Origin of the sequence: Methylacidimicrobium sp. B4 (assembly GCF_017310545.1) — a bacterium.
Taxonomy (GTDB): domain Bacteria; phylum Verrucomicrobiota; class Verrucomicrobiia; order Methylacidiphilales; family Methylacidiphilaceae; genus Methylacidimicrobium.
In genome coordinates, this window is record NZ_CP066203.1 from 2,142,856 (window position 1) to 2,198,141 (window position 55,286).

The window sequence follows — 55,286 nt, forward strand, 5'->3', positions numbered from 1 at the left end:
AGGCGACCGTCTTTTCGCTTGTCGGACCTCTGGAAAAGAAGGCAGGATGCCGGAGCGATGAGATCTTTTCGGCTCGCCCTCGTTCTCGCCTCTTTTCTTGGAATCGAGACTATGCACGCACAGGATCAGCCTCTGCCCCCATCCGGGGCGGGAGAAAGCGCAGGAGAAGAGAAGGTTGTGACGACCCCGTCGGGCCTCAAGTACGTCGACCTCGTGGTAGGCACCGGAAATCCGGTGCAACCGGGGAAGCGGGTGACGGTCGACTACGTGGGGAAGCTGGAAGACGGAAAAGTCTTCGACAGCTCCCACTCTCACGGGAAGCCCTTTACCTTCGTGATGGGCCAGCGAGGAGTGATTGCGGGCTGGACCGAAGGAATCGCCACCATGCGCGAGGGAGGGAAGCGCAACCTGACCATTCCTCCCCAGCTCGGGTATGGGGCGGACGGAGCGGGGGATGTCATTCCTCCCAATGCCGTCCTTCTCTTCGAGATCGAAGTGCTCAAGGTGGAATAGGGAAGAGCAGGTCCTCGTGGCCGGAAAATCAACCCTTTTGTCTTGCGAGCGAGGCTTTCTGCTTGCAGCCTAGGATAGGAATACGGGCATGAAAACCACTCTCATCAGCGCCAAGATCGTACCGGAGCTCCACCGGCAGATCGGCAGCGAGCTCGAGGCTTTCCTGCAATACCTGGCGATCGCGGCCTATTTCGAAAAAGCGGCCTTGCCTCGGCTGGCGGCTCACTTTGCCCAGCAAGCCGAGGAGGAGCGGGGGCATGCAATGCGCTTCCTCCAGTTCCTGGTCGACAATGATACCGATGTAGCGATCCCCGCGGTCCCAGCACCCGAGGCGCACTTCCGCGATGCCGAGCACGCCGTAGCGCTCTCCCTGGAGCGGGAGCTGCGCGTCACGGAGGAGATCCATTCGCTTTTGCGGCTGGCGCGGGAGGAAAACGACTTCACCTCGGAAACCTTTCTTCACTGGTTTGTAAAGGAGCAGCTCGAAGAGGTCTCGACGGTCGATCAACTGCTCAAGATGATCCAGAGGGCCGGCGGGCAACGCCTCTTGCTGATCGAGGATTTTTTGGCTCGCTCCGACCAGCCGAAGTTGGCTAAGGAGACGGGGAGAGAAGGCGGATAGAAAGGATCGCCTGGCGGACACCAGGGTGGGGCTGACGCGCTTGCGCCGGTGTCCGGAGGCGAGTCTTTCCTGGTGCCCGGTCCCTGAGAAGCAACCCCTTGTGCACCCGTAGCTCAATTGGATAGAGCGTTGGCCTCCGGAGCCAAAGGTTGCAGGTTCGACCCCTGCCGGGTGCACCAAGACCGAAACCATCCCCGCCGTTCTCCCGGTTGGAGAGGGTGCCACAACTCCCGAGCCGATCGGGCAATCTGTTTCTTGACAGGATCGGGCGAATTCCGTTCCCTCGCGGGGGGCTGGCGAGCAGTCGGGTAATCTGCTTGCTCCTCCGGAAATCGGATAAAGGAAGGAGGCAAAGAATGAGCTGGGAACAGGTGGGCGCCTTGATCGGGGCCGTCGTCGGCATCGTGTTGATCGGGATCGGCTGGATTGCGCTTCGATTGAAGGCTCTCTATCGCCGCCTGGAGGAGGTAGCGCAGGATCTCCACGAGACGCGGTCCGACCTCGGCGCTTGGGAAAAGGAGCTCCGCACCGTCCGGTCGGAAGCGCAGACCATGCGAGGGGAGCTGCAGAGCACGCGCGGGGAGTTGCAGAACCTCCGATCGGAAATGCACGATCATTGGTCGACGATGGCGAGTGTCAAGCAGGTGCTCCACCGGGAGCTTCCCGATCAGGCGAGCTCCGGCGGGGTGCTGCCCGCGGTCGCCGCCATGGCGGAGCCTGCACCCGCACCCGAGCCCACCCGCGCACCGTCTGTGGCTTCGGCGGGCCAGGGGAAGCCGACGGCGAGCGACTGGCTCTGGCAGGAGACGCTTCGGCGGCTAAGCGGATAGCCGGGCAAGAAACTCCGCGCAGAAATGGCGATAGCTCACGGCACCCACGCTCGAGGGGTCGTAGGTGGTGATCGGCTTTCCGTGGCTCGGCGCTTCGGCGAGCCGGATGGAACGGGGAATGAGCGTCTGGAAGAGAAGATGCGGGACATGGCGGCGCACATCCTCGACGACCTGCTGGCTCAAGTTGGTTCGAACGTCAAACATGGTCATGAGGATGCCGAGCATGCGGACCCTGCTTCCCTCGCCGACGGTGCCGAGCTTGTCGAGAAGGTCGAGGATCTTGGAGAGCCCTTCCAGGGCGTAGTATTCGCACTGGAGCGGAACGAGGACGAGATCGGCGGCGGCAAGGGCATTGGCCATGAGCAGGCCGAGGGAAGGGGGGGTGTCGAGCAAGACGATCTCGTAGTCCTGCGCTTCGCGAAGCGGCTGCAAGGCGCTCCGCAGGTGGAAGAGCGGAGACTCGGAGCCGGCAAAGGCGCTTTCGATTGCGGCGAGCTCGATCTCGGAGGGGAGCAGCTCGAGATGCGGAACGATCGTGGAGACGATCTGCTCGCGAAGCCGCTTCTGGCCCAGGAGGACCGGACGAAGGCTCCCGCCCGGTGCGATCACGCCACCCAACCCGCTGGTGGCATTCGCCTGCGGATCGGTGTCGATCAAGAGGACCCGTTTCCCGAGCTCGGCCAAGCAGGCGGCGAGGTTAATGGCGGTCGTCGTCTTGCCGACTCCCCCTTTTTGGTTCGCGACCGCAATGACGTTCATTGCAGGGGGGGACAGTGCGACAAACTTGACAAGTCGGCAAAATGTTTTTTATGTGCCTGCACTCTTTCTCATGATGATCTCGGTCGAAAACCTGACCAAAGAATATGCGGGATTCCGTGCCGTGCAAGGGATCTCCTTTGCCGTGCAACAAGGAGAGATCGTTGGATTTCTCGGGCCCAACGGCGCCGGCAAGACGACGACGATGCGCATCCTGGCCGGATACCTGCCCCCGACGGGCGGCACAGTAGCCGTCGCTGGCCACGATATCGTGGCGGAGTCCTTGGAAGCGCGGCGGCACGTCGGCTACATGCCGGAAAACGTTCCGCTCTACACCGATCTCCGCGTCAACGAGTATCTCGCCTACCGTGCTCGCCTCAAGGGGGTCAAGGGCAAGAAGGTGGGAGAAAGGGTGGAGGCGGTCAACCGCCTTTGCCATCTCGAGGATGTAAAGAACAAGATCATCGGGAACTTGTCGAAGGGCTACCGGCAGCGGGTCGGACTGGCCGACGCGCTGGTTCATGAGCCCGACCTGCTGATCCTGGATGAGCCGACGATCGGCTTGGATCCGCATCAGATTCGAGCGGTCCGGGATTTGATCCGGTCCTTGGGCGAGCGTCACACGATCTTGCTTTCGAGCCACATCCTCAGCGAGGTGGAGGCGGTTTGTACCCGGGTATTGATCCTGCATCGCGGACGAATCGAGGCCTCGGACACGGCGGAAAATCTCGCTCGCCTGGTGCGGGGGGGCGGCCTGGGGGCGATTCGCGTAGAGGTATCTTGCCCTTCGGAGGAGGCGCGGCGGGAGTTCTCCCGATTGGCGGAGGTCGAAACGGTGCATTGCCGCGAGGAGCGAGAGGGATGGTCGATCCTCGAGATCGCGTCGAAGGGGGGCAAGGATCTTCGAGATGAGATCTTTTCGGTCGTGCAGAGGCAAAACTGGCGTCTTCGGGAAATGTCCCGTGTGCGGGCTTCCCTGGAGGATATTTTCGTGGAGCTGACGCAGGATTGAGTGCGCCGCGCTGGCCCGCCGGCGGGTGGTGCTTCTCCTTCCAGGAAAAGACGGAGAAAAGAGGGATATTCCTTCGGAGCGGCGGTGTCGTCGTGAGCAAGGAAGAAAAGGGAAGCGAATCATGGTGCTTTGGGTTCTGATCCAACGGGAGGTCCGGAGTTTCTTCCACTCTCCGACCGCCTACATCGTCCTCTTTGCCTGTGCGCTGATTCATGGGCTCAACTTCGCCTTTTGGCTCGAGTACATGACGAGCAACAACATCAAGGATTTCACCCTGCTGCAGGCGACGGTGAACTCCTTCTTCTTCTGGTTCCTGCTGCTGATTCAGGCCCCGGTCTTGACCATGCGGAGCTTCGCGGAGGAAAATCGGTCCGGTACGATCGAGATGATCCTGACCGCCCCCGTCCGCGAGTGGGAGCTGGTTCTCGCCAAGTTCGTCGGGGCCATGAGCTTCTTTTGCGTCCTCTGGCTTCCGCTGGCCCTCGATTTCTTCGGGTTGCGGATTCTCTGGGGGCATCCTCTGGGAATGACGGGCAGCATGGATCTGCTCTCCCTGCTCATGCTGCTGCTCCTGGGCAGCCTCTTCCTGGCGATCGGGATTTTCGCCTCGTGCTTGACGCGGAGCCAGATGGTCGCCGCGATTCTCTCCTTCGGGGCGATCTTTGCGATCTTCTCGCTCTCTTTTGTGGTCTATCTCGGCTTGATTGGCCAGACACGCGATCTGGTCACCTATTTTTCCTTCCTCGATCAGATGGACACATTCTCCCGGGGCATCTTCGATTCACGGCCTCTGGTCTTGACCCTTTCGGGCACGGCCCTCTTTCTCTTCCTCACCGAACGCGTCCTCCAGTGGCGACGGCTGCGTTCTTGACGGTTCGTTCATGAAGACTCCCTCCGCTCCTCATCCCCTTCGTCTCCGCCTTCGCCTCAACAACGCGCTGACGATCGTCTTGTCAGTCGCGATCCTCGTGATGGTGAATTACCTGGGCTACAAATACTATTACCGGCAGGACCTCTCGAAGAGCGGGTACTACCAGCTTTCGGAAAAGACGGTGCACATCCTCCGTTCGCTCACCGAGCCCGTGCGGGTCACCGTTTGCCTGGTCAACAATTCGCCGCTCCGGACGGAGATCGATAACCTCCTCCGGCAGTACAAGTATGTGGCGGGCGACAGGCTGCAGATCGAGTACGTCGATCCTGCATTGCACCTCGACCGGGCGGAAGCGCTGGCAAAGCGGCTCAAGTTCGATCTGCGGGAGAATGTGGTGATCTTCGAATATCGTGATCGACATAAGTTTATCAATGATAAGGACATCGTCGATTACGACATGAGCGGGGCCATGCTCGGGCAAGCCCCCCGCGTCAAGAGCTTCAAGGGGGAGCAGCAGTTCACCGCGGCCATTCTCTCCCTGATCGAAGGAAAGCTCCTGAAAGTCTACGTGACCACGGGGCACGGAGAGCGGGAGTTCGGCAACATGAGCGTCCCCGGCGGATACGGGGAGATCGACCTTCGCATCCGGCGCGAGAATGTGGAAACGATCCCGCTCGATCTTGCAGAGTTCCCGTCGGTTCCTTCCGATGCCGATGCGGTCATCGTTGCCGGCCCTAAGGTTCCTTTCCGGGCCCCGGAAGCGGAAGCGATCGCGAAGTATGTCGAGGCGAAGGGGAAGCTCATCGTCCTGGAAGGGGCGGAGAGCGTTTCTGGCCTGGAGCCGTTGCTTGCCAAATACGGGATTCGAATGGATAACGATCAAGTAGTCGCGTTCGGGAAGGTGGGAGGCATGACGGGGGAGATTCTCATTACCACGGCACTGGGTACCCATTATGCGGATCACCCGGCGGTGCGTGGATTGCAGGGGTTGAGCCTGCAGATGCCGGACGCCCGTTCGCTCAGCGTTCTGCCGGAGAAGGGAAATCCGAACGCCCCGAAGGTGATCTCCTTGCTGCAGACGCCCGAGGTCTTTTGGGGAGAGACCGATCCGAAGGAAGTCGCCGACCAGAATCCCAAGCGGGATGCTGGTGTCGATATCCCGGGACCACTGACCCTGGCGATGCTCTATGACGGAGGGGAGGTTCCCGGGCAGGGCATTCATGTGGCCGGAACGCGGATCGTGGCCATCGGGTCGTCCGCATTCCTGGTCAATCAGTATATCGATGGGGTCGGAGTCGACTTTTTCCTGAACATCCTCAACTGGATGCTGAAGAGGGAGATGGCATTGGGAATCTCCCCCAAGGCGGCGCAGGAGTTTTCCCTTTCGATTCCGCAATTTCAGAGACAGTCGGCGAGCAGCTTTGCGCTGGGTGTTGTGCCCTTGGCTTGCGCCCTGCTTGGCGTCGCCGTCTACTTCGCGCGCAGGAAATAGGCCCGGCTTGTGAAACCGTTTCGTTCCGGTCTTGTGCTCTTGTTGGTCACCTTGGCCTTGTTCGGTTACATCGCTCTGGTTGATCGAGGGAAGCAGTCCACCGAGGAGCATCTCCGCACCGAGAAGCAGATTTTCCGCTTCAAGAGCCAGGAGGTACAGTGGCTGCGCATCGTGGCTCCGGACCATTCCGTGACCCTCGAGAGGAAGGAGAACCACTGGTGGATTACGGCACCCATTCGCGCCGAGGCGGATGATTCCGCCGTGGACCGTGTCCTGACCGAGCTCGAGTTCCTGGAGTCGGAGCGGACGATCCCGGCCAAGGAGGTGGGGAGCGGCGACGCCCTCAAGCAGTGGGGGCTGGCGGCACCCAGCCTGACGATCGAGTTTCGATCCGGCAAGGAGTCGTACGGAATTTCGGTCGGGCGCAAGACCGCTGTTCGCGATCTCCTCTACGCGCGGGCCGTACAGGATCCGAATGCGCCGGTCTATCTCGTCAATGCTGCCGTGGTGGACCGGCTCAACAAGACGGCCGACGACCTACGGAACCGGGTGGTCTTTGGCTTCGATAGCCTTTTTGTGGAGCGCTGCGGCGTCGTGCAATCCGGGAGCGCGCCGCTGAGCGTCGAGGTCGTGCGTCAGGGGACCAAATGGCAGCTTCTCAAGCCGCTGACGGCTCGGGCCGATGCGACCAAGGTCGACGAATGGCTTTCCGCCCTCACGACCCTTCGGGTTCGAAAGTTCGTGTCCGACGATGGTGCGGCTCTGAATCCCTACGGTCTGGCGAGCCCGAGCGACCAGATCTGGGTCGAGGAGAAGGGAGAAAAGCCCAAGGAGGAGAGGTTGCTCATCGGCTCGCCTGTCCCCGGCGATTCCAACGAGGTCTATGCCAAGAAGCTCTCGGAGAATGCGGTCTTTACTCTTCCCGCGGCCATGGTCCAGCAGCTCGCCCGAGGCTTTTTTGGCAGCGTCCGGGACCGCCACGTGGTGCCGTCATTTTCCGTGGCCGAAGTGCGTCGCTTTGAGATCGACCAGAATGGGAGGAGCCTGGCCTTCGCCAAGAGGGGATCGGATTGGACGGTCGAGGGTGAGGGCTATAAAGGGGTGATCGATGGGGAACGGGCCGAGGCGTTCCTACGCTCGCTCCGGTCCCTGGAAACCAAGAGCTTCGTCCAGGATGTCCCGTCGGATTTCCGTTCCTTTGGCTTGGATCATCCGGAGGGGAAGGTGATCCTTCAGTCGGTGGAGGCGGGAGGTGCTTCGGCCGCACCCGTTCAGCTTCTTCTCGGGAGGAGCGACAAGGACGGCACCTACGTCAAGAATTCGGTGGAGCCCTTCGTCTACCGGATCGCTTCGCAATGGTTGCAAGAGCTGCCGAAGGATGCATGGCAGTGGAAGAGCTTGGAGGTCGTGCAGCTCCAACCCAAGGAGGTGCAGGAAGTGAGGCTTTCTCTCTCTTCTGGCTCGGTCTCGATCCGCAACACCCCCGATGGGAGAGTGCTGCTCAACGGAACGGAGGGAGGGGCCGCCCCGCAGGCCAAGGCCGTGATCCAGCAGCTCTGTCAACTTCGGGCGGTGCGTTGGCTCGGCCCGCTTCGGCCGGAATTCGGCCTCAGCAAGCCGGAAGCGACCTTGACGATCCAGGCCGCCCGGCTGACGGTCGTCCGTATTGGAGCGCTTCTGCCCGATGGGGGACGGGCGGCGCAGGTCGAGGGGGAAGCGCTGGCCTTCGAGCTTGGCGCGACCGAGTTCAAGGGGCTCGGCGAGCTCGTTCCGGTAGCGACGAAGCCGGCGGCTCCGGGTCACGGGTGACCGAAGGAGCCCCGTCCTCGGGACCGGGGAGCGCCGCCGTTGGGCCTTCGGTTCCGGCATCGGACGGAGAGCCGTTTTCCCGATAGCGCCGCAAGGCCCGGTGAACGAGAAAGAAGGTCGCGCCGGCCGCCGGGAGTCCGAGGAGGATCGAGCCGAGCGTCATCGGCCATCCCCATCGCATCAGGCCTTCCCAGCTGACGACGTCACGGAAACCGAGGTGTCCGACGCGCAGGTTGGGCGCATGGCGGCTATAGCCCAGGAAGAAAGCTCCGATCTGGTATTCGATCCAGAGGAGCCCCGGTACGAAAGGCAAGGCGATGTCATGGGCGGCGACCCCCAGGGCGGCGGCGATCAGATTGGCCCGCAGGGGCCAGGCGGTGACGAGTGCCAGAACCGTCTTGAATCCAAAAAAAGGGGTGAACCCGTAGAAGATGCCGATGGCGAAGCCAAGGGCGATCGGGAAAGGATCGGCACGGAGGTGGAAGAGCTTTTTGTGGGGATGGCGAGCGTGCTCCTGGACAAGGGCTCGAAGCTGACGAAGGCGCAATTTCATGATGCGCGGACACGACGGAGGAAGACCGCTTCCTCCTGGGCACTCTTCCTTCTACCCAAATGCGAGCATCGAAATGCTCGCATCTAGCATCTTCGCTTACGCTGGAAAAGGCAAGCCCTGGGCTGCGGCTAAGCCCCAATGTCCAGGGAGCGCGGAAGGATCCCTTGCAGGAAGATATCGACAAAGGTATCGATCGCCTTCTCTCGGTCGCGCAGCCGCTCGGCTTCGGGAAAGATCGTCTGCACCACCAGGTAGTGGAGGACGATCCCGGCGAAGGCTCGGGCCGTCAGCATCGGGTCGAGCGGGCGAAAGACCCCTTCCCTGCTCCGCGAGAGAACGTAGCTGCCGAGGTATCGGTTGAACATTTCGATATAGGCTTCGAAGAACATTCGCGAAAGGCTGTGGCCCTCAAGCCCGCTGAAATAGAAGAGACGCAAGAATTGCGGATCGTCTTCGACCGAGGCGAACATCTCCCGGGCGATCTCTCGGAGGATGGTTTGCGGACTGTCGCTCGTATCCGCGGCGCGGCGGAGCCGTTCGAGGAGCGGGGCGAGCTTCTCGATCTTTTTTTCGATGATGGCCGCGTAGAGCCCCTCCTTGCTCGGGAAGTGGCGGTAGATGAGCGCTTCGTTGACCTGCGCCAGGTCGGCGATCATCCGGGTGGTGGTCCCCTTGAAGCCGTGCGCCGCGAAGAGAGAGGTCGCGGCAGCGATGATCTTGTCCCGGCTCCCCGAGGCACGGACCGGAGGAAGAGAGGTTGACATGGACAAGCGGGGCTAGATAAGTAATCATTTACTTTCACTCCACGTCAAGATCCGATCCCGCCGTCGAAGCTCTCCGATATGGCACTCTCTCGCAATGAAACCGAGCCGGCCGCTCCCGCGAAGAGCGGCACGTCTCCGGAGCGAGGGGATTCGGCAAGCGCACGTCCGTCTCGCGCTTCGGGCCTGCGCGGGTGGGCGGCATTTCTCCTATGGGCGCTGGTCGGCGGAGTCGGAGCGGTCCTGACACTTCGGTTTCTTGTCTCCTTCCTTGCGAGCGAGACGACCGACGACGCGTTTATCGCTGGCCACATGATCCGGGTCTCGCCCAAGGTCGCGGGACATGTCGTGGGCTACCACATCGATGACAACATGGAGGTGAAAAAGGGCCAGCTCCTCATCGAGATCGACCCGAGGGATTTCCAGGCGCGGGTAGCCTTGGCGCAGGCAAACCGGGATTGGGCTGACACCGAATGGAAAAGGATGGCGCAGCTGGTGCGCAGCGCCTCGGTCTCGCAATTGCAGCTCGATGGCGCCTGGGCCGCGAAGCTCTCGACCGAGGCCTACCTTCGCCTCACCGAGCTGCAGTTGGGCTACACGCGGGTCTTCGCCCCGGAAGACGGTCGGATTACGCAGAGAACCGTCGAAAAGGGGCAGTATGTTCAAGTGGGTGAGACGCTCTTCTCGATCGTACCTTCCCACGTCTGGGTGGTGGCCAACTACAAGGAGACGCAGCTGACGGAGATCCGTCCGGGCCAGCCCGTGCTCTTCCGGATCGATGCCTATCCGGACCATCGGTACAAAGGGCACGTGGATAGCCTCCAGCGCGGCAGCGGTGCCCAGTTCAGCCTGCTGCCTCCCGAAAACGCTACGGGGAACTATGTCAAGGTGGTGCAGCGGGTCCCGGTGAAGATCCTCTTCGATGAGCCGATTCTCCCGGGAGAGACCGTGGGTCCCGGAATGTCGGTCGTCCCTTCGGTTCAGATCCGCACGATTACGGCGACGCCCGTCTGGGAGGCCTTGGCGGCGATGGCAGGGGCTCTGACGGGGATTCTGCTCGCGTTCCTGCTTGCCCGCCGAGGAAAAAACGGTTCTCAAGGTGGCTGAAACCTTCTACGCTCCCTTCGGTGCAAAGCCGATGCGGCTCGGCACTTGAGGTGAAGATCGAGTCGTTCAAGAGGCGCTTGTACCGATTTCAGCCCTTCCTGCATCGCCTTGTGCGCCCCTCTCCCTCGGGGAGGGGTGTGGGGCTCTTTGCTCTTGCTTCCCTGGGGGCTCTTTACCTGCTCGAGTGCGGGAGCCCGGTTATCTTTGATGACAACGAAGGGCTCTACGCCGGCGCGGCGCACGAGATGCGGGCGCGGGGAGATTGGATCGTTCCCACGCTCGACGGCATGCCCCGCTGCCAGAAGCCCCCGCTGGTCTACTGGCTGATCCTGCTCAGCACGAGCCTCTTCGGGGAAAACGAGCTTGCCGTGCGGCTGCCCCAGGCGCTGGCCAGCCTCCTCTGGATGGCGGCGACCTATCGCCTCGGGGCCGCTCTCGGGGGGCAGAGCCTGGGGCAGATGGCCGCCCTGATTCTGGGCACGGCATTCGGTTCCTTTGTCTTCGGCCATATCATCATGCCCGAGATCTTCCTCGCAGCCTCGATCGCCTGGAGCTTCTGGTTCCTCTGGAAGGCCCTGACCGGAAAAGAGAAGGATCGCTATGGGATCGGCCTCTGGGCATCGATGGCCTTCGGGGCGATGGCCAAGGGCCTGCATGCCCTCATTTATCCTTTGTTGGTCGCTGGGCTCCTGGCGCTCTTCTCCCGGACCCTACGGAAGGAGGTTCGGCACCTCTTTCCGTGGCAGGGCATCGCTCTCTTCCTCCTCCTCGTTGCTCCATGGTATCTGGCCATGGAAGGAAGACTTCCCGGATTCCTCCAGGAACATTTCGGTAACGAGCAGCTCGGCCATGCGGTCAACCATCGAATCCCTCCGGATGCGGGAACGGTCCACCTGCCGATCTTCCTGGGCGAGCAGATCATCTTCCTCCTCCCCTGGAGCCTCTTTGGGGGGGCTCTCCTCTTCTCGGTCCTCTTCCCCGTCCCAAGAGCGGCTCCCGCAGTTTTGGAGGAGCAGCCGGTCGGGCTCTTGCTCGGACTTTGGATCCTCCTCACCTTTCTTTCTCTGCTTCCGTCCTCGCTGCAGGACTACTACGCGCTAGGCTGCTTTCCCGCATTGGCCCTCCTTTTGGCTCGTCCGTTTTGCGAGGTCCGGGAAGGCCGCCCTCATTGGACGTTTTGGATCCCGTTTGCCGCAGTCGCCGGACTCGCGGTGGCTGCGGCGATTGCGGGCATCGCCTACGGGACGAACGAGGGTCTTGGCCGTCCTTCGATCGTTGCGTCTCCGGTCGATCAGCGGGACAACTTCCTCGCGGCGATCTTCGGATTTTCCTTCAACACTTGGCGGGCGTTCGTGCCGCTTTTGCTGTGGGCGAGCGCCAGCCTCTTCCTTGGAGGGACGGCCGGGCTCTGGCTCGCCTGGCACGGAAAGCGGCTCGCATCCGGGATCTGTCTCGCCCTCGCCATGCTTCTGCCCCTGAAAGAGGCCGGGGCAGGGTTTCGGCTGATGGGCGATTACTTCTCCTCCGAGAAGATCGCTCGCTATCTCAACAGGCTCGCGACGACGGATCGGAGGATCGTTGCGGACGGGGAACCCAATTTTTCCTCGAGCCTCTTTTTTTATCTCCAAGGCGACCGGGTATACTGGGTTCACTCCTCATCGGCCTCCTCCTTCTCGTTGCGGAGCTCGCCGGAAGGCCGGAAGCTCTACCTCTCGGAAGCGGAGTTTCTCGAGCTTTGGGCGGGAGAGCGGACGGTCTATTGGATCTGCGAAGAGTCGGCCATGAAGCATTGGAAGCGGATCTTGGATGAGAAAACTCCGAGCTGGAGCATCGTTCTCCGTTGCGGAACGCGGGTCTTGGCCGTAAATCGTCTGCAGGGAGGTCTTCCGGACCATGATTAGTCGAGAGCAGATGGAAGAGGCGATTCGCCTCTTCCAGGAAGAAGACGAACGGTGGAGGGGCATCGTCGATCAGATGTCCAAAGAGGAGCAGACCCAATTCTACCTTGCCGTCGAGGGGACATCCGGGCGCTGGATTGGATCGGATTCTCTCCTCGAGGACGATCCGGAGGATTAGACGCTTCCGCCGGTGATTCGGTCGTGGGCCCACTCGAAGATCGGCGAAAGGCGCGGCGGCAGCAGCTGGCGGGCCTCTTCGGCGGCCACCCAGCGAAATTCCTGATGCTCCGGCTTCCCGAGCTCGGGGTTGATGCCCAGAGTGACGTTGCTGGTTGGAGTTTCGGCCAGGTAGTAGCGGGCGATCTTCCCTCGGCCATAGGGTGCGGTCTCTCGAAACTCTTCGTTCCAAGGAAAGCGGAGAGTCCGGATCCCGGTTTCCTCGAAAACTTCGCGACGCGCCGCGGCGAAGGGTTCCTCGCCCGGCTCCACGACCCCCTTCGGGAAGTCCCAGTGGCGAAAGGCGCGCAGGAGAAGGTAGCGGGGCTCCCTTCCTTTCCAATGATAGACGATGGCACCGGCGGAGAGACGGGGTGCGGAGAGGCTCGGGCTCACCGCTGCCGCCCGGGGAGGTGGAGGGCTTCGAGCAGATTGGTTGCGGCCGCGTCACGGTCCGCCAGTGGAGGCAGCCCGAAGCGCCATTCCAGGAAGCGGAGGAAGGAGGTGGTGTCGTAGACGTGGTGATCGACCCCGCCCTTTTCGGAGTAGGGCGAGATCAGCACGGCCGGGATCCGGGTTCCGGGACCCCACCGGTCCCCCCGCGGCGGTGGAAGATGATCCCAGAAGCCTCCATATTCGTCGTAGGTCAGGAGGATGACGCAGCGGGGCCAGTAGCGGGAGGCCTGGATGGCCCGAATGAGGGAGACGACATGCTTCTGCCCTTCCTCCACGTTGGAATAACCGGGGTGCTCGCTCTGGATGCCGAGCGGCTTGATGAAGCAGACCGAAGGCAAGCGATCGCTCTGAAGGTCAGCCAGGAAATCGCTTTCGTCCTTGAGGTGGAGCGTCCGCTCTCGGCTGCCGGGACCGTAGCGGGCGAAGTAGGCGAAGGGCTGGTGGTGAAATTGGAAGGTGGGCGCCGGATGTCCGGCGAGCGCATCCCTCCATCCGCCGGAGTACCAGGCCCAGCTCACCCCCGCTTCGCTCAGTCGGTCGCCGATCGTCGGCATGGAAAGCGGAGGAAGGAGCTGTGCCACCGGAGTGGAGGGGCGGTGCGGGGCGCCAGCCCCTTCGACGGTGCCAACGACATAGCCGTCCGGGGTGACCCTTCCATCGCGCCTCAGGCCGACGAGATGGCCATCCTCATCGAAGGCGGGTTCGGCCACCCATTCCGCCGGAGGATGCGCCCAGGAAGGAGTCTGGGCGGCCACGAGCCACATATGGTTGAGGAAGGAGCCTCCGAAGGCGGCCTGGAAGAAATGGTCGAGCACGGTGTATTCCCGGGCGATCGGATAGATCGGCAGCCGATCGGTCGCGTAATAGCCCATGGGCAGGGCGCCGGTCGTTCCCCAGGCGACGTAGCCGCTGCCGACGCCGCCGGCGATTTGAAGCTGGTTCCGGTAGAAGGAATGGATCGGGTCAGGAATCGCGTCGCGCAGGGAAACGTAGGAGAGGAGGGGAAAGGGATGGTTGGGAAGGTGCCTCGGAAATCGCCGATCCGCACTTTGACCCTCCCGGACCGGCGGAAGACGCTCGTAGGGGAGTCCGAAACGATCGATTTGCACCCCCGCCGCCGCAGCCTTGGGAATACCGTCGGCGCCGGGAAACTCTCCGAAAAGATTATCGAAGCTGTGATTTTCCTGGTAAAGGAGGACGACATGATCGATCGGGGGTGCGGGAGCGGGCGCTTCATTCGCCGCAAGGGCGATCCCCGCAAGCGGGAGGCCGGCAATTCCACGAAGGAGAAGACGGGAGGCCGGAGCGCACCACTCGCTCGTCCGCCTGGCGACCGCAGCGAAGAACCGCCTCAGCCGGAGCATGGAAGGTGAGAATGGAGAAAAGCTTTCGGGAACGCAAGCGCGCAGCGGCCGGCGCCTCTTCCCGGTGGATGTCACGCTGGGCTGCGGGGCTGATCGTACTCGGGGGGTTGGGACCGGTGCACAGCTGGGGCCAAGCGGCGCCGTCCCCGCAGGTGCGCGATCTTCCGCCGCTCCGCACGCATGGGGAGCCCAATGCGCAGGCGCCGATCCCCGAGCTTCGCGCGCTCGTCGAGCGGTTCTTCAAGGATCTCATCGCCGGAGAGATTCAGAAGGCGTTCCAGGACCTGCTCGTCACGAGCCGGCTGAGCAGCCGGCATGAGAATGTCTCGGTGCTGATGGACAAGACCGCGCAGGCGTTTACCTACTATGGGAAAGCGACCGGATTCGAACCATACGACACCCGGGCGGTCGGTGGCCGCCTCTACGTGGTGACCTATCTCCTGGATCTCGATCTCCAGCCGCTCCGCTGGCGATTTGTCTACTATCGCCCCGAAGAGGCCTGGAAGCTGATCGACATTCGGGTAGATGACGCGCTGGAAGACCTGATCAGTCGGTGACCTTGGCCGTCAACGTCCCGCGCAGGGCCTCCTCGACCGGCTTCGGAACGAAGCAGGAGACGGGCCCTCCGAGCCGGGAGATTTCCTTGACGAGCGAGGAGCTCAGGTAGATGAACGAATCGCGCGGCATCAGGAAGACCGTTTCGATCTCTGGCGCGATCTTCCGGTTCATGAGCGCGAGCTGAAACTCGAATTCAAAATCGGAAACCGCCCGGAGTCCCCGGATGACGGCGTGAATCCCGAGCTCCTTGGCGAAGTCCACCGTCAGGGCATGAAACGGAAGGACGCGCACCGGGCGCGGAAAGGCGGCCACCGCCTGCTCGGCGAGCCGCACGCGCTGCGCGAGAGGAAAAAGGGGAGCTTTGGTCGATTGCGCCGCGACACCCACGACCACCTCATCGAAGAGAGCCTGCGCCCGTTCGATGATGTCGAGGTGGCCAAAGGTGATCGGGTCGAAGGTTCCCGGATAGAGCGCCTTGCGGGAGGGCATGGGGGGTCATGGTTGCCGTGCGATGTCGGCACCGACGGCGCGCAGCTTGGCATCGATCTGTTCATAGCCGCGGTCGATGTGGTAGACGCGGCTGACGGTCGTGGTGTTTTCGGCCTGAAGTCCCGCAAGAACGAGGGCGGCGGACGCTCGCAGGTCCGAGGCCATGACGGGGGCTCCGCTCAGCCGGGGGATTCCGTCGATGACGGCCACGTTGGCAAGGAGATCCGCATGGGCGCCCATGCGCTTGAGCTCGCTGATGTGCATGAAACGAGTCGGGAAGATGTCGTCCGCGATCTGGCTGCGACCGGGAACCGTTACCGCGAGGGCGCAAAACTGAGCCTGCATGTCGGTCGGGAAACCCGGATAGGTGCTTGTCCGTAATTGGAACGGACGCAACGGATCGCAGGCTCGCACGCGCAGGCCGCCTTCCTCCTCTACTACCGAGACGCCAGCCTCCCGCAACGCGGAGATCGTGCTGCCCATGTGCTCGGCCGGGGCCTTGGCGAGCAGTAGCTCGCCGCGGGTGATCGCCGCGGCAACCGCAAAGGTTCCCGCCTCGATTCGATCCGAGATGACCGTGTGCTCCGCGCCATGCAGCGCATCGACTCCTTCGATTTCCAAGCGGCCCGTGCCCTCTCCCCGAATCCTCGCCCCCATCGAGCGGAGAAACCGGGCGAGATCGGCGACCTCGGGCTCCGAGGCGGCATCCTCGATGATCGTCGTTCCGCGGGCCAGGGATGCGGCCATCATGACGTTGTCCGTTCCCAGCACCGTCGATCCATGAGGGCCACGAAGGGCAATCCGGGCTCCGACGAGCTCCGAGGCTTCGGCAATGACATATCCTTTGGAGAGAACGATGCGGCTCCCGAGTGCTTCGAGGCCACGGAGGTGGAGATCGATCGGCCGGTCGCCGATCACGCAGCCTCCGGGAAGGGAGACCTTGGTGCGGCCGCAGCGGGCGAGGAGGGGGCCTAGGACGCAAACCGAGGCGCGCATGCGGCGAACCAGGTCGTAGGGCGCTTCCCAGGCGACCTTCTTCGCCTCCACCGTTACCGTGCCGTCCGCAAATTCCACCTCCGCCCCGAGATAACGGAGCATGTCGAGCATGTAGCGGATGTCGCTCAGGTCGGGTACCCGGTGAAGGACGCACCGTTCTCGTGTCAGCAGAGTCGCGGCGAGGATGGGAAGGGATGAGTTCTTCGAGCCGCTGACCGAAACGGTACCCCGAAGGACGTTTCCTCCGTGAATGGCAAATTTATCCACGGGATTCTCCCACAACGATGCGCGTCATCCCCGTGAGGTCTTTTAGCGATCTCGATCGGAAAAAGCCAGCGTGGTCGAGAAGTGGACCCACTTTCTCCGCCTGGCCGTCTCCCACTTCCAAGGCGAGTGCGCGGCTCCGCCCCGCGGCTTGGGCGATCAGCGAGCGGATGAGCCGCAATCCATCCGGGCCTCCGTCGAGCGCCTTGCGGGGCTCGTATCGGACGTTCCTCGGTAGCCGGGCGAGCTCACTCGTGGGAATGTAGGGAAGGTTGGCGACGATCAAGGCAAAAGCCGCTTCCGGAGCCGGGTGCAGCAGGTCGGCCTGATAAAAAATGATCTTGGCTCGCCCGCGCGCATTTTCCTCGGCCACCGCGAGGGCCGAGGGATCGAGATCGGAGGCGTAGACGCGTCGGTCGGTTGCCCGGCAAGCCAGAGAGATGGCGAGGGCTCCCGACCCCGTTCCGACGTCGAGAACCGGTCCTGGCGGCAGGGTTTCCAGGAGCTCGGTCGCAGCTTCGAGCAAGAGCTCGGTCTCGGGTCGTGGGATCAGCGTCGATGGGGTGACGCAGAAGCGCTGCCCGGCAAACTCAACGCTTCCCAAGACATAGGCCAGCGGCTCTCCCTCTACGCAGCGAGCGGTCCACGCTTCGACGCGGTGGAGGCAATCGGGGGAGATCGTCCGTTCGGGCTCGAGGTAGAGCGAGAGCGGGGGAATGCCAAGCGCTTCGGCCAGGAGCCATTGCGCCGTGCTTCGAGGCGATTCCGCGGCGGCCCGGGTCAGCCGGTCGATCGTCCGCCGGAGTAAGCCGATCCGGGTCACGGCGTCGTGCGTGGGGCAGCTGCCGCCGTCGTCTCCTCGGCAGCCAAGCGCTCTTCCATCTCTCTTTCCGCCAGGACCTCGAGCAGCGGCTCGATGTTTCCATCCAGAACGGAAGCCAGGCCATGGAAGGTAACCGGGATCCGGTGATCGGTGACTCGGTCTTGCGGAAAGTTATAGGTGCGAATCTTCTCGTGCCGGTCCCCGCTGCCGATGAGGCTGCGTCGTTCGGAAGAGAGCCTGGCCCTTTCTTCCTGCTGCTTTTGCGCCAGAAGCCGGGTCCGCAGAATCGTGATCGCCTTTTCTCGATTCTTGATTTGGGACCGTCCCTCTTGGCAGCGGACGATGAGCCCGGTAGGGATGTGGAGGACTTGGACAGCCGAGTCGGTCGTGTTTACGCCCTGCCCTCCGGGCCCTCCCGCGCGACAGACCTCGATGCGAAGGTCTTCTGGCTTGAGGACGACGTCGACCTCCCCTGCCTCCGGCAGGACGGCCACCGTCGCCGTCGAGGTATGGACCCGTCCCTGCGACTCCGTCGCAGGCACCCGCTGCACCCGGTGGACTCCGCTCTCAAAGCGGAGCTGGCGGTAGACGCCTTCCCCCGCAATCTCCACGATGATCTCTTTTAATCCCCCCAGGTCGCTGGGGGCGAGGCTCATGGGGTTGAGCCGCCACCCGCGCTTCTCCGCATAGCGGCTATACATACGGTAAAGGTCCGCCGCGAAAAGAGCGGCCTCCTCTCCGCCAGTACCCGCTCGAATTTCGAGCATGGTATTCCGGGACTCGTTCTCGTCTCCCGGCAAAAGGGCCAACAACAGCTGGCGATGCGCCGCCTGCGCCTCCAGGCGCGCCTGAGCGAGCTCCTCTTCGGCCAAGCGCTGCAGCTCGGGATCCTCCGCCTCTTGGAGCAAGGCTTCGAGCGATCCGACCTTTTCTTGCGCGGAGAGCCAAAGCCCGTGATGCCCGAACGCCTCCTTCAAGCGAGCATGCTCCCGGGTGAGCTCGGCGGCTCGCGCCGGCTGGGCATAGATCTCCCCGCGGGAGAGGATCTCCTCGAGCTCTTCATAGCGCTCGCGAAGACGAGAGACGTAGCCGCTCAGGTCCATAGAGAGAAGGAAGCCCGATGAAACAGGAGCCCGAGCATCCGCAACCGGCCCGAAGCAAGGGCGGTCGTGCGAAGGCAGGCGATCGCTATTTCTTGGCCTTCTTCAGCGCCTTGGAACCGGCTGCAGCCAGATCCGGCATCTTGTTTCCAAAGCGGCGCATGAACTTTTCCACCCGTCCCGCCGTGTCGATCAGCTTCTGCTGCCCGGTAAAGAGGGGATGGCAAGACGAGCAGATTCCCAACCGAAGCCGATTCTTGGTGGAGCGGGTGTGGTAGACCGCCCCGCAGGCGCAGGTGATCGTGGTCTCCGCATACTCGGGGTGAATGTTTGCCTTCATCGTAACGATCTCTTCTTTCTATGCGAACTTCGCCACTACCAGGGATGCATTGTGCCCGCCGAACCCGAAGGAGTTGCTCATGGCCACCCGCAACTTGCTTTCTCTCGCCTGATAGGGGACGTGGTGAAGATCGCACGCCGGGTCGGGATTGTCGAGGTTGATTGTGGGCGGAATGAGCTGGGCCTCCAACGCTTGCAGGCAGAGGATGAGCTCGACGGCTCCCGCAGCTCCCAGGCAGTGGCCGGTCATCGACTTGGTGGCGCTGACGGGCACCTTCTTGGTGTGCGGGCCAAAGACGCTCTGGATGGCGAGGGCTTCGCAGACGTCGCCTTGCTGCGTCGAGGTCGCATGGGCGTTGATGTAGTCGATCTCCTCAGGGTTCTTTCCCGCCCGCTTGAGGGCCGAGACCATGGCGCGCGCCGCACATCGGCCGTTAGGATCCGGGGCGGTGATGTGGGAGGCGTCCGCGGAGAGGCCATAGCCGATGATCTCACCCAGGATGGGGGCTCCCCGCTTCTTGGCATGCTCGAGCTCCTCGAGCACCACGATTCCCGCTCCTTCGCTCAAGACGAAGCCGTCCCGATCCCGGTCGAAGGGTCGGGAGGCCCGGTGCGGCTCATCGTTGCGCAGGCTCAAAGCCTTCATATTGCCGAAGCCCGACAGTCCCAGAGGGACGACCGCGGCTTCGCTGCCCCCGGCGAGGATGACTTCGGCTTCGTGATCGCGGATCAGGCGCCAAGCCTCTCCGATGCAATGCGCCGCCGTCGCGCAGGCGGTCACCACGCAAAAATTGGGTCCCTGATAGCCAAATTCGATCGCGATCATCCCCGAGGCAATGTTGGTGATCATCATCGGGATCATCAGCGGAGAAGTCCGCCTGGGTCCCTTGTGCAGGAGCACCGTATGCTGGTCCTCGAGGGTCTTCAGGCCCCCGATGCCCGAGCCGACGATCACCCCGATCCGGGAGGGATCCTCCTTCGCGGTGAGCAGGCCCGAATGGTGCACCGCCTCTTTCGCGGCGGTCATCGCCAGCTGGGAGAACCGGTCGGCCCGCCGAGCTTCCTTGGGGTTTCGGAAGGCCTCGCTGAGATCGATGCCCCGAACCTCACCCGCAATGAGGCAATCGTACCCTGTCGTGTCAAAAGCAGTGACGCGGCCAATTCCGCTCCGTCCGTTGCGTACACTCTCCCAAAGAGCGCCTGCGTCATTGCCGTTCGGGGTGACTGCCCCGAACCCGGTTACCACGACCCGTCGTGTCATGCGAAAGGAGGGGATTGGAGCTCCCCCGAGAGAAAGGCAATCGAGCGAGGAAGAATCACGGCCTTAGCTTTCTTCCTCTACGTGCTCTTCAATGTATCGAATGACGTCGCCGACCGTCTGCAGCTTTTCCGCCTCTTCGTCCGGAACTTCCACGTTGAACTCTTCTTCAAACGCCATGACCAGCTCGACCGTATCCAGGGAGTCGGCCCCGAGGTCCTCGATAAACTTGGCCTTGGGGGTCACTTGCTCCGGGTTGACCCCGAGCTGTTCCACGATCATTTCCTTTACGCGTTCTTCGATCGATTTTTTCTCTGCCATAAAATCCAGTCTCCTTCGAGTTCGAGGCTAGTTAGAAACGGAATCCGGATTTGGCAACCAAAAAGTCACCGAAAGCCTGGAAAAGCCCCATTCTCTCATCCCACGTCCTCTCCCGAGGGCAATCGAGAGAAACGCTAGCCGTTACAATGTTTGCGGTCATGGCGTGCCCCTCTCTCGTCGCTATTTCCGGGAACCGGGTCAAGCCAGAAGGCCGCCATCCACGACGAAAATCTGGCCGGTGATGTAATTGGAGTCGGGCCCGCAGAGAAAGGCGACGAGCCCGGCCACCTCCTCGGGTTGACCAAAACGTCGAAGGGGAATCTCTTCGAGCAGCTGGGCGCGTACCTTCTCGGGCAGCTTCTTCGTCATGTCGGTCTCGATAAAGCCGGGGCAGACGGCGTTGGCGGTCACGCCGCGGGAAGCGAGCTCGCGCGCGATCGACTTGGTCAAGCCGATCAGGCCCGCCTTGGAGGAAGAGTAGTTGGCTTGTCCCGGATTTCCCATCAGCCCCGATACGGATGATATATTTACGATTTTCCCAGAGCGCCGTTCGAGAAAGTGGCGGCTCAAGGCGCGGATCCACAAGAAGGCACCCTTGAGGTTCGTGTCGAGCACCAGATCCCAGTCTTCGTCGGACATGCGGACCGCAAGGCCATCCCGGGTAACTCCCGCATTGTTGATGAGGAGATCGACCCGACCGAAATCGCGAAGGATGCTTTCGCTCGCCTGGTCGACCTCCTGCTTGAGGCGGACATCGGTGGCATAACCCTTGGCCTTTCCTCCGAGACCGACGATCTCTGCCGCGGTGGCTTCGGCATCCGACGCCCTTCGACTGACGCAGGCGACGTCCGCCCCCAATTGCGCCAGGCGAAGGGCGATCGCCCTGCCGATGCCCCGGCTGGCGCCGGTCACCACGGCGACCTTATCCCTCAACGAGTTCGTGCTCATGTGATTGGAGATCCTCGAGCGTAGCGAGGGCGATTCCGGCTGCCCGGGGCTCGATCCGGCGCAGCAAGCCGAGGAGGACCGGACGGGGGCCCAGCTCGACGAACTGCCGGACGCCGCAATCGAGCATCCCCCGCATGCAATCCTCCCACTGAACGGAGCCCTCTATTTGGGCGGCCAGGCTTCGGCGAATCTCCGCCGGTTCCCGAACGGGTCGCCCCAGGAAATTCGAATAGACCGGGACGCGTGGGATTTCCAGGGGAAAATCTTCGAGAAAGGCTTGCAGCTCCTCGGCCGCCTTGCGCATGAGCCGCGAGTGAAAGGCTCCGGAAACCTCCAGCGGGATCACCTTGCGCACGCCCCGCCTGCTGGCCAATTCGGGAACGAGGGCGAGCCCCCGACGGGATCCAGAGAGAACGATCTGACCGGGCGCATTGTAGTTGGCGACGTCGACCTGGGCTTCACGGGCGATCGCGTCGGCAACCTTCCGGTCCGCGCCGACCAGCGCGACCATCGAGCCGGGAGATTCCTCAGCCGCCCTCTGGATGGCCAACGCTCGCTCTTTGACCAGGCGGAGCCCATCGGAATAGGAAAAGGTCCCGGCTGCGGCATGAGCCGTCAGCTCGCCCAGGGAGAGGCCAGCGACCGCGGAAAAGCGGAAGGCCGGAAGGCGGTTTTGCAGCAGGGTGAAGAGGGCAAACCCGTGCACGAAGAGGGCGGGCTGCGCGATAACCGTCTCCGTCAGCGCTTCGGCGGGACCGGAAAAGCTCACGGAACGAAGCGGGATCCCGAGGAGACGCTCCGCCTCCTCGTAGAGGTGGCGTACGTGGGGATCGGCCTCGTAGAGGTCTTTCCCCATGCCGACCTCCTGGGCTCCCTGACCGTCGAAGAGCAGTGCTTTCAGCGATTCCACCGAAGGGTCATATTCCTGCCAAGAGGGTCAAGATTGCCGTCAGCGGTCCTTACGCCAAGCTTTTTCTTTTTCACCGGCTCCGCACCGTTCCTAAAACCATAGACAACCATTCCCCTACCAGGGAAGGTGGTCGATGACGTCGGCCGAACAGTTCTGCCGACGGTTCGCGTGCCGGGATTCCGCCGGCAATGCCCAGGTTGCGCTCAATGCCCGCGTTTCCGGGAGCAAAGGCGCGGGCGGCTCTCGCAAGCCTCCCGACCGGGCATGCGCTGCATGCGCCGCTTTGAGCCTCCTCCGAACCTCCGACCAGAACGACCACACATGCTTCGCCCGATTCCTCACGGGTAGGGCAAAGGTGAGGTGGCCGCCATTGCGGGCTGGCGCAATGGCCTCCCGCACGGTCGGACGCTCGGAGAGGCCCAAGCCTCTCCTGGCCACGGCATAGGCCGCGCCCTGGTGAGAACCGATGCCGTGACGACGCGCGTGATTCACCGCGCCGATCACGGAAGTATAGGCCGGATCGACTTCGATCCCCTCGACTCCGGCTCGAAAACAGGCCGCCTTGAGCATGGCGATGGTCTTGGAGTAGCAAAACGACGAGATCTTCCTGGCGGCGGATGGACTCGCCACCTCAAGCTCAGCCCTCCTTTTCTTGAGATCCAGCCGCTCAAGGACCAGGGGAAGACCACGCTCCCGTGCCATCTCCACAATCATCCTCGCCGCGTCGCCGATGATCGCCTTGGCTTGATCTTCGGTCTTGCCGTAGAGGTTGAGATCCACCCGAAGGGCCCGCCGCAGGTTGCCGAACCGGTCGGTCTCCGCCACGGCCAGATGGTCGTGGTTGATGTCGATCCCAAGCGCTCCCGCCAGACGGCTCGTCGCAATGGGAACCGGCCTGGCCTCGACGCTCGCGAAGACCCGCCAGCCCTTCCGATCCCTTAAAAAGCGGTAGCTTACCGCCACTCCCTCCCGCTTCCGGACAGGCTTGCCGCCCTTGGTCTGCGAGAAGACAACCCGGCTCGCGGCAAGCGCCTGAAGGATCTCCTCCTGGCCATAGGCGAAGCGCACGCCGGGAATGACCAGAAGCTTGCCATCCGAGGCCAGCGCATCGGGAAGACGCAGACGCAGGGTCAGGCTGCCGTCGTCCTCGACCGAAGCCCGGCAGGACTGGTTGCCCGCGGTCTCGTCCTTCGAGCCGATCACGAAGAACTGGCCGCTCCGCGCCGCCTGCCAATCCTTTTTCCACTCCGCATGGCTGGCATAACCGTTCTCCTCGAGGGCAAACTGCTTGCGGAAGAGGCGGCGGGAGCCGAAGCAGAGGCGGACGCGACCCGAGTCCCGGTCGGCGATCCGTGCCGCGAGCCTGGCGCGAAGGTTCCCAAGCCGCCGCTTCTTCTGATGAAGCTTCTCCGAGCCTGGCTCCCTCGCCGAGAGGATGCCGATGACCCTTTCGGCTCTCTGGATGCGGGACTCGGCCTCGGCGATCCACTCCGGAAGCCGCTCCCGGATCGAGGCGATCTTGCCCTTGAGGCCCACGCGAATCGCGTTGAACTGCCGGGCGGTGATCCCAAAGCGCCGCAGGAACTCGCACTTGAGATCGCCCATCGGAATCCCCACCCGCATCCTGGCAAAGAGTGTCCGCTCGGCTTGCCCGTAGAGATCCGCATAGCCGTCCAGAGCCGCGACCTGCTCTGGCGCCAGCCTCAAGCGCGTCTGGTAGGTGAAGACCGGACGATCACTCATGGAGAGCCTCGAGCGCCTTTTTCGCCCGCATCAACCGGTCCCGATGCTCGACCGGAATGACGCCGACCTTCGGATCCCGCAAGAGCCGCAAGAGCCCCTTGCGATGGCCGTTCATCCCAGAGCCAACCTCCTTGACCGCATCGACGATCGGCAACCGCTGGGCAAGCGCCCACTCCGTCAGCCGCGCCAGCTGCCGATCGAGATCGGCCTTCTGGTCGGCGCTGGAGACGCGCGCGTGGAGGGCAACTCCGCCGGGCTGCCTCTCCTCTGCATGCGCGATCACCGTCCCAATCGGCAGCTGCTCGACCGCCACCGGCATCTTCCCGTCCTTCCCCATCCGCCAAGCCGTCTTGGAGCCAATCCCCTGCCGCCTTGCCCAGACGCTCAGCTTCATGGGAAAAGAATGCCATGCAACGTGAGTTATGTCTATTGATTAGTCAACTGTTGGCAACCCCTTCATCCACCGTGGCTCGCTTACCGCCGACCCGGCTTCTCGCTGCTTTCCAGGAGCGCGAGGAGGCCCGCCAGAAGCTGCTGCGGCCGGGGTGGACAGCCGGGAATCGCCAAGTCGACGGGGACGACCGCCTCCGCCGGGCCGATGCAGGCATAGCCCCCTGAAAACAGACCGCCCGTGGCCGCACAATCCCCCACCGCCACCACCCACTTGGGATCCGGGATGGCGTTGCAGGTCCGCTCGAGCGCTTCCCGCATGTTGCGCGTCACCGGGCCGGTCACGAGCAGGACGTCGGCATGCCGGGGGGAGGCCACAAAGCGAAGCCCGAAGCGCTCGAGGTCATAAAAGGGATTTTGGAGCGCATGAAGCTCGAGCTCGCACCCATTGCACGAGCCCGCATCGACGAGACGAAGCGCGAGGCTCCGCCCGAGACGCCGCTTTGCCCCTTCTTCCACCTGGCGCGCGAGCTCTTGAAGAAGCTTGTCGTCCACGGGTGGAGGGGGCTCGGGGAGACCCGAGCGGATCAAGCCGAAAAGGGAAGGTCGGCGGGGGCGCGATGCAGGAGGGCGAGAGTCAGAGGTCATGGCCGGCGTAGGAGCAGTTAAAGGACTTATTGCAGAGCGGGAAGTCGGCGATGATGTTTCCGTAGATTGCCGCTTCGAGCAGAGGCCACTGAAACCAAGAGGGATCCCGAAGATGACAACGCTCGACCCGCCCCCGCTCGTCGAGGCGGACCCAGGCGAAGATCTCCCCGCGAAATCCTTCCACCAGAGCGACCCCTTCGCCGGGAGGGAGGTTCTTCTGGGGCAGGGGAGCAAAGGCGGGTCCTTCGGGGAGTCCGTCGACGATCTGCTGGATCAGGCCAAGGCTCTGCTCGATCTCGCGGATTCGAACCGAAACACGGGCATCGACATCTCCTTCTTCTCGGACGGGGATCGAAAAGCGGAGGCTCGGATAGGGAGAGTAGGGGAGATCTCGCCGCGCATCGAAGAGCCGCCCGGACGCGCGCCCGATCACTCCTCCGCACCCATACTGGCTTGCCAGCTCTCGGGAAAGCACCCCGGTGCCGACGACGCGATCCTGGAGCGAGGGGGTCGACTCATAGACCTCCTGGATCTCCGGAAGCGCGCGTGCGATCTCCCCGGAGAGATCACGCAGCCGCCGGAGAGCACCCAAGGGCGGCACGGTGCGCACCCCGCCGGGGACAATCTGATCCATCATCAACCGATGGCCGAAGCAGGCGTCGGCTGCGCGCAAGAGCCTCTCCCGGAGGATCGAGCAGAAAGCCTGCATGCGGGCAAAGGCGGCGTCATTGCAGATGGCTCCCACGTCCCCGAGGTGGTTCGCCACCCGCTCGGTCTCGACGCAGAGAGCGCGCAGCCAGTCGGCCGAAGGTGGGGCCTCCCTGCCAATCGCAGCTTCCACCGCCCGGGCGAACGCAGCGGAGTAGGCCGCCGTCGTATCCCCGGAGACGCGCGCAGCCAGCTTGGCCGCGTGCTCCAGCTCCGCTCCGACCAGCAACCCCTCGACTCCTCGATGGACATAGCCCAGACGCTCCTCAAGGCGGACGACGGTTTCTCCCGCCGCCGTGAACCGGAAGTGGCCCGGCTCGATGATCCCTGCGTGGACCGGCCCGACGGGAACCTGATGGAGTTCCTCGCCTTCCGCAGGAAGAAAGGCGTAGGGGGATGGCCCGATGGCGGGAACGGACTTGCCCAAGGGAAAGCGGAGCTTCCAGGCTCCGTGATCGAGCCAGGGCCTTGGATCGGCGCTCCCTTCCGGCCGGAGTCCGAAGAGATCCCGGATCGCTCTTTCCAAGCGCAGCGCGGGCGGGTGAAGGTGGCCGACGGAGGGGAAGGTCCCGTTCGGGCAGCGCAGGGTCATGACCCCGGCTCGTCCTTCGGATGCTTCCCAAAAGGCGAGATGGACGCTGCCCGGCTCCCCCCAAAGGGCGAGGAGCGAGGAGCCGCCGCGACCGAGCCGTTCGCCTGCCCTCTGCCAGAGGAGAGGATCGACGATGGCCTGCGGCCAGGGTCGATGGCAGAGGACGGGAGTGCCTTGTGGCAGCAGCTCGGCGAGGGAAGGAGGGAGATCCCTTCCTGACGAAGAAGCTTGGGGAGCAGCGGGGAAGTCGGCCTGGGAGGAGTCGGGCATGGTCGGGGGAGGAGCTAGCGAAGAAGCTGGGCCGTTTGACGAAAGCAGGTGACGACGACCGCCGGGAGGAAGATCCCCGCGGCAAGCACGAGCAGCATGTGGATCCAGAACGGCAACGGGGTGACGTGGACGGGCTCGATGCGGCCGGTCGGACGGCCGAAGGCCATCCCGGAGATCCGGAGCAGGAGCCCGGCGAAGGCGACCAGAAGGCCAAGAAGGAAGAGGAGGATCACCCACGGATGGGTGGAAAAGCCACTGCTCACGATGAGGAATTCGCTCAAGAAGATCCCGAACGGGGGCATGCCGACGATTGCCACCGTTCCGGCGAGCAGTCCCCACCCGAGAAAGGGATGGCTTTCGGTCAGGCCCCGGATGTCCGCGATCTTCTGGGTCCCCTTCGCCTGCGAGATGTAGCCCACCATGAAGAAGATCCCCGACTTGGTCAGGCTGTGGAGGGCCATGTGGAGCAATCCAGCGAAGTTGGCGAGCGGATTTCCGAGCCCAAAGGCAAAGGTGATGATGCCCATATGCTCGATTGAAGAATAGCCGAAGAGCCTCTTGATGTCGCGGCGCCGGTAGAACATGAAGGCCGCGAAAAGGACGGAGGCCAGGCCCATGGCGATCAGGAGGGGTCCCGGAGAGAGGACATGGGCGTTGCCCGCGAGGAGGATCTTGAATCGGATCACGGTGTAAAGAGCGACGTTGAGCAGGAGGCCAGAAAGCACGGCCGAAATGGGGGTCGGCCCTTCGGCATGCGCGTCGGGAAGCCATGCGTGAAGCGGAACGAGCCCGACCTTCGTTCCATAGCCCAGGAGCACGAAAAGAAAGGCGAGATTGAGCAGCGAAGGGTCGAGCTCCGCCGCATGCTGGAAGAGCGAGCTCCAGCGCATCGCCTCGGTCCCTTCCCCAAGCGCCTGGCGGGCCGCCACATAGGTGAGCGTCGTCCCGAAAAGTGCCAGTGCAATCGCCACGCTGCTGAGCATCATATACTTCCAAGAGGCTTCGATCGCCTCGGGCGTCCGGTAGATCCCAACCATCAGCACGGTGGTAACGGTGGCCATCTCCACGGCGACCCAGAGAAGCCCGATATTGTTGGCAAAGAGGGCAAGCGTCATTCCGAAGAGGAGAACCTGGTACATGGCATGGTAGAAGCGGAGGAGTCGCGGAGTGAGCCTGCCGGATTCGACCTCGTGCGAAATATATCCCGCGCTGAAGAGGCTCGTGGTAAAGCCGACGAAGGCGTTGAGGACGAGGAAGACCGTGTTGAGATCGTCGACCAGGAGATATCGGCCCGGCGCTTCCCGCGGGATGGTGAAAAGACCGAGCGCCAAGCCGAAGGAGAGGAAGCTCGCCGCGACGTTGATCTGCGCCGCGCGACGCCAGTCTCGCACGAACGCCAGAAGCAGGGCGGCTGCCGCGGGAACCAGAAGCGCCCAGATGGGCGGGCTGAAGGGAATGTGGCTCATCGTCTCTCTCCACGGAATCGCTCGACCACCAGGGTGTCGACCGTGTCGAAGCGCTCTCGGATACGAAAAAGGAAAATGCCGATGACAATGAAGGCGATGAGCACCGCAAACGCCACGCTGATTTCCACGACGAGCGGCATCCCCTTGGCTCCCGCAGCGGCCAGGATCAGCCCGTTTTCCAAGGACATGAAGCCGATGATCTGACTGATGGCGTTGCGCCGGGTGACGATCATCAGCATGCCCAGAAGAATGACCGCCAGCGCGAAGGCGAGATCCTCCCGGGAGAGGCGGTCGCCCGCGTGGGTGGTGCGCAGGGTGACCACCAGGGAAAGAGCGACCAGAGCCATCCCGGCCAGCATGGTGGGGCCGATCCCGCCGACGGTTTCCAAGACCTGGTGAATCCGGAGCTGAACCACGATCCGCCGCAACACGATCGGGATCAGGAGCGCTTTGAAGATCAAGGCGATCGCCGCCGTGATATAGAGGTGGGGGGCATCCTGCACGAACGCCTGCCAGGCGACCGAAAGAGAAAGGACCAGGGCGTGAAAGGTGAACATGTGGAGGAGGGCAAACACGCGGTCTTGATAGAGGAGGATGAAGCTGACCAGGACGAGGCTCCCGGAGAGCAAATGAGCGACGTCGAAGCCGATCGTGTTCATAAGAAGGAGTAGTGCGCCATGCCGCTTATAAGCTGCCGGATACGAAGCGGAGAAGGGTGGCGAGCAGCCCCAGCATGAGAGCCGCCCCGAGAAAATCGGGGATGCGGAAGAGACGCATCTTGGCGAGCCCGGTCTCGAAGACCGCCAGCGCGATGGCTCCCGTCCCCATCTTGAGCAGGTAGAACGATCCGCCAGCCAGATAGGCGGTCAAGGATGCGCCCGGCTTGGCCAATCCCCACGGGACGAAGATCGTGCCGATCAGCGAAAAATAGAGCAGCAGCTTGAGCGAGGCGGCCCACTCGAGCAGAGCCAGGTGACGGCCCGAGTATTCGAGGATCATGGCTTCATGCACCATGGTGAGCTCGAGGTGCGTTGCCGGATTGTCGATCGGGAGCCGGCTGTTTTCGGCCAAGGCGATCAGCAGAAGGGCGGCGAGGGCGAGCGCCATCGAGACCCGCAGGCCCGCCGAGGGGGAAAGCAGGAAAGCTGTGATCGCGGAGAGCTCCGTCGAGCCCGCGACCAGCGCCAAGGTAAAGACCACCAGGAGCATGGCGGGCTCGGCGAGGGAGGCGATCATCACCTCCCGGCTCGCCCCGATGCCACCAAAGCTTGTCCCCGCGTCCAGCGCCGAAAGTGCCAGGAAGAATCGGGCGGTGCCGATCATGGCGGTGATGGCGATGAGATCGGCCCAAGGGCCGAACGGGAGACCCAGGCCGAAGGTGGGAACCAGAGCGGTGGCGAGCCAGATAAAGGCGAAGACGAGATAGGGAACGATGCGGAAGAGCCAGGAGGCGTTCTCTGCCAGGACGGGGCTCTTGCGGAAGAGCCGCCAGAGATCGCGATAGGGCTGGATGATCGAGGGGCCTTGGCGGCCGAGCAAGCGCGCCTTCAGCTTGCGGACCAAGCCGGTGAGGCCCGGGGCCACGAGAAGCACCAGGACCATCTGAGCGGCTTGTACCAGAGAGGGGCGGACTAGATCCATAAGCTCAGCAGAAGCAGCAGGAAGACCAGAAGGAGGAAGACCAGGAGAAGATACCGGCGGATGGTGAGGAACTGCATGGGATTGAGCTTGTCCGCGAGAAAGGAGACGAGCCTCGCGACGGGCAGGTAGAGTCCCTCCCACGCGGGGTCCCGCATCCTTACGGAGATTCGGGCCGGGCGGGGATCTCCCGGCGGGGACGATTCGACCGCTTCCCGGGCGCCGAAGAGGCTCGTGGCATAGACGCGACGGATGGGTTGCGCAAGGCTCGGGCTCGTGTACTGCGTGGCCGGGCTGGGATCGGGATAGCCGCAATCCCAGGCGGGCGAGCGCCGAATCGGACGGAACCCGATTGCGCGGACCAGCCCCGCGATCGTCAAGCCGGCGAAGGCAATCAGGACGAACAAGAGGAAGGCGTCGTAGGAGCTGCGATTCTGCGCGATCGGGATCATCGGCTCCCAAAAGGGAAGGCTCTGCCGCGGGAGCGCTTGGCCTGCCAGCTGCTGGACCACCGGCCCAAGGGCGTTGACGACCTGGCCGGGGAACAAACCGGCCAGCAGGCAGAGGCACGCGTTGGCGAAGAGGGCGGAGAGCGACCAGCGATCGGTCTCCCTCGCTTCCGCGGCGGCCGCAGTTCTGGGGCGTCCCAGGAAACTCACTCCGAAGGCCTTGACGAAGCAAGCGGCTGCGAGAGCCGCCGATAAGGCCAGGAGCGCCCCGACCGCGACGATCAGGAATTTGAGCGCCCACTGGGGGAGATTGGGGCTGACCAGGATCGCCTGGAAGGTGAGCCATTCGGAGGCGAAACCATTGAGGGGGGGAAGGCCCGAGATTGCGACGGAGCCGAGCAGGAAGGCGACCGCCGTGCCGGGCATCCGATGGATCAATCCTCCCAGCTTGTCCATCTCGCGTTCTCCGGTGGCTTCGAGCACCGAGCCGGAGCCGAGGAAGAGAAGGCTCTTGAACAAGGAGTGGTTGAGCGTGTGGAAGAGGGCAGCCGTCAGGGAAAGAGCGGCCGCCCAGGGAATCCGGTTCGCCGAGAAGGCGAGCGCCAGCCCGAGGCCGATGAAGATGATTCCGATGTTTTCCACGGTGTGGTAGGCGAGCAGCCGCTTGAGGTCGTGCTGCATCAGGGCATAAAGCACTCCCAGGACGGCCGTCACCCCGCCCAGGAAGAGGAGGGGGAGACTGCCTTCCCAGGAAGGAGGTCCGAGAAGGTCGAAGACGATCCGGACGAAGCCATAGATCGCAACCTTGGTCATGACACCGCTCATGAGCGCCGAGACGTGGCTGGGAGCCGCAGGGTGGGCCAGCGGGAGCCAGGCATGGAGGGGAAAGAGGCCGGCCTTGGAGCCCGCACCGATCGTTGTCAGGAGAAGGACGGCTCCCGCCAGGCGCGGAGAGAGGGCGCTTGCGCGAATCGAGGAAAAGAGGTAGCCCCCACCCGCGTTCGCCAGCAGGCCGAAGGCGAGGAGGAGCGTAAAGGCGCCCATGGCCGCCATCGTCAGATAGAGGTGTCCCGCCCGGATGTTCTCCTCCTCTCGGTGATGGGAGACCACGAGCGCCCAAGAGGCCAGCGACATGATCTCCCATCCGAACAAGAAGACATAGGCGTCATCCGCGAGAACCACCCAGATCATTCCCGCGAGAAAAAGAGGAAAAAAGGGAAGGATGCGCTCCGGAGAGGATTCGTGGCGACCATAGCCGAGGGCGAAGAGGGAGCTCGAGGCTCCGCCCCAGCTGACGATCGCCAGGAACAGGGAGGAGAGGGCATCCAACCGGAAATGCGTGCGGAACCAGGGGATCCCCAGGGGAAGGGAGAGGGTCGGCGAGCCGCTGGAGGAAGCGAGGAGGGCTTCGATCCCGCAGGCCAGGGAGAGGAGGCTCACGGCTAACGTAGCGGCGTAGACGAGCGTACTTCTCCCCAGGACACGGCGCCCCAAGACAGAGGCTACGCTGATCAGCAGGAGCGCTGCCGAGCAGCCAAGGGCAATGAGCAGCGTCATCTCAACAGGTCCCTGCCGGGTAGACGGATCTGTCGCCCAGCGCCGAACGCGGGCGCGGAGCAACCCGAACGAACCTTGGAGAGCAGGGACATCGCATCGGTCGGCAAAGGAGCCGACATGGCCCTGCTTGTACGGAATCCTTTACGCGACCACAAGGCGAAAATCGATCCGGCCAGCGCCGACCGGGGATTACGGCTCGCGGAGCAGCGATTCGAGGAGCTCGTGAATCCGCTGGGGGTTGGCTTGCCCGCGGGTCTTTTTCATGACAAAGCCCTTGAGCGCGTTGATGGCGGCCGCCTTTCCGGCCTTGTAGTCGGCGACGCTCTTCGGATTGGCGGAAATGGCCTCTCGGCAGAAGGCGTCGAGCGCCTGCGCGTCCGAAATCTGGGTCAGGCCTCGCTCCCGGGCGATCTCCCTGGGCGGCCTGTGCGTTTGGAGCAAGATCGCCAGCACCTCCCGTCCCTGCCGGGAGTTGATCTGCCCCTCGGAGACAAGATCCGCCAGCTCGCCCAAGTACTCCGGGGGAACGGAAGCTGGTCCCGGGGTCTCCGGGCGGAGAGCCAGATAGTCGTTGAGGGTGAGGTTGGCCAAGGCGACCGGATTGCGGGTCGAGCGGGCCGCCTGCTCGAAGTAGTCGGCCAGAGGAAGGTCGGCGGCGAGCACGCTCGCCTGGTACTCCGAGAGGCCGTAGGTCTGGCAGAGGCGGCTCTTCTTCCGTTCCGGGAGCTCCGGCAGGCGCCGCTCGGCCTCTCCGCGCAGGTGACCCTGGGTCTGGATCGGAAGCAGGTCGGGGTCGGGAAAATAGCGGTAATCGTGGGCCTGCTCCTTGGTGCGCATGGGAATCGTCTCCCCGCGCGCATCATCCCACCGCATCGTCTGCTGGACCACCCTCCCTCCGGAGGAGACGAGCTCGATCTGGGCCTGGATCTCATGCTTGAGCGCCCGCCGGACGGCACTGATGCTATTGAGGTTCTTGATCTCCCGCTTGGTGCCGAAGGCCTCGGTTCCGACCGGCCGCACGCTGATGTTGACATCGCAGCGGAGCTGCCCCTTCTCCATATCGACGTCGCTCACCTTCCCGTAGCGAAGGATTTCACGGAGGGTGGTGAGGAGGGCAAAGGCTTCTTCCGGGGTGGTCAGGTCGGCTTCCGTGACGATCTCCATGAGCGGCGTTCCCGCCCGGTTGAAGTCGATCCCGCTGCATCTCTCCAGATGGAACGACTTCCCCACATCCTCCTCCAAATGAATCCGCACGAGCCGAACCTTCTTGTTGGCGAGCGCCTGCGCCTCCTTTTGCGCATCCTTGGGGAAGGAGAGTGCGGGGAGGATCACCCCTCCTCCCAGGCAGAGCGGCTGGTCGTACTGTGAGATCTGATAGTTCTTCGGCATGTCCGGATAGAAGTAGTTCTTCCGGTCGAACTTGGCGCGCGGAGGAATCGTCGATCCGAGCATGAGGCCAGTGAGGATCGTCAAGATCACGGCTTCCTCGTTGGCGACGGGGAGCGCGCCGGGAAGGCCCAGGCAGATCGGGCAGAGATGGCTGTTCGGCTCCGCCCCGAACTCGTTCCGGCATCCGCAAAAGAGCTTGGTCTGGGTCTTCAGCTGAACATGAACCTCAAGACCAATGATCGCTTCGTAGGTCATGGCAGGCATCCTCTAGCTCAGGGACGGTCGGAGGGTGTGCCAGTCGGTGCTCTGCTCGTAGGCATATCCGACCTGGAGAATCGTCTCCTCCTGCCGCATCGGACCGATGATCTGGAGGCCAATGGGAAGTCCTGACCGCGTGAAGCCGCAGGGGAGCGAGATCGCGCAGAGCCCCGCGAGGTTGACCGCAATCGTAAATATGTCTGCCAGGTACATCTGGAGCGGGTCTTCGGCCCGCTCGCCGAGGCGGAAGGCCGGCGTCGGGGAGGTCGGAGTCACGATCGCCTGGCAGTCGCGAAACGCCGCGAGAAAATCCTCCCGGATCCGCATCCGTACCTTCTGCGCCCGGAGGTAGTAGGCGTCGTAGTAGCCGGAGCTCAGCGCGTAGGTGCCCAGCAGGATCCGGCGCTTGACCTCCCGGCCGAAGCCTTCGTCGCGCGTCCGCCCGTAGGTTTCGAGGAGATCGTCGCACTCCTTGGCGCGCCTGCCATAGCGCATGCCATCGAACCGGGCGAGATTGGCCGATGCCTCCGCCGTAGCGACGAGGTAATAGGAGGCGATCGAGTAGGCGGTGTGGGGAAGAGAAATCTCCCGGAGGGTCGCCCCGAGTCCTTCCAGATGGGAGATCGCCTGCCTGGTCGCATCCTCCACCTCCGGATCGATGCCGCTCACGAAATACTCCTTCGGGATTCCGAGCGTCATCCCTCGGATCTCTTCTCCGAGCTTGGCCGAAAAGGAAGGGGCTGGCGTCGGGTCGCAGGTATTGTCCCGTGGATCGACCCCGGCGATGCTTTCCAGGACCAGGGCTGCGTCGGCGACCGTCTTGGTCAGCGGCCCGATTTGATCCAGGCTCGAAGCAAAGGCGGTCAATCCGTAGCGGGAGACCCTGCCGTAGGTGGGCTTGAGGCCGACGCAGCCGCAGAAGGAGGCGGGCTGCCGAATCGATCCTCCCGTGTCGCTTCCCAGAGCCGCGATCGCTTCGTGAGCCGCCACGGCGGCCGCCGAGCCTCCGCTGCTTCCTCCCGGAACGCGCGAAAGATCCCAGGGGTTGCGCGTCACGCCCCATGCCGAATTTTCCGTGGAGGAGCCCATCGCGAACTCATCCATGTTGGTCCGACCCAGGAGGATGGCCCCGGCCGCCCGGAGGCGCTCGATGACGGTGGCATCGTAGGGAGCGATGTACCCTTCGAGAATCCGGGAAGCGCAGGTGCAGGGCTCTCCCCGGACGTTGATCAGATCCTTGATGGCGATCGGCACTCCCCCCAAGGGCAGGGAGATATCCGCCTTCTGGGCCGATTCGAGCGCGCGTTCGGGGTGGAGATAGTTATAGGCCTTGACCTTGGGATCGACCGAGGAGATGCGATCAAGGAGCGCCTCGACGAGCTCCCTGGGATGGACTTCCTTCGCGCGGAGCCTCCGGCGCAACTCCTGAATCGTGGCGAAAGCAAGGCTCACTCGAGGATCCGTGGGACAAGGAAGAGTCCGCCCGCCGGCTGTGGCGCATTTTCGAGCGCCTCGCCTTGCGTAAGCTCGGGGAGGGGGCGATCGGGGCGCAGGCGATTCTGGAAGCCGCTCTCCTCCCCGACGAGAGCGACGTCTTGGACGTCGACCTCCTCCAGCTTCTTCACATAGGCGAGGACCTGCTCCAGCTGGTCGCCGAAGGTTTCGATCTCCTCCGGGGAGAGGCGCAGGCGTGCGAGCTCCGCGACATAGGCGACGTCGATCGCAAGGGTGGGCACGAAATATCCATACCGGAAGCCGGCGGTTTCTGGCAAGAGGGGGAAAGCGCCCCTTTTCCATTGCGCTTGTTCTCCGCAAGAGAAGTGCGCTAGGTAAGGAGACCCTATGACGGAACGGCCAGCGATTGCCCCTACGCGCCAGGAAGATTTTCCCGAGTGGTACCAGCAGGTCATCGCTGCGGCGGACCTGGCGGAAAATTCCGAGGTGCGGGGCTGCATGATCATCAAGCCCTGGGGCTATGCGATCTGGGAGCGGATGCAGCGCGAGCTCGATCGCCGGATCAAGGCGGCGGGCCACCGGAACGCCTACTTTCCGCTCTTCATTCCCTTGAGCTTTCTCGAAAAAGAGGCGGAGCATGTGGAGGGGTTTGCCAAGGAGTGCGCTGTCGTCACCCACCACCGGCTGGAGGCAAAGGAGGGGCGTCTGGTACCGGGGGCACCACTCGCCGAGCCCCTGGTTGTGCGCCCCACTTCCGAGACGATCATCGGGGCGGCCTTCGCCCGGTGGATCCAGTCGTATCGCGACCTGCCCTTGCGGATCAACCAGTGGGCCAACGTGGTGCGCTGGGAGCTACGGCCCCGGCTCTTTTTGCGGACGAGCGAATTCCTCTGGCAGGAGGGTCATACGGCGCACCAGAGTGCCGAAGAGGCCGAGGCAGAAGCGCTCCGCATGCTGCGGCTCTACGAGGGATTCCTTTGCGAGATGCTCGCCCTCCCGGCGATCGCCGGGGAGAAGACGCCCCGCGAGCGATTCCCAGGCGCCGTGCGGACCTTGACCCTCGAAGTGCTCGTCCAGGATCGAAAGGCGATCCAAGCCGGCACCTCCCACTTTTTGGGGCAGAATTTTGCCCGTGCCAACGGCATCACCTTTCTTTCCCCAGAGGGGCGCCAAGAGCATGCCTGGACGACGAGCTGGGGAGTGAGCACCCGGCTGGTGGGCACCCTGATCATGGCCCACTCGGATGACAACGGACTGGCCCTCCCGCCCCGCGTCGCTCCCACGCAGATCATCCTCTTGCCCCTTATCCGGAAGGAGGAGGAGCGAGCGGCGGTCGAAGGAGCCTGTGCGCGGCTAGCGATCGAGCTCTCGGAAAAGCGCTATGCTGGGGAGCCTCTCCGCGTGGAGATCGATGCTCGGCCGCTCGCTGGAGGAGTCAAGAACTGGGAGTGGGTGAAGAAGGGAGTGCCGCTCCGTGTCGAAATCGGCCCGCGGGAGGTAGCGGCGGGAACGCTCTCGGTCATTCGACGGGATCGGCCCCCGCGGGAACGGCTCTCCGTGTCGGCGCCGCAGTTCGTCGCCAACGTCGAGCAGACCCTGGCGGAGATGCAGCAGGGCTTCTGGGAGCGGGCGCTTGCCTTTCAGAAGAGCCATACACGGCGGATCGGATCCCGCGAGGAGTTCCTCGAGTTCTTTACCCCGGAAGACTCGGAAAAGCCAGAGATCCACGGGGGGTTCGCCGAGGTCCCCTGGGCCGGTGATACGGCCCTGGAGGAGAAGATCCACGAGGAGCAGAAGGTCACGATCCGCTGCATTCCTTTGGAGCAGGAGCCTCTATCCGGAACCTGCCCCTTCTCCGGAAAGCCCGGGAAGCAGTGGGTCCTTTTCGGAAAGGCCTATTGAGCTTTGGCTCCTCCTTGCCCGTCTTCCTGGGAGCAGCGCGGTGCTTGGGCGGCGCGCCGAAGCCGGCCTTGGCAAAGCAGAGGGAAAGGATGACCGCCGGGCGCGCAGAACGGTGACGATGCCGACAGTAAGCGTTTTCTATGGCATCTTGATTCAGATGTTCTTTGAGGATCACGCCCCTCCTCACTTCCATGCACGCTATGCGGAGCATCGGGCTCAGATCAATATTGCAACGCTGGAGATCATGAGTGGGAGCTTGCCCCGCACTGCAATGTCGTTAGTCCGGCAGTGGGGAGAAGGGCATCGCGACGAACTGATGGAGAACTGGCAGCTATGTGTGCAAATGCGCCCGCCGAAGAAGATCACGCCGCTGTCCTAGTGCCCCCGATTCGTGCCGAGGCACCCGACGACGTGCGCGACGTGATCCCCTTGCCCGGCTACCGCTTGGCCGTGCGGTTCGTGGACGGGACGAGTGGAACCGTGGACCTATCGGCTCGCGTGGCCTCGCCGAAGGCTGGAGTGTTCGCAAGGCTGCGCGATCCAGAGATGTTTGCGCGAGTCTATGTGGAGCACGGGGCCGTCACTTGGCCGGGTGAAATCGATCTTGCCCCGGATGTGATGCATGCCGCATTGCAGCGTGCGGGTGAATGGAAATTGGAAGGCTAGAGGAGAGACAGGCTCTCTCATAGCGCCTCCTCCGCCGTGCTCTGTGTGTTCAGGCCGCTACCCATCCAGGCGGCGGCTTTCGATACGCGGTTCGACAGCCTCAATGCGGACGTCTGACGCTGCGGACGGAGGAGGGAAAGACGATCCGCCGACGGGCTGCCTCCGCCATCCGGCCGTTCCGGGAGCTAACCTTCCGCTTGCTCTGCACGCCTCTCCACCGCTTGAAGCAGAAGGGAACGATCCCCTCCGCGGACTTGCTTTGCGCACCACGAGCTTCCGGTCCAGGTTGCTCTATGAAGGCGCTCGCTTGCTGGCTACCTATCGCGTATGCACTCGGTTGCGCGGGTGCGCTCACTGCCGTTCCGGCCCCCCCTCCCGCCAGGGAATCCGCGGAACTCGCCGCCCAATATGAGGCCGTGAGCCGCCCGCAGTTCATCCAGGGGAAAAAGCTCGTCTCGCTGCTTTCGATCGAAGCCGGCGACTCCGTCCTGGATCTAGGATGCGGGACCGGGAAGCTTGCCGAATACGTGGCGAAGCTCGTGGGTCCGAAGGGGAGGGTGATTGGGCTCGATCCTTCTCCGGAGCGAATCGCCATTGCCGAGAAGAGGGAAGCGGGATGTCTTTCGTTCCGAGTGGCGGGCTCTGACGACCTCTCTTCCTTCCCGAGCGGCTCCTTCGATCGGATCTACCTCAACTACGTCTTTCACTGGATCGACAAGCAGGCCGAAACTCTGCGGCAGATCGATCGGCTCTTGAAGCCCGGTGGACGGGTCGGGATCAGCACGGGCTCCAAGGATCAGCCGTCCAGGCTCCGGAAGCTGATCCGGGAATCGGTTCGGGAGGCCCTGGGAAAGGTGCCTCCCGGCCTCTTCTTGTCTCCCTTCCGCATCCGCGCGCAGGAGCTCCGAGCGCTCGCCGAGCAGGCCGGATTCCGGATCGTCGCCTTGCAGGTTCTCCCCTTCTCGGATTACGTGAAGGACCCGGCCGGCGTCGTCGCCTTCCTCGACGCCAGCAGCTCAGGAAGATTCCTTTCCGGGGTAGGGGAAGAGAAACGTGCGCGAATCATCGCTGTCCTCCAGAGGAAGCTGGCCAGGCTCCAAACCCGGCGCGGAATCAAGATGGAGCACCCGGCGATCTTTCTCGTCGCCGAGAAGCCAAAATAGGGAAGCACCGGTGCGGCGGGCTGCTTCCGGGCACCCGGCCGCGGATAAGCCGCCGGCGCCCGGAGCGTCCAACCATCAGCCGAGCTCGTCCAGGCACTCGTCGAGCCATCCCAGCAGCTGTCGGACCGTCTGCGGCGTCTCGTCTCCCATGTGAGAGATACGGAAGGTTTGTCCTTTGAGCTTCCCGTACCCTCCGTCGATCACGCAGTGGAACCGGTTCCGCAGGAGCTGGATCCATTTGGCTACGTCAATCTTCCGCGTGTTCGAGGCGCAGGTGAGGGAGAGCGAGGCGAATTGCTCCTTCGGGAAGAGAGAAAATCCCTTCTCCTTCACCCAGGAGCGAACGATCTCGGCATTCTGCCGATGGCGGGCGTAGCGGTTCTCGATCCCCTCCGCGGCGATTTCCGCAAGCTTCTGCCGGAGGGCGTAGAGGTGGCCGATCGAAGGGGTGCTCGGCGTCATGTTCTTCTCGTGGTTCTTTTGGAACTCGAGGAAGTCGAAATAGTAGCCGCGCCCGGACACGGTGGCCGCCTTGGCGAGCGCCCGCTCAGAAACCGCGAAAAGAGCCGCTCCCGGAGGAAGCGCCAGGGCCTTCTGGGTGCCAGTCAACATCACGTCGATTCCCAGCTCCTCGAAGGGGATCTTGAGCACGCTGAAGGAAGAGACCGTGTCGACGATGAAGGAAACATCGGGAAAGTCCCGCAGGACCGCAGCGATTTCCCAGAGCGGATTCATGAGGCCGGTGGAGGTCTCGTTGTGGATCAGGGTGAGCGCATCGAACTCGCCCGTTGCGAGCTTCTGACGGACCGCTTCCGGATCGATCGCGCTGCCCCAGGGGACTGCGAGTAGCTCGGCGGCCTTTCCGCTACGGAGGGAGACGTCATGCCATTTATCGGAGAAGGCACCGTTGGCGCAGCAGAGCACCTTCTTGTTGACGAGGTTGCGGACAGCAGCCTCCATGACGCCCCAAGCGGAGCTGGTGCTGAAGTAGACGGGTCCTTTCGTATAGAAGAGCGCCTGCAACTTGGGCTGGAGATCAGCGTAGAGCTCCTGGAAGCCCTTGCTCCGGTGTCCGATCATCGGCGAAGCAAACGCCTGGAGCGTTTGAGGGGAAACTTCCGTGGGACCCGGGATAAAAAGTTTTACGTGAGATGTCATTCTGGGAGGATAGGGGCCGCATGCGCAAAAGGCAATGGGTTCTCCTAGGCGCGATTTGCCTCCTGGCCTTTCGAGCCATTGCCGACCCGGCGCTGGAGGAGATTCTACGGGAGGTGGTTGCCCGGGACGACGAGGCGAAGCAGCTCTTGCTCCGGCTCGAGTATCTGCAGGAGATCCGCACCGATCAGCTCGACGGTCGGGGAAACCTCAAAAGGTCGGATGAGATCCGGATGGTGGTGAAGCCGGGGGAAGGCCTGCTGCTGGTGCCAAATTCGTCTGCGGGAACGGTCTCGGTGCAAAAGTTGAGCAGTCAGCAGCTCCGGGAAGCCCGGGCGGCGCAGCAGGTGAGCGATTTCCTGGCGATGCGCAACCTGGTTCCCCGTTACGCGATCGTGCTCGAGGGGGAAAGCGCCTGGAATGGTCAGCGGGCCTATCTGCTCCATTTTGAGCCCAAGCCCGATGCCCCCTGCCACTCCCGCGCCGATCGGGTGATCAATGCTCTCCAAGGAAGGCTTTGGGTCCGAAAAAAGGATTGCTCGATCCTGCATGTCCAGGCGAACCTGACCCATCCGGTCCCGATCGCCTGGATCTTCGCCTCTGTCGATCAATTGGACATCTGGTACGAAGCGGCCATGGCTGAGCCGGATCTGGGGGTCCTCCCCGCCAACGGGTCGGTGGAATATCGAGTCGGCACCTGGTTTGGCAGTAACCACGCGAAGCAGCAGGTAGTCATGCGGAACTATCACCGCGGAGAGCTGACAGCGGGTTCCGAGCCTTGATCTTGGTCGGTTTCAACGGCCGGGGCGTCGCCAGGGAGAGCAGCATTCCGCCGGAAGGCGACCGAAAAGATTGCTCCTCTGGTAGGAGGAATCCTCGGCAAAAAGCTTGCTGACCCGAGATGCCTCGTCTATAAGGAATCCAGCGGTTTCGTGCCCTGCGAAGTCAGAGGAAACGCTTATCCTTGGATACCGGCTTCCAGATGGGAACCCCATTTCGCGCCCCTCGGCGGGAAGACCGCCGAGGGGGTGCCTGAGTCGGTGAGGCAGCCGCCCGGCTCCCCCGGCCGATTCTTGACAGTAAAAAAACCGTCCGATAGCCTAAGGCCACTCTTCTCCAGCCGATGGCATCCGTCCGTTCCCCGAAGTGGCTCTGGATGGTGGGGGGCATGGGGCTTCTGGCGGCCGCCCTTCTGGGTGCCTATTGGGTCACTCATCCGCCGAGGGAGATGATCTCGATCGAACGCGTCCACGAAATCTTCTCGGGCCGAGGAGCGCCCATGACGCCCGACGACTTCTTTGATTGGATTGAGCTCCTGCGCCAGAAGCGGCCCTTAAGCCTGGAAGCGGTGGAAAAGATCCTTGGCTTCCGACTGCGCCGGCTCACTCCCAAGGAGGAATTTATCCGTGAAGAGGGGATCGAGGAGCTCAAGCGCCAAGGGCCGCTGATGGAAAAGCGGATGGATGCGGATGCAAAGGTGAAGGAGGTTGGCGTGGTCGAATGGCCCTCGGGTCCCTGGAAGGAAATCGTCTGTGACCACTACCGGGATTTTGAGGCTGTGCGGATTCGATTTGCCCTTCGGCCCGAGGTGGTGCCGATCCGCAAGAGCGCAATGCTCCACCATCTTGGGCGCTTCCCGGGCGTGCTTTGGGATTCTTCGCCGCTTTCGGTCAAGGATGGGAAGCTCTACTACCCCCAAGGGATCACGGCCAAGAATCCCATCTTTGTCTACGAAAGGGAGAAAGATGAGGTCGAGCTCTATTTTGGAGATCCGGAGCTTAGGGAGATCACCTTCCCCCGCCCGCTGGTCGGCGGCAGCGTTGAGATATCCGCATCGCCCTTCGCTAAAGATGAAGATGATCCATCCATCCGAACATGGTAAGGACGAAGTTTGGGGAAGAGGTCGATGAGATCGTGAACCTTTCTCCGCATGGCCGGTGGCTTTTTCGGCAGGCCCATAAGTACAAGATCGGCTGGGGTGTGCCGGGAGGCGGGAGCTACACGGATCGCGATAGATTCGTGATTGCGATCGACCCCGAGCTCAAGGGGAATCCCGCAGCGGTCGTCGCCGCTCTCTTTCATGAGCTGGGCCATGCCACCTATCACCCGCCTCGGGTCGACGGGGATCTCGCGCATGAGCTCGAGCGATTGGAGATCCAGGCGCCCAAGGAGGTGGGCCGCTGGGTAGGGAACCTGGTCGGCAAGGGGAAGGAGGGGGCCGAGCTGGGGAAGAGGTTGGGCTTCGGGATCGAGAAGGCGACAGAGGATGGCTGTGTTGCTACTCCTTTTTGGGGCCCGTGTCGCCTGGCGCGGCAATGGTGTCTTGACAATAAGAAGACATTCCTTAGCCTAAGGCCACTCTTCTCCAGCCGATGGCATCCGTCCGTTCCCCGAAGTGGCTCTGGATGGTGGGGGGCATGGGGCTTCTGGCGGCCGCCCTTCTGGGTGCCTATTGGGTCACTCATCCGCCGAGGAAGATGATCTCGATCGAACGCGTCCACGAAATCTTCTCGGGCCGAGGAGCGCCCATGACGGCCGACGACTTCTTTGATTGGATTGAGCTCCTGCGCCAGAAGCGGCCCTTAAGCCTGGAAGCGGTGGAAAAGATCCTTGGCGTCCGACTCCGCCGGCTCACTCCCAAGGAGGAATTTATCCGTAAAAGGGGGATCGAGGAGCTCAAGCGCCAAGGACCGCTGATGGAAAAGGGGATGGATGAGGATGCAAAGGTAAAGGAGGTTGGCGTGGTCGAATGGCCCTCGGGTCCCTGGAAGGAAATCGTCTGTGACTACCACCGGAATTTTGAGACACTCTGGATCCGATTTGTCCTTCGGCCCGAGGTGCTGCCGATCCGCAAAAGCGCAATGCTCCACCATCTTGGGCGCTTCCCGGGCGTGCTTTGGGATTCTTCGCCGATTTCGGTCAAGGATGGAAAGCTCTACTATCCCCAAGGGATCACGGCCAAGAATCCCTGTTTTGTCTACGAAAGGGAGAAAGATGAGGTCGAGCTCTATTTTGGAGACCCGGAGCTTAGGGAGGTCACCTTCCCCCGCCCGCTGGTCAGTGGCTATCTTGGGATATCAGCAATGCCCTTCGCCAAATGATCCATCCATCCGAGCAGGTAAGGACGAAGTTTGGGGAAGCGGTCGATGAGATCGTGAACCTCTCTCCGCATGGCCGGTGGCTTTTCCAACAGGCCGATAAGTACGAAATCGACTGGGGTGTGCCGGGAGGCGGGAGCTACACCATTCGCCATGGCGACCGAGGGGTGATTGCGATCGACCCCGAGCTCAAGGGGAATCCCGCAGCGGTCGCCGCGGCTCTCTTTCATGAGCTGGGCCATGCCACCTATCACCCGCCTCGGGTCGACGGGGATCTCGCGCATGAGCTGGAGCGATTGGAGATCGAGGCGCCCAAGGAGGTGGGCCGCTGGGTAGGGAACCTGGTCGGCAAGGGGAAGGAGGGGGCCGAGCTGGGGAAGAGGTTGGGCTTCGGGATCGAGAAGGCGACAGAGGATGGCTGTGTTGCCTGGAATGTCAACCAGGACTTGACCGACGAGGGCCATGCCGAGATGACGCGGATCATCTGCTGCCGTCAGGCCAAGAGTGCCGCCAAGCAGCGGGGAGACCGGCGGCTGGAGGCGGAGGCAGACGAAGCGCTCCGCTTCCTTGGGAACGAGGTGGTGCAGAGGGGAAATCGCTCCTGGGAGCAGATGCAAAAGGTGATGATCACAAGGCAAGGCGCAGACTTCCAGCTTGGCCAATGGATCGGGGATCATCTCCACCCGAGCACCGATCCCAACAGCACCTACCGTGACTACTATGAGAAGGGGGAGTGGGCGAACGTAGCGCTCTCGTTTGAGGAAAAGGAGCGGCTTGAGGAGGAGCCGGCGCCCGGCGGGTTTGATGGGAACTTTATCCGGCCAAGCGAGCTTAGCCCCTATCAGCCCTGGGTGCAGAGCTCTTGTCGGGTCGATCCATCCCGTTACCGGGATCGAGGCCGAGGCCGGTAGCCAAAGCCGCTCCTTCGCCTCCGGATGGATCGGTTCAGGCGCAAGAGCTTTTGCTTTTAAACCGCGTGCGCCGTGGCGACCGCGCTCAAGAGGCGCTCGACGTTGGCGGCCGTCTTGCCTTTGAACACCGCGGAACCCGCGACCAGGACGTCTGCTCCCGCCTGGACGATCTCTCCCGCGTTTTCGGGCTTCACGCCGCCATCGACCTCGAGCCAGGCGTCGGAGCCGATCTCATCGAGCATCCGGCGCAGCCGGCGGATCTTGTCCGTGCTGGTGGGAATGTATTGCTGCCCTCCAAAGCCCGGGTTCACGGACATGATGAGCACCAGGTCCACGTAGCGGAGGATCTCCTCGAGAGCAACCAGGGGCGTGGCCGGGTTGAGGGTGACCCCCGCCTTCACTCCTGATTCGTGGATCGCCTGCACCGTCCGGTGGAGATGGGGGCAGGTTTCGACATGCACCGTGATGATGTCGGCCCCCGCGCGAGCAAAGTCGGCCAGGTACCGCTCCGGCTTCTCGATCATGAGGTGGACATCCAAAAAAGCTCCGGTCTCGGCCCGTAGAGGGCGGAGGGCCTCCACGATGAGGGGGCCAATCGTGATGTTCGGGACGAAATGTCCGTCCATGACATCGATGTGGAGCCAGTCGGCTCCCGCTTCGAGCGCCTCGCGGGCATGGGCTTCCAAGCGGGCAAAATCGGCGGACAGAATCGATGGAGCCAGCTTCACGAGGTGGTCTCCTTTGCCCTGCCGTCCCGCTTCCCCTGATGGTGTCATCTCGTTCCTCCTTAGGGCATCCGAGCGGATGCGTGAAAATGCCAACAGTAGCAGCTCTTCTGCGTTGGAGAATAGCTCTTTCTTGAGCCACCAGCGAGAGACATTCGGGGAAAGCGCCTGCATCGCCTATCCCACCCTTGCGCTTTCGCGACCGGCCTGCGCATGTTGATCGAGGAGCCGTGGATAGCGAATTCGCCATCGGGACGCCGAAGAAGCTCATGGAAGACCAGGCCCTGGTCCTGAAGCGAGGCGATACCTTTGGGGTGTTCAGTCCCGCGGGAGATGCCGAGGCCCGGATGCGGCCGGCCGAAGGTCTCTTCCGCGGGGATACCCGTTTCCTCTCCCGCTTCCGGTTCCTGCTGGGACGAGGAGAGCCCCTGCTGCTCAGCTCCCACGTGGGCGGGCTCGAGGCCGGGGCCAGCATCGACCTGACCAATGTCGACCTTCACGAGGAGGACGGACGACTCGTCCTCCCGAGCCGGACGATCCATGTGCTTCGGAGGAAGCGGATCTACGATGGGGGCTTCCGAGAGGAGCTCTGGCTTCACAATTATGGCGCTGCTTCGGTTACGCTTGATTGCGATCTGCTTTTTGAAGCCGATTTTGCCGATGTCTTCGAGGTAAGGGGGAAGAACCGTTCGCGGCGGGGGAGGCTGAGCAAGCCCCGGATTCGCGGCTCGGCGGTGATCCTGGGATATCAGGGGGTTGACCATGTCGAGCGGACGACCCGTCTCACCTTCACCCCCTCGCCGACGGAGCTGGGGGCGAAGATTGCCCGTTATCGACTTCCCTTGCGGGCGGGCGAGGAGCGGAAGCTCGAGGTGGAAGTGGAGTGCTTCGCCGAGCCAGAGCCGAAGCTCTTCATCCGGAGCATGCCGAGCCCTGCCCGCAAGAGGGCCGGACGCTTGCGCCGCTATCTGGGCTGTGCGGGAGTCCGGACGACCGATCAGCATATCCAGGACTGGATCGATCAGGCCCGCGCCGATCTCGAGATGCTGGTGACTCCGACGCGCGAAGGGCTCTATCCCTTTGCGGGAGTGCCCTGGTTCAGTACTGTCTTCGGACGTGACGGAATCCTCACGGCCTTGCAGTACCTCTGGCTCGATCCGCACCTCGCGCAGGGAGTCCTTCGCTTTTTAGCGGCGCATCAGGCGACGGGGGAGGAGGAGGGGAAGATCCTGCACGAGATGCGGCAGGGGGAGATGGCGGCGATCGGGGATGTCCCCTTCGGCCTCTATTACGGGAGCATCGACGCGACGCCTCTCTTCATTTTGCTGGCGGGGGCTTTCTATGCACGGACGGGGGACAAGCCGCTGATCGAACGGCTCTGGCCGCACATCGAGCTTGCGTTGCGCTGGATGGAGAGGCGGGGCGATCGGGACGGAGATGGTTTTCTCGAGTATCCGAGGCCTCCGAAGGGACAGGGACTTTGGAATCAAGGCTGGAAGGATAGCGACGATGCGGTTTTTCATGCGGACGGGACGCTCGCCGAAGGGCCGATCGCTCTTTGCGAGGTGCAAGGCTACGCCTATGCGGCATGGATGAGTGCTGCTGACTTGGCGCACGTCTTGGGAAAAGGGGAGTCAGCCCAGGAGATGCGGCGGAAGGCGGAGCGCCTGCGGGAGCGCTTCGAAGAGGCTTTCTGGTGCGAGGATCTCGGCACCTATGCCCTGGCCTTGGACGGAAAGAAGGAACCCTGCCGCGTTGCCGCTTCCAATGCGGGTCATGCCCTCTTTTCCGGAATCGCCTCTCCCCCCCGGGCTCGTCGCGTAGCGGAGCTGCTGCTCGGGCCCACCTTTTTCAGTGGCTGGGGGATCCGCACGCTGGCCGAGGGCGCTCCCCGCTACAACCCGATGTCCTATCACAATGGTTCGGTCTGGCCGCACGACAATAGCCTCATCGCGCTCGGCTTGGCCCGCTATGGCTTTTCGGCCGAGCTGCGCAAGCTGGCAGAGGGTCTCTTCTGCACGCTCGACTACTTGGAAGATCACCGTCTCCCGGAGCTTTTTTGCGGCTTTCCCCGGCGGCCGGCTTCCCCGCCGGTACGGTATCCGATCGCCTGCCGTCCCCAGGGTTGGGCCAGTGGGAGCCTCTTCGCGCTCCTGGCGGCCTGCCTGGGGATCGGATTCGATGCCGAAGGAGGGGAGATTCGATTTGCCAAGCCGGTTCTTCCGGATCAGGTGGAAGATCTCCTTCTCCACGGTCTTCTCCTGAAGAAGGCTTCCGTCGACGTGCTTTTTCGTTCCCACATTCGGGACGTGGCGATGAATGTCGTCCGCCGGCGAGGCAGCGTGTCGGTCGTCCTCGTGAACTAGCTCGGAAGGAAGTGCATCGCTGGGCTGGGCTCATCCGAGTGGGAGAAAAAAGCTGGCGAGCGGGAGGCGAATGGTGAGATAGAGCCAAAACAGCGCAGCGGAGCCGCGAGGAATTATTGCAAACGGTCGGATGAGCAGCGATCGGTCGGTCTGGATCGAGGAAAGGAGTGCGACCGGAGGAGCGCGTCTCGGCTGTGTCGTGCTGCATCCGTCGTCATCGCTCAACGCCCTTTCTCTGGAGAGCGCCGAGCTTCTCGACACGGCCCTTTCCGGGTGGGCCGATGATCCGGGGATTGCCTGCATCGTGCTCTCCGGCAGCGGAGAGCGGGCGTTTTGCGCGGGAGGGGATCTTCGGAGAATCTATCAGGCAATCCGGTCGGGGGACGCGGGCTACGCCGGCCGGTTCTTCATCCGGGAATACCGCGTCGTCGCGAAGATCCATGGCTACCCCAAGCCGATTCTCTGCTGGGGTGATGGGATCGCGTATGGCGGCGGGCTCGGGCTTCTGGCCGGGGCGAGTCACCGCGTGGTGACCGAGAAGAGCCGCCTGGCGATGCCGGAGATCTCGATCGGGCTCTTTCCCGACGTGGGCGGAAGCTGGTTCCTGGGCAGGATGCCCGGCCGGATCGGCCTCTTCCTGGCCCTCACCGGACTCCCCGTTCAGGCGGGCGATGCGCTCTTCCTCAAGCTGGCCGATGCCTTTCTGCCCGCCGAGCAGCGAGCATCGGTCTTGGAGGAAAGACTCCCGAACCTTCCCTGGACCGGGCGAGCCGATGAGGACCGCCTGCTTCTCTCCCGATCGCTCCGGGAATGGGCGCGTCCTTGGCGGGGCTCGATCCCTCCCGCGCGGACCCGGCTCGACTTCGATCGGATTCAATCTCTTACCGATGGGGAGACCTTGCAAGAGATTGCCGGCAAGATCGCGTATGGGCCGGTGTCGACCGATCCCTGGTTTACCCAGGGCGCGGAAAATCTTGCGGAGGGCTGTCCGGTTTCCGCCTGGCTGATCTGGGAGCTTTCCCGCAGGACGACCCGGATGTCTCTCCAGGAGGTGATCCGGCTGGAGACGACCGTCGCGTGCCAGTGCGCGATGCGTTCTGACTTTCCGGAAGGGATTCGCGCCCTCTTGATTGACAAGGACCGGAAGCCTCAGTGGAGCGACGGGAGCATCGGGGAGGTTTCGCCGCACAAGGTGGAAGAGCACTTCGAGGCGCCTTGGCGCCCGGAAGAGCACCCCATGAGAGATCTCTGAAATTCCCCTCCCGAGGCGGAATCCTATTTTCCTTGCCTCCTGCCCGGATCGAGCGCATCCAGGATCCCGAGAAAGGCCCCGCAACCCAGAAGCACCACCGGGATGAGGCTGAACGCGTTGAAGCCCAACAGCCAGAGGAAGACTCCGGCGGCCGCTCCCATGAGCAATCCGCCGAGCAGAGGCCTCGCCACAACCATCCCGGCCCCGATCAGCGCTGCGATTGGCACGACGATGCTCAGGATCTTCACCCCCGTGGCGGAGGCGGGATAGCCCGATTCGGCGAGGCAGGCCAAGCCGTAGCCGAGCAGGCCGTAGGCGACAGAGGTGAGTCCGCCGAGGAGGCCGACGATGAGGGCTCCGATTCTCATGGGTTCGGATTCCGCTGCGGACGGATCAACGAATGCAGGCGGCCGGGCTCCGAAGATGGCGCAAAACGCACCGGGGAAGGCAAGGGAAAAGACGAAGCGGTGAACGAAATCTCCTCTTGCGGCTCGCTCTTCGGCCGGACCCCCGGGGGGATCGGCTCCAGGCATCGGCAGGACCGGCGGTGCTTTTGTTGTTGACCACGCTTTGGAGCCGCCAGTAAAGCGGGTGCAGGCCCGAGCGTGGGGTGGCGCGAGCTGGGTCCCCCGGATGGTCGTTTGCCGCGATTGCGGAGGGAAGGGAACAGGGTTTGCGGGAAGAAGGAAGCAATGAGGGATGAAGAGCTTTTCGGTTGAGCCGGCCGCACGATTGGCCGGGGAGATTGCGGTGCCCGGGGACAAGAGCATCTCTCATCGGGCCGTGATGTTGGCTTCGCTCGCCCACGGACCGACGGAGGTGACAGGCTTCCTTCCTTCCGAGGATTGCCTCTGCACCCTGCGCGCCTTTCAGGCTCTTGGCGTCGATATCGAGGTTCAGGAGCCGAGCACTCTCTCGATCGAAAACCGCACGCACCGCCTCTCTCCGGCCCGAGAAGCGATCGATTGTGGCAACTCCGGGACGATGATGCGTCTGATCGCCGGAATTCTTGCCGGGCAATCGTTCCGCTCCCGGCTCTTGGGGGATGCTTCTCTCTCGAGGCGTCCGATGGGGAGGATAATCGAACCCCTGGAGCGGATGGGAGCGCAGATCCGGGCGGAGGGAGAGAAGGGAACCCCGCCCTTGGCCTTGGAGCCCGCAAGGCTTCACGGGATCGACTACGAGCTGCCCGTGGCCAGCGCCCAGGTAAAATCCTGCCTCCTACTGGCCGGGTTGATGGCGGAAGGGATGACGCGGGTCGTGGAACCGAGCCCGACGCGGGATCACACGGAGCGCTTGCTCGCGCATTTCGGGCTCCGCCCCCTGCGGGAGGGGCGGGCGATTCTCGTGCAAGGGGGCCTGTCCTTGGAAGGACGCGATCTGGTCATCCCCGGCGATTTCTCTTCCGCCGCCTTTTGGATCGCTGGTGCGGCGGCGATTCCCGGGTCAGAGGTCCGGATCCGGGGCGTGGGCTTGAATCCCACGCGGACCGGTCTCCTCAAGGTGCTCTTGCGCATGGGTGCGCAGATCGAGGAGAGCGTGGTCGACGCCCCGGGGGACGGGGAGCCGAGAGGCTCGCTTCTGATTCGAGGAGAGAAGCTGCGGGGCACTCGGATCGAAAGAGAGGAGATCCCGAATCTCATCGACGAGCTGCCGGTCCTGGCGGCCATCGCCGGGCTGGCCGAGGGGGAGACCTACATCCGCGGGGCCGAAGAGCTTCGTGTCAAGGAATGCGACCGGATCCGGTGCATGGTGGAGAACCTTCGGCGGTTCGGAGTTCCAGTGGATGAGCTCCCCGACGGCATGGTCGTGGAGGGCGGGCATCCCATCCGCGCGGCGCGCGTCCAGTCCTTCGGAGATCATCGCGTGGCGATGGCCTGCTCGATCCTGGCCCTCCGGGCCGATGAGCGGAGCCGCATCGATGATGTGGGATGCGTCGATACCTCATATCCCGGCTTTGCCCGGCACCTGGAAAAGCTGAGCCAGGCCGCTTCCCCGGCCGCGACTGACTGGAAGGGCTATCTGCCGTGGATGCAGTCTCGTTCCGAACGGAACGCGCCCGAGGGCGCCCCGCAGCACCCCGTGGTTGCAATCGACGGTCCCTCCGCTTCCGGGAAGAGTACGGTGGCCAAAGCGCTCGCGCAGGTTCTGGGGATCGCCTATTGCAACAGCGGACTGGTCTACCGGGCGATCACTTGGAGCCTGGTCCGTAAAGGGCTGGAGCTCGATCGCGAGTCGGCGTTCAAGACGGCTGTACGGCAGATGAAGATCGAGTGCCGGATCGACGAAAACGAGCTCCATGTCCAGGTCGATGGGAAGGAGCCGGGCGAGGAGGTGCGGAGCCCGGCTGTCAATGCCGCGGTCTCCCGTGTTGCCGCCTCCTCGTGGCTCAGGGAAAGGCTTCTTCCGGTCTTCCGCCGTTTGGCCGAGGACCGGTCGCTCGTGATGGAGGGCCGAGATATTGGAACGGCCGTCTTTCCGGCCACCCGGTTCAAGTTTTACGTCGACGCGGATCCGAAGATTCGCGAGCAGCGGAGGCAGAATCAGGGAGAGACCGATTCGATCGAGGAGCGGGACTGGGAAGACCGCTCTCGGGAGGCGGCTCCGCTGCGGCGGGCGGCGGATGCCGTGCTCCTCGATTCGAGCGAGATGACCGTAGAAGAGGTGGTCCGCCGGATGCTCGACGAGCTGCGCAAGCGGGGATTTCCGGTGCCGGAAGGCGCCTCCGTTCCATGATCGGCACACCCTCTTGCCCATGAGGCCTTGGTATGCCGCTGCGCGGGCGATGGTGAAAGCCTGCCTGCGACTCTTCTTCCGGTTGCGGGGGGAGGGCGTGGAACGGGTGCCCTCGGGCGGACTTCTTCTCGTTTCGAATCACGCGAGCTACCTCGACCCGGTGGCCGTGGGGTCCGTGGTGCCGCGGGAGATCTACTACCTGGCCCGGCGCTCGCTCTTCCGGGGCCCGATGGCGGCGCTTCTGACCAGCGTGAACACCATTCCCACCGCGCGGGAGCGCCCGGAACCCGCCGCCCTCCGCAAGATTCTCGGTCTTTTGGCTGCGGGCCAGGGCGTACTGATCTTTCCAGAGGGGACGAGAAGCACCGATGGAAGCTTACAGGCGGCGGAACCGGGAGCCGGCTTCCTTGCGGCTCAGGCCGGGGTCCCCATTTTGCCCGTGCGCGTCTTTGGCTCCTTCGAAGCCTTGCCCCGTTCTTCCCGCTTCCCGCGCCTGGTTCCAATCCGTGTCGTCATCGGATCCCCCTATCCGCCCCGACCGATCGACGAGGGAGAAGCGAAAAAGGACTACTACCGCTCTCTTGCGGACGAGATGATCCGACGAATCGGCGAGCTCCGCTAGAAGGTGGCGGAATCGGGGTCCTTGGCGGGGAAAGGAGTCGGGACCAGGCGCGGGAGCCCGGTTGGAATTTCACTTGAGAAGAAAAGGTGAGGGCTTAGATTGTTCGCAATGAGCTTGCCTCCCGAACAACCACTGGAGGTCGTACCGCAGGCATTTCCCTTGTCAGAAGCGTCGGTCGGCGCCCAACTCTGGATCCATTCGGTGGCGGGTAGTCCGTGCGAGTCGTACCGGCTCCACGAGATGGGCTTCTGCCAGCGGGCGGAGCTCGTAAAGCTATCCCATGGTACGATGACCGTCTGCCTGGTCTGCGGCGCGCGCGTCGGCCTGAGCGCGGCCCTGGCGCAGCGGATCTTCGTCACTGTAGCTCCTGGAGAATCGAGGAAGGAGGACGGGTCCTCCGGGATCGATCCCTGCCACTCTCCTTTTGGGGAAGGGACATTGTTCTGCCGGATCCTGAACCGCTTTCTCCGAAAGAGAGGCGGCGGAGCCGTCGGATAGGGGATGAAGCCCGCACCCGGAGCTAGAGAGCCTGCTCGGCTCGCCGAGCCGACGAACATAGCGCTGGTGGGAAACCCGAACAGCGGCAAGTCGACAATCTTTAATGCACTGACCGGGCTGAGGCAGAAGGTCGCCAATTATCCCGGCGTGACGATCGAGAAGAAGATCGGGTTTTTCTTCGACCTCCACGGCCGGAAGTGCCAGCTGATCGATCTTCCGGGCACCTATTCGCTGCTGCCGAGCGCTCCGGATGAAGAGATCACCTGCGAAGTTCTCTTCGGAGCGCGGCCCGACACCCCTGTGCCGGACGCGGTGATCTGTGTCATCGACGCGACGCATCTGGAGAGGAGCCTCTACCTGGTCGCGCAGGTCCTCGACTTGGGTCTTCCTGCGGTCGTCGCGCTCAACATGATGGATCTGCTCGAGGAAGGGGGGGATCGCCTCGATGTTGCCGCTCTCTCGGCAAGGTTGGGGTGCCCGGTGGTTCCGTGCCAGGCATCGAGGCGAAGAGGCTTGATCGAGCTTCGCGCCGCCCTCTCGCGCCAGATCGCTCCGAGCCGTTCCATCTGCCGGCGGTTTCCGGAGGCGGTCGAGGAGTCTCTCTCGCGCATTACTCTCGACTTTCCGGCGGAGAAGGCGGAGCGGAGGGCGCTCTGCGCGCTGGTCCTGGGTGCCCCAGATCCCCAGCGGCTGGCCGAGCTCCTGGCCGTTACCCATCTCCTGCCTTCGTTGCGAGAGGAACAGCAAAGGCTGGAACGGCAGCTGCCGGATTGGCGCCAGCAAACCATCGCGACGCGGCAACGGGAGATCCGCGCGCTCACCGCGGGCGTCTTCCAAAAATCGCCGGTGATGGCCAAGAGCGTCGCCGACTGGCTCGATCGCTGGGTGACCCATCCTTTCTGGGGCTGGCTCATCTTCCTCGGGATCATGGCAACCATGTTCCTCGCCGTCTTTCAGATGGGTGCGGGCCCGAAGGATGCCATCAACAGCCTCTTCTTGGCCTTGGCCGCGAAAATCGAGAAGCTCTTGCCGGCCGGAGATCTGCGCGACTTGCTGGCCAATGGGGTCATTGGCGGAGCCGGAAACGTCATCGTGTTTCTCCCGCAAATCCTCGTCCTCTTCTTTTTCCTGGGCCTGCTGGAAGAGAGCGGCTACATGGCGCGCGCCGCCTTTCTCATGGACAAGGTGATGAGCCGGGTCGGGCTACAAGGCAGAGCGTTCATCCCGCTGCTCGCGAGCCATGCGTGCGCGATTCCCGGCATTCTGTCTGCCCGAACGCTCTCCGATCCTCGGGATCGGATGGTCACCATCCTGGTCGCTCCCTTTGCCAGTTGCTCCGCGCGGCTTCCTGTCTATGTGCTGATGATCGCCGCGTTCTTTGGAGGGCGCCGAGGCGCCGGAGTCGCCGAGGCGGGCATCGTGATGGTGCTCTATCTCCTGGGATTGGCGGCCGCTTTCGGGTTCGCCTGGCTTTTCAAGAAGAGCCTCTTCCGGAGCCGACCGACCCCTCTGGTCCTGGAGCTGCCTCCCTATCGCCGGCCTTCGCTCCGAACGATCGCGGCGCAGATGCTCTCCCGAGCGGGCGCCTTTCTCCGCCGGGCGGGGACCACGATCGTCGCCATCTCGGTGATCCTTTGGTGGCTGACCGCCTATCCCAAACGCTCGGACGGAGACCGATCGGCGCAGCTCGCGGGGAGCTTCGCCGGGCAGATCGGCCATTGCATCGAACCGGCCATTCGGCCTCTGGGGTTCAACTGGAAGATCGGCATCGGATTGATCAGCGCACAGGCTGCCCGGGAGAACTTTGTCAGCACGATGGGAGTTCTCTACGCGGGCCAATCGGATGGGGAGGGCAAGGCCCGGCCGGTGACGCTCTCGCAGGCGTTGCTGGCCGATCGTTGGCCGGATGGACGCCCCGTTTTCACGCAGCTGGTCTGCGTGACGATTCTGCTCTTCTTCGTCTTTTCCCTTCAGTGCCTCAGCACCGTGGTGGCCGTCCGCCGGGAGACCGGTTCCTGGAGGTGGGCATTTTTTCAATTTGGCTATATGACCCTCTTTGCTTATGTTGTATGTCTGGCCGTTTATCAGGCGGGCCGGGCAATCGGCCTCTAGCTTGGATCTGCGGTGGCCGTTGGGCGAGAGGGACGACAGGAAAGAAAGGTGGAAGGAAACTGGCAGCAGTGGGTGGCGTTGCTCCTGGTTGGAGCCAGCCTCCTCTATGTAGCGCGGGATCTCGTGCGCGGTATGCGGAGGCGGAAGAACTGCTGCGGCTCCTGCTCGCCCGCCCAGCCGGCAGAAAAGCCGGGATCGGAAAAGGCATAGCCCGCGGATCTCAAGCATCGCCGGCGGCGGGAGCTACCCTGTCCGGATTCACGAAGGTTTTTTAAGACAAGGAAATTGGAAGCTATGGAGCACGGAGTATTGGCATCTCTTCCGGTATATGCGGAAGGAAGTCTGGTAAAGGGTCGGGTCGTCGAAAAGAGCCCAAAGACGGTTTTGATCGATATCGGCTACAAGTCGGAAGGAATCGTCCCGCTGGAAGAGTTCGAAGACCCGGCGGCGGTTCAGGTCGGTGACGAGGTGGAGGTGCTTCTCGAGCAGCTCGAGGACGAGGACGGGAACGTCGTTCTTTCCAAGCAGAAGGCCGCTCAGAAGCAGAATTGGGACAAGGTCGTCAAGATCTTCCAGGCTGGCGGCACGGTCGACGGGAAGGTTCGTGGAATCGTCAAAGGCGGGCTGATGCTCAACGTCGGGGTGGAAGCCTTTCTCCCTTCCTCCCAGATCGATATCACCCCTCCCAGGAACCTGCGCGACTTCGACGGGCAGACCTTGACGTGCAAGATTGTCAAGCTGAACGAAGAACGGCGCAATGTCGTCCTTTCCCGCCGGGAGCTGGTGGAAGCGGAAAGGGCGGAAAAGCGCGCCCGATTTCTTGAAACGGTGGAAAAGGGCCAAGTGGTCAAGGGAACCGTCAAGAACCTCACCGATTTCGGGGCGTTCATCGACCTGGACGGGATCGACGGCCTTCTGCACATCACCGACATGAGCTGGCGACGTCTCTCCCACCCCTCGGAGCTCTTGTCCGTGGGGCAGGAGATCGAGGTGATGGTCATCGATGTCGACCGGGAAAAGGAAAGAATCTCCTTGGGTCTCAAGCAGAAGTCCGAAAATCCCTGGGAGAAGATCGCCGAGAAGTTCCCGATCCAATCGAAGATCCAGGGGAAGGTGACGAACTTGACGGCCTACGGCGCGTTCGTCGAGCTTGAGCCCGGGATCGAGGGACTGGTCCACGTCTCGGAGATGTCCTGGACGAAACGGATTACCCGCCCGGCCGAGCTTCTTTCCGTCGGGCAGGAAGTCGAG

General features: G+C 63.1%; 56 protein-coding genes, 1 tRNA gene and 1 pseudogene (1 of these 58 running past the window's edge). 30 read left to right on the top strand and 28 right to left on the bottom strand.

The features are described from left to right. Positions 1 to 111: 111 nt before the first annotated feature. From MacB4_RS10000 to MacB4_RS10015, 4 genes are all read left to right on the top strand, one after another. Entirely contained in the window at positions 112 to 513 is a 402-nt protein-coding gene (locus MacB4_RS10000; RefSeq protein ID WP_370569365.1) for an FKBP-type peptidyl-prolyl cis-trans isomerase, read from the top strand. An 88-nt stretch (positions 514 to 601) separates the two neighbouring features. Then, positions 602 to 1,135 (top strand): ferritin, encoded by a 534-nt coding sequence (locus MacB4_RS10005; protein WP_206863678.1) that lies wholly within the window; start codon positions 602 to 604, stop codon positions 1,133 to 1,135. A gap of 102 nt (positions 1,136 to 1,237) precedes the next feature. Continuing rightward, positions 1,238 to 1,314 (top strand) — tRNA-Arg (locus MacB4_RS10010). 177 nt (positions 1,315 to 1,491) lie between these two features. Continuing rightward, positions 1,492 to 1,965 carry a hypothetical protein gene (locus MacB4_RS10015; protein ID WP_206863679.1) on the top strand — a complete coding sequence of 158 codons (474 nt, stop codon included), beginning with the start codon at positions 1,492 to 1,494 and terminating at the stop codon, positions 1,963 to 1,965. On the opposite strand, the gene MacB4_RS10020 is transcribed toward MacB4_RS10015, so the two are convergent. Then, positions 1,954 to 2,724, bottom strand: coding sequence for a ParA family protein (locus tag MacB4_RS10020; protein ID WP_206863680.1), 771 nt, complete (start codon positions 2,722 to 2,724; stop codon positions 1,954 to 1,956). The genes MacB4_RS10015 and MacB4_RS10020 overlap by 12 nt on opposite strands. A 73-nt stretch (positions 2,725 to 2,797) precedes the next feature. On the opposite strand from MacB4_RS10020, the gene MacB4_RS10025 reads away from it, so the two are divergent. The 4 genes from MacB4_RS10025 (at position 2,798) to MacB4_RS10040 (ending at position 7,905) form a co-directional block, all read left to right on the top strand. Continuing rightward, a complete protein-coding gene (locus MacB4_RS10025) occupies positions 2,798 to 3,733 on the top strand; it encodes an ABC transporter ATP-binding protein (protein WP_206865033.1) in 936 nt (311 codons plus the stop codon). 121 nt (positions 3,734 to 3,854) lie between these two features. After that, entirely contained in the window at positions 3,855 to 4,604 is a 750-nt protein-coding gene (locus MacB4_RS10030) for an ABC transporter permease (RefSeq protein WP_206863681.1), read from the top strand. 10 nt (positions 4,605 to 4,614) lie between these two features. Next, entirely contained in the window at positions 4,615 to 6,096 is a 1,482-nt protein-coding gene (locus MacB4_RS10035) for a GldG family protein (RefSeq protein WP_206863682.1), read from the top strand. Between the two features lie 9 nt (positions 6,097 to 6,105). After that, positions 6,106 to 7,905 carry a DUF4340 domain-containing protein gene (locus tag MacB4_RS10040; RefSeq protein WP_206863683.1) on the top strand — a complete coding sequence of 600 codons (1,800 nt, stop codon included), beginning with the start codon at positions 6,106 to 6,108 and terminating at the stop codon, positions 7,903 to 7,905. Here the strand turns inward: MacB4_RS10040 and MacB4_RS10045 are convergent. Continuing rightward, positions 7,844 to 8,458 carry a DUF2062 domain-containing protein gene (locus MacB4_RS10045; RefSeq protein ID WP_206863684.1) on the bottom strand — a complete coding sequence of 205 codons (615 nt, stop codon included), beginning with the start codon at positions 8,456 to 8,458 and terminating at the stop codon, positions 7,844 to 7,846. The genes MacB4_RS10040 and MacB4_RS10045 overlap by 62 nt on opposite strands. A gap of 128 nt (positions 8,459 to 8,586) precedes the next feature. Continuing rightward, positions 8,587 to 9,222, bottom strand: a complete 636-nt coding sequence (locus MacB4_RS10050) for a TetR/AcrR family transcriptional regulator (protein ID WP_206863685.1) — start codon at positions 9,220 to 9,222, stop codon at positions 8,587 to 8,589. A 78-nt stretch (positions 9,223 to 9,300) separates the two neighbouring features. Here MacB4_RS10050 and MacB4_RS10055 point away from each other — a divergent pair, with 78 nt between their 5' ends. Genes MacB4_RS10055 through MacB4_RS10065 form a run of 3 tightly spaced genes read left to right on the top strand, consistent with a single transcriptional unit; the run spans position 9,301 to position 12,402 of the window. Beyond that, on the top strand, positions 9,301 to 10,326 hold the full coding sequence (locus MacB4_RS10055) for an HlyD family secretion protein (protein ID WP_206863686.1): 1,026 nt from the start codon (positions 9,301 to 9,303) through the stop codon (positions 10,324 to 10,326). Positions 10,327 to 10,376: 50 nt separating this feature from the next. Continuing rightward, positions 10,377 to 12,227, top strand: coding sequence for a glycosyltransferase family 39 protein (locus MacB4_RS10060; RefSeq protein WP_206863687.1), 1,851 nt, complete (start codon positions 10,377 to 10,379; stop codon positions 12,225 to 12,227). Continuing rightward, entirely contained in the window at positions 12,220 to 12,402 is a 183-nt protein-coding gene (locus MacB4_RS10065; protein ID WP_206863688.1) for a hypothetical protein, read from the top strand. Before MacB4_RS10060 ends, MacB4_RS10065 begins: the two co-directional genes overlap by 8 nt. Here MacB4_RS10065 and MacB4_RS10070 read toward each other — a convergent pair. Both MacB4_RS10070 and acpA read right to left on the bottom strand, forming a co-directional pair. Then, a complete protein-coding gene (locus tag MacB4_RS10070) occupies positions 12,399 to 12,836 on the bottom strand; it encodes a bis(5'-nucleosyl)-tetraphosphatase (protein WP_206863689.1) in 438 nt (145 codons plus the stop codon). The genes MacB4_RS10065 and MacB4_RS10070 overlap by 4 nt on opposite strands. Then, complete coding sequence (gene acpA / locus MacB4_RS10075; RefSeq protein ID WP_206863690.1) at positions 12,833 to 14,260, bottom strand: acid phosphatase; 1,428 nt, start codon at positions 14,258 to 14,260, stop codon at positions 12,833 to 12,835. The genes MacB4_RS10070 and acpA overlap by 4 nt, the downstream gene beginning before the upstream one ends. 68 nt (positions 14,261 to 14,328) lie before the next feature. Between acpA and MacB4_RS10080 the strand changes: the two genes are divergently transcribed. Continuing rightward, positions 14,329 to 14,817, top strand: coding sequence for a hypothetical protein (locus MacB4_RS10080; protein WP_242529236.1), 489 nt, complete (start codon positions 14,329 to 14,331; stop codon positions 14,815 to 14,817). Here MacB4_RS10080 and coaD read toward each other — a convergent pair. The 20 genes from coaD to gatC all read right to left on the bottom strand — a co-directional run bounded on the left by coaD (position 14,807) and on the right by gatC (position 35,110). Beyond that, positions 14,807 to 15,307, bottom strand: coding sequence for a pantetheine-phosphate adenylyltransferase (coaD, locus tag MacB4_RS10085; RefSeq protein ID WP_206863691.1), 501 nt, complete (start codon positions 15,305 to 15,307; stop codon positions 14,807 to 14,809). The two genes, MacB4_RS10080 and coaD, sit on opposite strands and share 11 nt — an antisense overlap. A 6-nt stretch (positions 15,308 to 15,313) precedes the next feature. Further along, the gene (gene murA, locus MacB4_RS10090) at positions 15,314 to 16,570 is read right to left on the bottom strand and encodes a UDP-N-acetylglucosamine 1-carboxyvinyltransferase (RefSeq protein WP_206863692.1); all 1,257 of its coding nucleotides are present in this window, start codon (positions 16,568 to 16,570) and stop codon (positions 15,314 to 15,316) included. Then, on the bottom strand, positions 16,563 to 17,390 hold the full coding sequence (gene prmC / locus MacB4_RS10095; RefSeq protein WP_206863693.1) for a peptide chain release factor N(5)-glutamine methyltransferase: 828 nt from the start codon (positions 17,388 to 17,390) through the stop codon (positions 16,563 to 16,565). The genes murA and prmC overlap by 8 nt, the downstream gene beginning before the upstream one ends. Then, positions 17,387 to 18,493: a peptide chain release factor 1 gene (prfA, locus tag MacB4_RS10100; RefSeq protein WP_206863694.1), complete on the bottom strand. Its 1,107-nt coding sequence runs from the start codon at positions 18,491 to 18,493 to the stop codon at positions 17,387 to 17,389. Before prfA ends, prmC begins: the two co-directional genes overlap by 4 nt. Positions 18,494 to 18,578: 85 nt before the next feature. Further along, on the bottom strand, positions 18,579 to 18,830 hold the full coding sequence (gene rpmE / locus MacB4_RS10105) for a 50S ribosomal protein L31 (protein ID WP_206863695.1): 252 nt from the start codon (positions 18,828 to 18,830) through the stop codon (positions 18,579 to 18,581). Between the two features lie 18 nt (positions 18,831 to 18,848). Then, the gene (gene fabF, locus MacB4_RS10110) at positions 18,849 to 20,090 is read right to left on the bottom strand and encodes a beta-ketoacyl-ACP synthase II (RefSeq protein WP_206863696.1); all 1,242 of its coding nucleotides are present in this window, start codon (positions 20,088 to 20,090) and stop codon (positions 18,849 to 18,851) included. Positions 20,091 to 20,153: 63 nt separating this feature from the next. Then, positions 20,154 to 20,408, bottom strand: a complete 255-nt coding sequence (locus MacB4_RS10115; protein WP_024806753.1) for an acyl carrier protein — start codon at positions 20,406 to 20,408, stop codon at positions 20,154 to 20,156. A 198-nt stretch (positions 20,409 to 20,606) separates the two neighbouring features. Continuing rightward, positions 20,607 to 21,356, bottom strand: coding sequence for a 3-oxoacyl-[acyl-carrier-protein] reductase (gene fabG / locus MacB4_RS10120; RefSeq protein ID WP_206863697.1), 750 nt, complete (start codon positions 21,354 to 21,356; stop codon positions 20,607 to 20,609). After that, entirely contained in the window at positions 21,331 to 22,266 is a 936-nt protein-coding gene (locus MacB4_RS10125) for an ACP S-malonyltransferase (protein ID WP_206863698.1), read from the bottom strand. Before MacB4_RS10125 ends, fabG begins: the two co-directional genes overlap by 26 nt. Positions 22,267 to 22,380: 114 nt before the next feature. Next, positions 22,381 to 24,009, bottom strand: a complete 1,629-nt coding sequence (locus MacB4_RS10130) for an IS200/IS605 family accessory protein TnpB-related protein (protein WP_206863699.1) — start codon at positions 24,007 to 24,009, stop codon at positions 22,381 to 22,383. Then, positions 24,002 to 24,403, bottom strand: coding sequence for a recombinase family protein (locus MacB4_RS10135; protein ID WP_242529237.1), 402 nt, complete (start codon positions 24,401 to 24,403; stop codon positions 24,002 to 24,004). The genes MacB4_RS10130 and MacB4_RS10135 overlap by 8 nt, the downstream gene beginning before the upstream one ends. Positions 24,404 to 24,483: 80 nt before the next feature. Next, positions 24,484 to 25,047, bottom strand: coding sequence for an NADH-quinone oxidoreductase subunit B family protein (locus tag MacB4_RS10140; RefSeq protein WP_206863700.1), 564 nt, complete (start codon positions 25,045 to 25,047; stop codon positions 24,484 to 24,486). Beyond that, on the bottom strand, positions 25,037 to 26,617 hold the full coding sequence (locus tag MacB4_RS10145; protein ID WP_206863701.1) for an NADH-quinone oxidoreductase subunit C: 1,581 nt from the start codon (positions 26,615 to 26,617) through the stop codon (positions 25,037 to 25,039). Before MacB4_RS10145 ends, MacB4_RS10140 begins: the two co-directional genes overlap by 11 nt. Before the next feature lie 14 nt (positions 26,618 to 26,631). Then, complete coding sequence (locus MacB4_RS10150; protein ID WP_206863702.1) at positions 26,632 to 28,083, bottom strand: hydrogenase 4 subunit F; 1,452 nt, start codon at positions 28,081 to 28,083, stop codon at positions 26,632 to 26,634. Then, entirely contained in the window at positions 28,080 to 28,742 is a 663-nt protein-coding gene (locus MacB4_RS10155; RefSeq protein ID WP_206863703.1) for a hydrogenase-4 component E, read from the bottom strand. The genes MacB4_RS10150 and MacB4_RS10155 overlap by 4 nt, the downstream gene beginning before the upstream one ends. A gap of 25 nt (positions 28,743 to 28,767) precedes the next feature. Beyond that, the gene (locus tag MacB4_RS10160; protein WP_206863704.1) at positions 28,768 to 29,724 is read right to left on the bottom strand and encodes a respiratory chain complex I subunit 1 family protein; all 957 of its coding nucleotides are present in this window, start codon (positions 29,722 to 29,724) and stop codon (positions 28,768 to 28,770) included. Next, positions 29,715 to 31,727 carry a hydrogenase 4 subunit B gene (gene hyfB / locus MacB4_RS10165; RefSeq protein ID WP_206863705.1) on the bottom strand — a complete coding sequence of 671 codons (2,013 nt, stop codon included), beginning with the start codon at positions 31,725 to 31,727 and terminating at the stop codon, positions 29,715 to 29,717. Before hyfB ends, MacB4_RS10160 begins: the two co-directional genes overlap by 10 nt. A 189-nt stretch (positions 31,728 to 31,916) precedes the next feature. Further along, entirely contained in the window at positions 31,917 to 33,371 is a 1,455-nt protein-coding gene (gatB, locus tag MacB4_RS10170; RefSeq protein ID WP_206863706.1) for an Asp-tRNA(Asn)/Glu-tRNA(Gln) amidotransferase subunit GatB, read from the bottom strand. A 12-nt stretch (positions 33,372 to 33,383) separates the two neighbouring features. Continuing rightward, positions 33,384 to 34,826: an Asp-tRNA(Asn)/Glu-tRNA(Gln) amidotransferase subunit GatA gene (gene gatA / locus MacB4_RS10175; RefSeq protein WP_206863707.1), complete on the bottom strand. Its 1,443-nt coding sequence runs from the start codon at positions 34,824 to 34,826 to the stop codon at positions 33,384 to 33,386. Beyond that, entirely contained in the window at positions 34,823 to 35,110 is a 288-nt protein-coding gene (gene gatC, locus MacB4_RS11295; protein WP_242529238.1) for an Asp-tRNA(Asn)/Glu-tRNA(Gln) amidotransferase subunit GatC, read from the bottom strand. Before gatC ends, gatA begins: the two co-directional genes overlap by 4 nt. Positions 35,111 to 35,216: 106 nt before the next feature. On the opposite strand from gatC, the gene proS reads away from it, so the two are divergent. The 4 genes from proS (at position 35,217) to MacB4_RS10200 (ending at position 38,560) form a co-directional block, all read left to right on the top strand. Next, positions 35,217 to 36,731, top strand: a complete 1,515-nt coding sequence (gene proS / locus MacB4_RS10185; RefSeq protein ID WP_206863709.1) for a proline--tRNA ligase — start codon at positions 35,217 to 35,219, stop codon at positions 36,729 to 36,731. Positions 36,732 to 36,849: 118 nt separating this feature from the next. Beyond that, on the top strand, positions 36,850 to 37,110 hold the full coding sequence (locus MacB4_RS10190; RefSeq protein WP_206863710.1) for a DUF4160 domain-containing protein: 261 nt from the start codon (positions 36,850 to 36,852) through the stop codon (positions 37,108 to 37,110). Next, positions 37,110 to 37,397, top strand: a complete 288-nt coding sequence (locus MacB4_RS10195; protein ID WP_242529239.1) for a DUF2442 domain-containing protein — start codon at positions 37,110 to 37,112, stop codon at positions 37,395 to 37,397. The genes MacB4_RS10190 and MacB4_RS10195 overlap by 1 nt, the downstream gene beginning before the upstream one ends. A 293-nt stretch (positions 37,398 to 37,690) precedes the next feature. Next, positions 37,691 to 38,560 carry a class I SAM-dependent methyltransferase gene (locus MacB4_RS10200; protein WP_206863711.1) on the top strand — a complete coding sequence of 290 codons (870 nt, stop codon included), beginning with the start codon at positions 37,691 to 37,693 and terminating at the stop codon, positions 38,558 to 38,560. A gap of 75 nt (positions 38,561 to 38,635) precedes the next feature. On the opposite strand, the gene MacB4_RS10205 is transcribed toward MacB4_RS10200, so the two are convergent. Continuing rightward, positions 38,636 to 39,718, bottom strand: a complete 1,083-nt coding sequence (locus MacB4_RS10205) for an alanine--glyoxylate aminotransferase family protein (RefSeq protein WP_206863712.1) — start codon at positions 39,716 to 39,718, stop codon at positions 38,636 to 38,638. Between the two features lie 20 nt (positions 39,719 to 39,738). On the opposite strand from MacB4_RS10205, the gene MacB4_RS10210 reads away from it, so the two are divergent. From MacB4_RS10210 to MacB4_RS10230, 5 genes are all read left to right on the top strand, one after another. Beyond that, positions 39,739 to 40,497: a hypothetical protein gene (locus tag MacB4_RS10210; RefSeq protein WP_206863713.1), complete on the top strand. Its 759-nt coding sequence runs from the start codon at positions 39,739 to 39,741 to the stop codon at positions 40,495 to 40,497. A gap of 341 nt (positions 40,498 to 40,838) precedes the next feature. Continuing rightward, on the top strand, positions 40,839 to 41,597 hold the full coding sequence (locus MacB4_RS10215) for a hypothetical protein (RefSeq protein ID WP_206863714.1): 759 nt from the start codon (positions 40,839 to 40,841) through the stop codon (positions 41,595 to 41,597). Then, the gene (locus MacB4_RS10220) at positions 41,591 to 42,196 is read left to right on the top strand and encodes a hypothetical protein (RefSeq protein ID WP_206863715.1); all 606 of its coding nucleotides are present in this window, start codon (positions 41,591 to 41,593) and stop codon (positions 42,194 to 42,196) included. Before MacB4_RS10215 ends, MacB4_RS10220 begins: the two co-directional genes overlap by 7 nt. Next, positions 42,088 to 42,816, top strand: a complete 729-nt coding sequence (locus MacB4_RS10225) for a hypothetical protein (RefSeq protein WP_206863716.1) — start codon at positions 42,088 to 42,090, stop codon at positions 42,814 to 42,816. The genes MacB4_RS10220 and MacB4_RS10225 overlap by 109 nt, the downstream gene beginning before the upstream one ends. Beyond that, on the top strand, positions 42,813 to 43,724 hold the full coding sequence (locus tag MacB4_RS10230; RefSeq protein WP_206863717.1) for a hypothetical protein: 912 nt from the start codon (positions 42,813 to 42,815) through the stop codon (positions 43,722 to 43,724). The genes MacB4_RS10225 and MacB4_RS10230 overlap by 4 nt, the downstream gene beginning before the upstream one ends. A gap of 56 nt (positions 43,725 to 43,780) precedes the next feature. Here the strand turns inward: MacB4_RS10230 and rpe are convergent, their stop codons facing one another. Continuing rightward, positions 43,781 to 44,500, bottom strand: coding sequence for a ribulose-phosphate 3-epimerase (gene rpe / locus MacB4_RS10235; RefSeq protein WP_206863718.1), 720 nt, complete (start codon positions 44,498 to 44,500; stop codon positions 43,781 to 43,783). A gap of 179 nt (positions 44,501 to 44,679) precedes the next feature. On the opposite strand from rpe, the gene MacB4_RS10240 reads away from it, so the two are divergent. Further along, positions 44,680 to 46,815 (top strand): amylo-alpha-1,6-glucosidase, encoded by a 2,136-nt coding sequence (locus MacB4_RS10240; RefSeq protein ID WP_206863719.1) that lies wholly within the window; start codon positions 44,680 to 44,682, stop codon positions 46,813 to 46,815. Positions 46,816 to 46,945: 130 nt separating this feature from the next. Next, positions 46,946 to 48,067 (top strand): enoyl-CoA hydratase/isomerase family protein, encoded by a 1,122-nt coding sequence (locus MacB4_RS10245; RefSeq protein ID WP_206863720.1) that lies wholly within the window; start codon positions 46,946 to 46,948, stop codon positions 48,065 to 48,067. Between the two features lie 23 nt (positions 48,068 to 48,090). Here the strand turns inward: MacB4_RS10245 and MacB4_RS10250 are convergent, their stop codons facing one another. Then, positions 48,091 to 48,435, bottom strand: a complete 345-nt coding sequence (locus tag MacB4_RS10250; RefSeq protein ID WP_206863721.1) for a hypothetical protein — start codon at positions 48,433 to 48,435, stop codon at positions 48,091 to 48,093. 331 nt (positions 48,436 to 48,766) lie between these two features. Between MacB4_RS10250 and aroA the strand changes: the two are divergent. The 7 genes and pseudogenes from aroA to rpsA all read left to right on the top strand — a co-directional run. Next, positions 48,767 to 50,050: pseudogene (gene aroA, locus MacB4_RS11405) on the top strand (3-phosphoshikimate 1-carboxyvinyltransferase); the annotation flags it as partial. A gap of 48 nt (positions 50,051 to 50,098) precedes the next feature. Beyond that, positions 50,099 to 50,803: a (d)CMP kinase gene (gene cmk, locus MacB4_RS11410; RefSeq protein WP_370569419.1), complete on the top strand. Its 705-nt coding sequence runs from the start codon at positions 50,099 to 50,101 to the stop codon at positions 50,801 to 50,803. A gap of 19 nt (positions 50,804 to 50,822) precedes the next feature. Beyond that, a complete protein-coding gene (locus MacB4_RS10260; protein WP_206863723.1) occupies positions 50,823 to 51,425 on the top strand; it encodes a lysophospholipid acyltransferase family protein in 603 nt (200 codons plus the stop codon). 108 nt (positions 51,426 to 51,533) lie between these two features. Further along, on the top strand, positions 51,534 to 51,923 hold the full coding sequence (locus MacB4_RS10265; protein WP_206863724.1) for a FeoA family protein: 390 nt from the start codon (positions 51,534 to 51,536) through the stop codon (positions 51,921 to 51,923). 3 nt (positions 51,924 to 51,926) lie between these two features. Further along, positions 51,927 to 54,035 (top strand): ferrous iron transport protein B, encoded by a 2,109-nt coding sequence (feoB, locus tag MacB4_RS10270; RefSeq protein WP_206863725.1) that lies wholly within the window; start codon positions 51,927 to 51,929, stop codon positions 54,033 to 54,035. Between the two features lie 48 nt (positions 54,036 to 54,083). Beyond that, positions 54,084 to 54,245: a hypothetical protein gene (locus tag MacB4_RS10275; RefSeq protein ID WP_206863726.1), complete on the top strand. Its 162-nt coding sequence runs from the start codon at positions 54,084 to 54,086 to the stop codon at positions 54,243 to 54,245. An 84-nt stretch (positions 54,246 to 54,329) separates the two neighbouring features. Beyond that, positions 54,330 to 55,286: the 5' portion of a 30S ribosomal protein S1 gene (gene rpsA / locus MacB4_RS10280; protein ID WP_206863727.1), read on the top strand. The gene runs 717 nt beyond the window's last position; 957 of the gene's 1,674 nt are visible here — the first part of the coding sequence; it begins with the start codon at positions 54,330 to 54,332; the stop codon falls past the right edge of the window.

Coding starts and splice junctions, on each gene's coding strand:
- MacB4_RS10000 (WP_370569365.1), top strand. CDS start 112: ATGCACGCACAGGATCAGCCTCTGCCCCCATCCGGGGCGGGAGAAAGC.
- MacB4_RS10005 (WP_206863678.1), top strand. CDS start 602: ATGAAAACCACTCTCATCAGCGCCAAGATCGTACCGGAGCTCCACCGG.
- MacB4_RS10015 (WP_206863679.1), top strand. CDS start 1,492: ATGAGCTGGGAACAGGTGGGCGCCTTGATCGGGGCCGTCGTCGGCATC.
- MacB4_RS10020 (WP_206863680.1), bottom strand. CDS start 2,724: ATGAACGTCATTGCGGTCGCGAACCAAAAAGGGGGAGTCGGCAAGACG.
- MacB4_RS10025 (WP_206865033.1), top strand. CDS start 2,798: ATGATCTCGGTCGAAAACCTGACCAAAGAATATGCGGGATTCCGTGCC.
- MacB4_RS10030 (WP_206863681.1), top strand. CDS start 3,855: ATGGTGCTTTGGGTTCTGATCCAACGGGAGGTCCGGAGTTTCTTCCAC.
- MacB4_RS10035 (WP_206863682.1), top strand. CDS start 4,615: ATGAAGACTCCCTCCGCTCCTCATCCCCTTCGTCTCCGCCTTCGCCTC.
- MacB4_RS10045 (WP_206863684.1), bottom strand. CDS start 8,458: ATGAAATTGCGCCTTCGTCAGCTTCGAGCCCTTGTCCAGGAGCACGCT.
- MacB4_RS10050 (WP_206863685.1), bottom strand. CDS start 9,222: ATGTCAACCTCTCTTCCTCCGGTCCGTGCCTCGGGGAGCCGGGACAAG.
- MacB4_RS10055 (WP_206863686.1), top strand. CDS start 9,301: ATGGCACTCTCTCGCAATGAAACCGAGCCGGCCGCTCCCGCGAAGAGC.
- MacB4_RS10065 (WP_206863688.1), top strand. CDS start 12,220: ATGATTAGTCGAGAGCAGATGGAAGAGGCGATTCGCCTCTTCCAGGAA.
- acpA (WP_206863690.1), bottom strand. CDS start 14,260: ATGCTCCGGCTGAGGCGGTTCTTCGCTGCGGTCGCCAGGCGGACGAGC.
- MacB4_RS10080 (WP_242529236.1), top strand. CDS start 14,329: ATGTCACGCTGGGCTGCGGGGCTGATCGTACTCGGGGGGTTGGGACCG.
- coaD (WP_206863691.1), bottom strand. CDS start 15,307: ATGCCCTCCCGCAAGGCGCTCTATCCGGGAACCTTCGACCCGATCACC.
- prfA (WP_206863694.1), bottom strand. CDS start 18,493: ATGGACCTGAGCGGCTACGTCTCTCGTCTTCGCGAGCGCTATGAAGAG.
- rpmE (WP_206863695.1), bottom strand. CDS start 18,830: ATGAAGGCAAACATTCACCCCGAGTATGCGGAGACCACGATCACCTGC.
- fabF (WP_206863696.1), bottom strand. CDS start 20,090: ATGACACGACGGGTCGTGGTAACCGGGTTCGGGGCAGTCACCCCGAAC.
- MacB4_RS10115 (WP_024806753.1), bottom strand. CDS start 20,408: ATGGCAGAGAAAAAATCGATCGAAGAACGCGTAAAGGAAATGATCGTG.
- fabG (WP_206863697.1), bottom strand. CDS start 21,356: ATGAGCACGAACTCGTTGAGGGATAAGGTCGCCGTGGTGACCGGCGCC.
- MacB4_RS10130 (WP_206863699.1), bottom strand. CDS start 24,009: ATGAGTGATCGTCCGGTCTTCACCTACCAGACGCGCTTGAGGCTGGCG.
- MacB4_RS10135 (WP_242529237.1), bottom strand. CDS start 24,403: ATGAAGCTGAGCGTCTGGGCAAGGCGGCAGGGGATTGGCTCCAAGACG.
- MacB4_RS10140 (WP_206863700.1), bottom strand. CDS start 25,047: ATGACCTCTGACTCTCGCCCTCCTGCATCGCGCCCCCGCCGACCTTCC.
- MacB4_RS10145 (WP_206863701.1), bottom strand. CDS start 26,617: ATGCCCGACTCCTCCCAGGCCGACTTCCCCGCTGCTCCCCAAGCTTCT.
- MacB4_RS10150 (WP_206863702.1), bottom strand. CDS start 28,083: ATGAGCCACATTCCCTTCAGCCCGCCCATCTGGGCGCTTCTGGTTCCC.
- MacB4_RS10155 (WP_206863703.1), bottom strand. CDS start 28,742: ATGAACACGATCGGCTTCGACGTCGCTCATTTGCTCTCCGGGAGCCTC.
- MacB4_RS10160 (WP_206863704.1), bottom strand. CDS start 29,724: ATGGATCTAGTCCGCCCCTCTCTGGTACAAGCCGCTCAGATGGTCCTG.
- hyfB (WP_206863705.1), bottom strand. CDS start 31,727: ATGACGCTGCTCATTGCCCTTGGCTGCTCGGCAGCGCTCCTGCTGATC.
- gatB (WP_206863706.1), bottom strand. CDS start 33,371: ATGACCTACGAAGCGATCATTGGTCTTGAGGTTCATGTTCAGCTGAAG.
- proS (WP_206863709.1), top strand. CDS start 35,217: ATGACGGAACGGCCAGCGATTGCCCCTACGCGCCAGGAAGATTTTCCC.
- MacB4_RS10190 (WP_206863710.1), top strand. CDS start 36,850: ATGCCGACAGTAAGCGTTTTCTATGGCATCTTGATTCAGATGTTCTTT.
- MacB4_RS10200 (WP_206863711.1), top strand. CDS start 37,691: ATGAAGGCGCTCGCTTGCTGGCTACCTATCGCGTATGCACTCGGTTGC.
- MacB4_RS10205 (WP_206863712.1), bottom strand. CDS start 39,718: ATGACATCTCACGTAAAACTTTTTATCCCGGGTCCCACGGAAGTTTCC.
- MacB4_RS10210 (WP_206863713.1), top strand. CDS start 39,739: ATGCGCAAAAGGCAATGGGTTCTCCTAGGCGCGATTTGCCTCCTGGCC.
- MacB4_RS10215 (WP_206863714.1), top strand. CDS start 40,839: ATGGCATCCGTCCGTTCCCCGAAGTGGCTCTGGATGGTGGGGGGCATG.
- MacB4_RS10220 (WP_206863715.1), top strand. CDS start 41,591: ATGGTAAGGACGAAGTTTGGGGAAGAGGTCGATGAGATCGTGAACCTT.
- MacB4_RS10225 (WP_206863716.1), top strand. CDS start 42,088: ATGGCATCCGTCCGTTCCCCGAAGTGGCTCTGGATGGTGGGGGGCATG.
- MacB4_RS10230 (WP_206863717.1), top strand. CDS start 42,813: ATGATCCATCCATCCGAGCAGGTAAGGACGAAGTTTGGGGAAGCGGTC.
- rpe (WP_206863718.1), bottom strand. CDS start 44,500: ATGACACCATCAGGGGAAGCGGGACGGCAGGGCAAAGGAGACCACCTC.
- MacB4_RS10245 (WP_206863720.1), top strand. CDS start 46,946: ATGAGCAGCGATCGGTCGGTCTGGATCGAGGAAAGGAGTGCGACCGGA.
- MacB4_RS10250 (WP_206863721.1), bottom strand. CDS start 48,435: ATGAGAATCGGAGCCCTCATCGTCGGCCTCCTCGGCGGACTCACCTCT.
- cmk (WP_370569419.1), top strand. CDS start 50,099: ATGCAGTCTCGTTCCGAACGGAACGCGCCCGAGGGCGCCCCGCAGCAC.
- MacB4_RS10260 (WP_206863723.1), top strand. CDS start 50,823: ATGAGGCCTTGGTATGCCGCTGCGCGGGCGATGGTGAAAGCCTGCCTG.
- MacB4_RS10265 (WP_206863724.1), top strand. CDS start 51,534: ATGAGCTTGCCTCCCGAACAACCACTGGAGGTCGTACCGCAGGCATTT.
- feoB (WP_206863725.1), top strand. CDS start 51,927: ATGAAGCCCGCACCCGGAGCTAGAGAGCCTGCTCGGCTCGCCGAGCCG.